At 70.8% G+C, this 57,671-nt stretch carries 49 protein-coding genes and 4 pseudogenes (2 of these 53 only partly in view); 25 read left to right on the forward strand and 28 right to left on the reverse strand.

The window, feature by feature from the left end; all coding sequences use genetic code 11:
- Positions 1-87, reverse strand: partial view of a cytochrome P450 gene (locus tag AB0M36_RS24510; RefSeq protein ID WP_364161265.1) — the start only. 1,146 nt of this gene lie to the left of the window's left edge; 87 of the gene's 1,233 nt are visible here — the first part of the coding sequence; its start codon is at positions 85-87; the stop codon falls past the left edge of the window.
- Between the two features lie 121 nt (positions 88-208).
- Here AB0M36_RS24510 and AB0M36_RS24515 point away from each other — a divergent pair, with 121 nt between their 5' ends.
- Positions 209-1,372 carry a steroid 3-ketoacyl-CoA thiolase gene (locus AB0M36_RS24515; protein ID WP_364161267.1) on the forward strand — a complete coding sequence of 388 codons (1,164 nt, stop codon included), beginning with the start codon at positions 209-211 and terminating at the stop codon, positions 1,370-1,372.
- 7 nt (positions 1,373-1,379) lie between these two features.
- Here the strand turns inward: AB0M36_RS24515 and AB0M36_RS24520 are convergent, their stop codons facing one another.
- Entirely contained in the window at positions 1,380-2,183 is an 804-nt protein-coding gene (locus tag AB0M36_RS24520; RefSeq protein WP_364161599.1) for an SDR family oxidoreductase, read from the reverse strand.
- 5 nt (positions 2,184-2,188) lie between these two features.
- A complete protein-coding gene (locus AB0M36_RS24525; protein WP_364161269.1) occupies positions 2,189-3,379 on the reverse strand; it encodes an acyl-CoA dehydrogenase family protein in 1,191 nt (396 codons plus the stop codon).
- A gap of 86 nt (positions 3,380-3,465) precedes the next feature.
- Here AB0M36_RS24525 and AB0M36_RS24530 point away from each other — a divergent pair, with 86 nt between their 5' ends.
- The 5 genes and pseudogenes from AB0M36_RS24530 (at position 3,466) to AB0M36_RS24550 (ending at position 9,233) form a co-directional block, all read left to right on the forward strand.
- Positions 3,466-5,019 (forward strand): FadD3 family acyl-CoA ligase, encoded by a 1,554-nt coding sequence (locus tag AB0M36_RS24530; protein WP_364161271.1) that lies wholly within the window; start codon positions 3,466-3,468, stop codon positions 5,017-5,019.
- Positions 5,020-5,072: 53 nt separating this feature from the next.
- Positions 5,073-5,906: pseudogene (locus AB0M36_RS24535) on the forward strand (enoyl-CoA hydratase); the annotation flags it as partial.
- Between the two features lie 89 nt (positions 5,907-5,995).
- Complete coding sequence (locus AB0M36_RS24540) at positions 5,996-7,165, forward strand: acyl-CoA dehydrogenase family protein (protein ID WP_364161273.1); 1,170 nt, start codon at positions 5,996-5,998, stop codon at positions 7,163-7,165.
- Positions 7,162-8,154, forward strand: coding sequence for an acyl-CoA dehydrogenase family protein (locus AB0M36_RS24545; protein ID WP_364161275.1), 993 nt, complete (start codon positions 7,162-7,164; stop codon positions 8,152-8,154). The genes AB0M36_RS24540 and AB0M36_RS24545 overlap by 4 nt, the downstream gene beginning before the upstream one ends.
- 8 nt (positions 8,155-8,162) lie before the next feature.
- Positions 8,163-9,233: an acyl-CoA dehydrogenase family protein gene (locus tag AB0M36_RS24550; protein WP_364161601.1), complete on the forward strand. Its 1,071-nt coding sequence runs from the start codon at positions 8,163-8,165 to the stop codon at positions 9,231-9,233.
- Here AB0M36_RS24550 and AB0M36_RS24555 read toward each other — a convergent pair.
- From AB0M36_RS24555 to hsaA, 6 genes are all read right to left on the reverse strand, one after another.
- Positions 9,208-10,209 carry a PDZ domain-containing protein gene (locus AB0M36_RS24555; RefSeq protein ID WP_364161604.1) on the reverse strand — a complete coding sequence of 334 codons (1,002 nt, stop codon included), beginning with the start codon at positions 10,207-10,209 and terminating at the stop codon, positions 9,208-9,210. The genes AB0M36_RS24550 and AB0M36_RS24555 overlap by 26 nt on opposite strands.
- Positions 10,210-10,262: 53 nt before the next feature.
- Positions 10,263-10,916, reverse strand: a complete 654-nt coding sequence (locus tag AB0M36_RS24560; protein ID WP_364161277.1) for a class I SAM-dependent methyltransferase — start codon at positions 10,914-10,916, stop codon at positions 10,263-10,265.
- Positions 10,917-11,096: 180 nt separating this feature from the next.
- The gene (hsaB, locus tag AB0M36_RS24565; protein WP_364161279.1) at positions 11,097-11,663 is read right to left on the reverse strand and encodes a 3-hydroxy-9,10-secoandrosta-1,3,5(10)-triene-9,17-dione monooxygenase reductase subunit; all 567 of its coding nucleotides are present in this window, start codon (positions 11,661-11,663) and stop codon (positions 11,097-11,099) included.
- Between the two features lie 7 nt (positions 11,664-11,670).
- Positions 11,671-12,573 (reverse strand): iron-dependent extradiol dioxygenase HsaC, encoded by a 903-nt coding sequence (gene hsaC / locus AB0M36_RS24570; protein ID WP_364161281.1) that lies wholly within the window; start codon positions 12,571-12,573, stop codon positions 11,671-11,673.
- A complete protein-coding gene (gene hsaD / locus AB0M36_RS24575) occupies positions 12,570-13,442 on the reverse strand; it encodes a 4,5:9,10-diseco-3-hydroxy-5,9,17-trioxoandrosta-1(10),2-diene-4-oate hydrolase (protein WP_364161283.1) in 873 nt (290 codons plus the stop codon). The genes hsaC and hsaD overlap by 4 nt, the downstream gene beginning before the upstream one ends.
- Before the next feature lie 7 nt (positions 13,443-13,449).
- Positions 13,450-14,631, reverse strand: coding sequence for a 3-hydroxy-9,10-secoandrosta-1,3,5(10)-triene-9,17-dione monooxygenase oxygenase subunit (hsaA, locus tag AB0M36_RS24580; protein WP_364161285.1), 1,182 nt, complete (start codon positions 14,629-14,631; stop codon positions 13,450-13,452).
- 95 nt (positions 14,632-14,726) lie between these two features.
- Between hsaA and AB0M36_RS24585 the strand changes: the two genes are divergently transcribed.
- Genes AB0M36_RS24585 through AB0M36_RS24595 form a run of 3 tightly spaced genes read left to right on the forward strand, consistent with a single transcriptional unit; the run spans position 14,727 to position 17,133 of the window.
- Positions 14,727-15,863, forward strand: a complete 1,137-nt coding sequence (locus AB0M36_RS24585; protein WP_364161287.1) for a Rieske 2Fe-2S domain-containing protein — start codon at positions 14,727-14,729, stop codon at positions 15,861-15,863.
- Positions 15,860-16,129, forward strand: a complete 270-nt coding sequence (locus AB0M36_RS24590; protein ID WP_364161289.1) for a hypothetical protein — start codon at positions 15,860-15,862, stop codon at positions 16,127-16,129. Before AB0M36_RS24585 ends, AB0M36_RS24590 begins: the two co-directional genes overlap by 4 nt.
- On the forward strand, positions 16,129-17,133 hold the full coding sequence (locus AB0M36_RS24595; RefSeq protein ID WP_364161291.1) for a ferredoxin--NADP reductase: 1,005 nt from the start codon (positions 16,129-16,131) through the stop codon (positions 17,131-17,133). The genes AB0M36_RS24590 and AB0M36_RS24595 overlap by 1 nt, the downstream gene beginning before the upstream one ends.
- Here AB0M36_RS24595 and dmpG read toward each other — a convergent pair.
- From dmpG to AB0M36_RS24615, 4 genes are read right to left on the reverse strand one after another with little or no spacing between them, the layout of a single operon-like run.
- On the reverse strand, positions 17,124-18,164 hold the full coding sequence (gene dmpG, locus AB0M36_RS24600; RefSeq protein WP_364161293.1) for a 4-hydroxy-2-oxovalerate aldolase: 1,041 nt from the start codon (positions 18,162-18,164) through the stop codon (positions 17,124-17,126). The genes AB0M36_RS24595 and dmpG overlap by 10 nt on opposite strands.
- 8 nt (positions 18,165-18,172) lie before the next feature.
- The gene (locus AB0M36_RS24605) at positions 18,173-19,069 is read right to left on the reverse strand and encodes an acetaldehyde dehydrogenase (acetylating) (protein ID WP_364161295.1); all 897 of its coding nucleotides are present in this window, start codon (positions 19,067-19,069) and stop codon (positions 18,173-18,175) included.
- A gap of 15 nt (positions 19,070-19,084) precedes the next feature.
- Positions 19,085-19,858 (reverse strand): 2-keto-4-pentenoate hydratase, encoded by a 774-nt coding sequence (locus tag AB0M36_RS24610; RefSeq protein WP_364161297.1) that lies wholly within the window; start codon positions 19,856-19,858, stop codon positions 19,085-19,087.
- Positions 19,842-21,458 (reverse strand): FAD-binding protein, encoded by a 1,617-nt coding sequence (locus AB0M36_RS24615; RefSeq protein ID WP_364161299.1) that lies wholly within the window; start codon positions 21,456-21,458, stop codon positions 19,842-19,844. Before AB0M36_RS24615 ends, AB0M36_RS24610 begins: the two co-directional genes overlap by 17 nt.
- Positions 21,459-21,514: 56 nt before the next feature.
- Between AB0M36_RS24615 and kstD the strand changes: the two genes are divergently transcribed.
- Positions 21,515-23,155, forward strand: coding sequence for a 3-oxosteroid 1-dehydrogenase (kstD, locus tag AB0M36_RS24620; RefSeq protein WP_364161301.1), 1,641 nt, complete (start codon positions 21,515-21,517; stop codon positions 23,153-23,155).
- A gap of 94 nt (positions 23,156-23,249) precedes the next feature.
- Entirely contained in the window at positions 23,250-26,372 is a 3,123-nt protein-coding gene (locus AB0M36_RS24625) for a M4 family metallopeptidase (RefSeq protein WP_364161303.1), read from the forward strand.
- Positions 26,373-26,436: 64 nt separating this feature from the next.
- Here the strand turns inward: AB0M36_RS24625 and AB0M36_RS24630 are convergent, their stop codons facing one another.
- The 6 genes and pseudogenes from AB0M36_RS24630 to AB0M36_RS24655 all read right to left on the reverse strand — a co-directional run bounded on the left by AB0M36_RS24630 (position 26,437) and on the right by AB0M36_RS24655 (position 33,566).
- A complete protein-coding gene (locus AB0M36_RS24630; RefSeq protein WP_364161305.1) occupies positions 26,437-28,779 on the reverse strand; it encodes a fibronectin type III domain-containing protein in 2,343 nt (780 codons plus the stop codon).
- Positions 28,780-28,897: 118 nt separating this feature from the next.
- The gene (locus AB0M36_RS24635; RefSeq protein WP_364161307.1) at positions 28,898-30,058 is read right to left on the reverse strand and encodes a lipid-transfer protein; all 1,161 of its coding nucleotides are present in this window, start codon (positions 30,056-30,058) and stop codon (positions 28,898-28,900) included.
- A complete protein-coding gene (locus AB0M36_RS24640; protein ID WP_364161606.1) occupies positions 30,055-30,426 on the reverse strand; it encodes an acyl dehydratase in 372 nt (123 codons plus the stop codon). Before AB0M36_RS24640 ends, AB0M36_RS24635 begins: the two co-directional genes overlap by 4 nt.
- Before the next feature lie 12 nt (positions 30,427-30,438).
- A pseudogene (locus AB0M36_RS24645) lies at positions 30,439-31,323 on the reverse strand (bifunctional MaoC family dehydratase N-terminal/OB-fold nucleic acid binding domain-containing protein); the annotation flags it as partial.
- A gap of 10 nt (positions 31,324-31,333) precedes the next feature.
- Positions 31,334-32,482 (reverse strand): acyl-CoA dehydrogenase family protein, encoded by a 1,149-nt coding sequence (locus AB0M36_RS24650; RefSeq protein ID WP_364161309.1) that lies wholly within the window; start codon positions 32,480-32,482, stop codon positions 31,334-31,336.
- Positions 32,463-33,566 (reverse strand): acyl-CoA dehydrogenase family protein, encoded by a 1,104-nt coding sequence (locus AB0M36_RS24655; RefSeq protein WP_364161311.1) that lies wholly within the window; start codon positions 33,564-33,566, stop codon positions 32,463-32,465. The genes AB0M36_RS24650 and AB0M36_RS24655 overlap by 20 nt, the downstream gene beginning before the upstream one ends.
- Before the next feature lie 132 nt (positions 33,567-33,698).
- Here AB0M36_RS24655 and kstR point away from each other — a divergent pair, with 132 nt between their 5' ends.
- A complete protein-coding gene (gene kstR, locus AB0M36_RS24660) occupies positions 33,699-34,328 on the forward strand; it encodes a cholesterol catabolism transcriptional regulator KstR (RefSeq protein WP_364161313.1) in 630 nt (209 codons plus the stop codon).
- Positions 34,329-34,405: 77 nt separating this feature from the next.
- Here kstR and AB0M36_RS24665 read toward each other — a convergent pair whose 3' ends face one another.
- Positions 34,406-34,837 (reverse strand): SRPBCC family protein, encoded by a 432-nt coding sequence (locus tag AB0M36_RS24665; protein ID WP_364161314.1) that lies wholly within the window; start codon positions 34,835-34,837, stop codon positions 34,406-34,408.
- Between the two features lie 238 nt (positions 34,838-35,075).
- Here AB0M36_RS24665 and AB0M36_RS24670 point away from each other — a divergent pair, with 238 nt between their 5' ends.
- Entirely contained in the window at positions 35,076-35,774 is a 699-nt protein-coding gene (locus tag AB0M36_RS24670; protein WP_364161609.1) for a PaaI family thioesterase, read from the forward strand.
- Here the strand turns inward: AB0M36_RS24670 and AB0M36_RS24675 are convergent, their stop codons facing one another.
- Both AB0M36_RS24675 and AB0M36_RS24680 read right to left on the reverse strand, forming a co-directional pair.
- Positions 35,775-36,320 (reverse strand): hypothetical protein, encoded by a 546-nt coding sequence (locus tag AB0M36_RS24675; RefSeq protein ID WP_364161316.1) that lies wholly within the window; start codon positions 36,318-36,320, stop codon positions 35,775-35,777.
- 67 nt (positions 36,321-36,387) lie between these two features.
- A complete protein-coding gene (locus AB0M36_RS24680; protein WP_364161318.1) occupies positions 36,388-38,346 on the reverse strand; it encodes a M4 family metallopeptidase in 1,959 nt (652 codons plus the stop codon).
- Positions 38,347-38,793: 447 nt separating this feature from the next.
- On the opposite strand from AB0M36_RS24680, the gene AB0M36_RS24685 reads away from it, so the two are divergent.
- Positions 38,794-39,966 (forward strand): cytochrome P450, encoded by a 1,173-nt coding sequence (locus AB0M36_RS24685; RefSeq protein ID WP_364161320.1) that lies wholly within the window; start codon positions 38,794-38,796, stop codon positions 39,964-39,966.
- A 477-nt stretch (positions 39,967-40,443) separates the two neighbouring features.
- Here AB0M36_RS24685 and AB0M36_RS24690 read toward each other — a convergent pair whose 3' ends face one another.
- Entirely contained in the window at positions 40,444-40,743 is a 300-nt protein-coding gene (locus AB0M36_RS24690) for a hypothetical protein (RefSeq protein ID WP_364161322.1), read from the reverse strand.
- Between the two features lie 451 nt (positions 40,744-41,194).
- Between AB0M36_RS24690 and AB0M36_RS24695 the strand changes: the two genes are divergently transcribed.
- The gene (locus AB0M36_RS24695; protein WP_364161324.1) at positions 41,195-42,586 is read left to right on the forward strand and encodes a DUF2252 domain-containing protein; all 1,392 of its coding nucleotides are present in this window, start codon (positions 41,195-41,197) and stop codon (positions 42,584-42,586) included.
- A 209-nt stretch (positions 42,587-42,795) separates the two neighbouring features.
- Here the strand turns inward: AB0M36_RS24695 and AB0M36_RS24700 are convergent, their stop codons facing one another.
- The gene (locus tag AB0M36_RS24700) at positions 42,796-43,086 is read right to left on the reverse strand and encodes a hypothetical protein (RefSeq protein WP_364161326.1); all 291 of its coding nucleotides are present in this window, start codon (positions 43,084-43,086) and stop codon (positions 42,796-42,798) included.
- Positions 43,087-43,578: 492 nt separating this feature from the next.
- Between AB0M36_RS24700 and AB0M36_RS24705 the strand changes: the two genes are divergently transcribed.
- The 3 genes and pseudogenes from AB0M36_RS24705 to AB0M36_RS24715 all read left to right on the forward strand — a co-directional run.
- Positions 43,579-44,199 carry a hypothetical protein gene (locus AB0M36_RS24705; protein ID WP_364161328.1) on the forward strand — a complete coding sequence of 207 codons (621 nt, stop codon included), beginning with the start codon at positions 43,579-43,581 and terminating at the stop codon, positions 44,197-44,199.
- 3 nt (positions 44,200-44,202) lie between these two features.
- On the forward strand, positions 44,203-46,491 hold the full coding sequence (locus AB0M36_RS24710; protein WP_364161330.1) for a hypothetical protein: 2,289 nt from the start codon (positions 44,203-44,205) through the stop codon (positions 46,489-46,491).
- Between the two features lie 458 nt (positions 46,492-46,949).
- Positions 46,950-47,084: pseudogene (locus tag AB0M36_RS24715) on the forward strand (transposase); the annotation flags it as partial.
- Between the two features lie 1,397 nt (positions 47,085-48,481).
- Here AB0M36_RS24715 and AB0M36_RS24720 read toward each other — a convergent pair.
- A complete protein-coding gene (locus AB0M36_RS24720; RefSeq protein ID WP_364161332.1) occupies positions 48,482-49,309 on the reverse strand; it encodes a YwqG family protein in 828 nt (275 codons plus the stop codon).
- A gap of 358 nt (positions 49,310-49,667) precedes the next feature.
- Between AB0M36_RS24720 and AB0M36_RS24725 the strand changes: the two genes are divergently transcribed.
- The 3 genes from AB0M36_RS24725 (at position 49,668) to AB0M36_RS24735 (ending at position 52,634) form a co-directional block, all read left to right on the forward strand.
- The gene (locus tag AB0M36_RS24725; RefSeq protein ID WP_364161334.1) at positions 49,668-50,447 is read left to right on the forward strand and encodes a hypothetical protein; all 780 of its coding nucleotides are present in this window, start codon (positions 49,668-49,670) and stop codon (positions 50,445-50,447) included.
- Positions 50,448-51,555: 1,108 nt separating this feature from the next.
- Positions 51,556-52,065: a hypothetical protein gene (locus AB0M36_RS24730; protein ID WP_364161336.1), complete on the forward strand. Its 510-nt coding sequence runs from the start codon at positions 51,556-51,558 to the stop codon at positions 52,063-52,065.
- A 383-nt stretch (positions 52,066-52,448) separates the two neighbouring features.
- Positions 52,449-52,634 carry a hypothetical protein gene (locus AB0M36_RS24735; RefSeq protein WP_364161338.1) on the forward strand — a complete coding sequence of 62 codons (186 nt, stop codon included), beginning with the start codon at positions 52,449-52,451 and terminating at the stop codon, positions 52,632-52,634.
- 13 nt (positions 52,635-52,647) lie between these two features.
- On the opposite strand, the gene AB0M36_RS24740 is transcribed toward AB0M36_RS24735, so the two are convergent.
- Positions 52,648-54,153 carry an ISL3 family transposase gene (locus tag AB0M36_RS24740; RefSeq protein WP_364161340.1) on the reverse strand — a complete coding sequence of 502 codons (1,506 nt, stop codon included), beginning with the start codon at positions 54,151-54,153 and terminating at the stop codon, positions 52,648-52,650.
- A 194-nt stretch (positions 54,154-54,347) separates the two neighbouring features.
- The gene (locus AB0M36_RS24745) at positions 54,348-54,836 is read right to left on the reverse strand and encodes a DUF6334 family protein (RefSeq protein ID WP_364161342.1); all 489 of its coding nucleotides are present in this window, start codon (positions 54,834-54,836) and stop codon (positions 54,348-54,350) included.
- Between the two features lie 238 nt (positions 54,837-55,074).
- Here AB0M36_RS24745 and AB0M36_RS24750 point away from each other — a divergent pair, with 238 nt between their 5' ends.
- From AB0M36_RS24750 to AB0M36_RS24765, 4 genes and pseudogenes are all read left to right on the forward strand, one after another.
- A complete protein-coding gene (locus AB0M36_RS24750) occupies positions 55,075-55,446 on the forward strand; it encodes a transposase family protein (RefSeq protein WP_364161612.1) in 372 nt (123 codons plus the stop codon).
- A 64-nt stretch (positions 55,447-55,510) separates the two neighbouring features.
- Positions 55,511-55,732, forward strand: a pseudogene (locus AB0M36_RS24755) (transposase); the annotation flags it as partial.
- 75 nt (positions 55,733-55,807) lie between these two features.
- The gene (locus AB0M36_RS24760; RefSeq protein ID WP_364161344.1) at positions 55,808-55,984 is read left to right on the forward strand and encodes a helix-turn-helix domain-containing protein; all 177 of its coding nucleotides are present in this window, start codon (positions 55,808-55,810) and stop codon (positions 55,982-55,984) included.
- A gap of 29 nt (positions 55,985-56,013) precedes the next feature.
- Positions 56,014-56,430 carry a hypothetical protein gene (locus tag AB0M36_RS24765; RefSeq protein WP_364161346.1) on the forward strand — a complete coding sequence of 139 codons (417 nt, stop codon included), beginning with the start codon at positions 56,014-56,016 and terminating at the stop codon, positions 56,428-56,430.
- Positions 56,431-57,268: 838 nt separating this feature from the next.
- On the opposite strand, the gene AB0M36_RS24770 is transcribed toward AB0M36_RS24765, so the two are convergent.
- On the reverse strand, positions 57,269-57,671 hold the end of the coding sequence (locus tag AB0M36_RS24770) for a putative Ig domain-containing protein (protein ID WP_364161615.1). The gene runs 6,965 nt beyond the window's last position; only the last 403 of its 7,368 coding nucleotides appear in the window; its start codon lies beyond the right edge, outside the window; its stop codon occupies positions 57,269-57,271.

Raw genomic sequence — 57,671 nt, forward strand, 5'->3', positions numbered from 1 at the left:
CTCCGCGAACTCCGCGTGCGGTATGCCGTCGACGTAGATCTGCGGATCGGTGAAGTCGAAACCCTCGGGGATGCGGGGCTCAGCCACGGCTCCTCCTCCAGCAACAGGTTCCACCAGATTGAAACACGTCGAGGTCGTCTGTGGTATACCTCTGATGCGGCGATGTTAGAACACGTTCTAGATCTCGACTCTGCCTGGGGAGGCCATCGTGGGCGTACCGGTGATCGTCGGCGCGGTCCGGACGCCGATCGGCCGGCGCGGGGGCTGGCTGGCCGGCCTGCACGCCGCCGAGCTGCTCGGCGCGGCGCAACGGGCGGTCCTCGCCCGCACCGGCCTCGACCCCGCGCTGGTCGAACAGGCGGTCGGCGGCTGCGTGACGCAGGGCGGGGAGCAGTCCAACAACATCACCCGGACCGCGTGGCTGCACGCCGGGCTGCCGTACACGACGGGATGCCTGACCATCGACGCGCAGTGCGGGTCGTCGCAGCATGCCGCCCACCTCGTCGCCGGGCTCATCGCCGCGGACGCCATCGAGGTCGGCGTGGCGTGCGGGGTGGAGTCAATGAGCCGGGTCCCGCTGCGGGCCAACCTCGGCGTCGACGCCGGCATGCCCCGGCCCGAGTCCTGGGACATCGACCTTCCCAACCAGTACGTCGCCGCCGACCGCGTCGCCGCCCGGCGTGGACTGACCCGGGCCGACCTCGACGGGTTCGGCGTGCGCTCCCAGGCCAACGCCGCCCGGGCGTGGCAGGAGGGGCGCTTCGCGGCGGAGGTGACGCCGGTCGACGCCCCGGTGCTGGACGCGGACGGCCACCCCACCGGCGAGACCCGGACCGTCGAGCGGGATCAGGGCCTGCGCGAGACGACCGCGGCGGGTCTGGCCCGCCTGCGTCCCGTCCTCGACGGCGGCCTGCACACGGCCGGCACCTCCTCGCAGATCTCCGACGGCGCCGCCGCCCTGCTGCTCATGGACGCCGACCGGGCGCGGGAGCTGGGTCTGCGCCCGCGCGCCCGCTTCCTCGCCCAGTGTCTGGTCGGCGCCGAGCCCTACTACCACCTGGACGGGCCGGTCGCGGCCACCGAGCGGGTGCTGGCCCGCACTGGCATGAAGATCGACGACATCGACCGGTTCGAGGTGAACGAGGCGTTCGCCAGCGTGGCGCTGTCCTGGCTGGGCACCCACCGCGCGGACCCCGACCGCGTCAACGTCAACGGCGGGGCGATCGCGCTCGGTCACCCGGTCGGCAGCACCGGCTCCCGCCTCATCGTCTCGGCCCTGCACGAGCTGGAACGCACCGGCCACAGCACCGCGCTCGTCACGATGTGCGCGGGCGGCGCGATGGCCACCGCGAGCGTGCTCGAACGGATGTGAGCCGGGGTCACGGATGTTGATTGCTCACGGAGATGACCTCGCCGGTGAGGTAGGACGAGTAGTCGCTGGCCAGAAACGCCACCACCGTCGCCACCTCCCAGGGCTGCGCGGCTCGTCCGAACGCCTCCCGCGTCGCGAGGCCGGCCAGCTCCCGCTCGGCCATCACCTTGGCCAGGAACGGATGCGTCGCCAGGCTGGGCGCCACCGCGTTGACCCGGATGCCGTGCGCGGCCACGTCCAGCGCGACACACCGGGTGAACGCCATCACGCCGGCCTTGGCGGCGGCGTAGTGCGCCTGCCCGGCCTGGGCGCGCCAGCCCAGCACCGAGGCGTTGTTGACCACCGCTCCCCCGCCGCCCTGCGCGATCAACTGCCGCAAGGCCGCCCGGGTGCAGCGGAACGTGCCGGTCAGCGTGACGTCCAGAACCCGCTGCCACTCGTCGTCGGTCATCTCGACCACCGCCCGGGTGCCGCCCAGACCGGCGTTGTTCACCATCACGTCGATCCGTCCGCAATGGAGGACGGCGGTCGAGATCAGCTCCCGCACGGCGGCCTCGTCGGTGACGTCGCACGGCACCGACCAGACCCGCCCCGGGTACGCCGCCGCCAGGTGCTCGCGGACCTCGCCGAGCCGGCGCGCGTGACTGTCGCTGAGCACCACCTCGGCACCCTCGGCCAGGCACCGCTGGGCGACGGCGGAGCCGATGCCGGTGCCGGCCGCCGCGGTGATGACGACGGCCTTGCCCACGAGCAGTCCGTGCCCGGCCGGTGGTAGCGGAAGATCCGCGGGGTCTGCCGCGTCCCCGTCCACCGTGGTCACCGGCGATCCTGCCGGGGCAGCCCGAGGACGCGTTCGGCCACGATGGTGCGCTGGATCTCGTTGGAGCCGCCATAGATCGTGTCGGCCCGGCTGAAGAGGAAGAGCCGCCACCACCGTTCGACGTCCTGGTCGCCGGGGCCAGCGGCGGTGCCGGCCGGCCCGAGCACCGCCATGGCGAGCTCGCCGAGGCCCTGCCGCCACCGCGACCAGAGCAGCTTGATCACCGAGGCCGTTCCCGTCGAGGGCGGCTCGCTCAGGGCGCGCAGGGTGTGCGACCGCAGCACGGACAGGTCGATCCAGGCCCGGGTGAGCCGCTCGCGCAGCACCGGGTCGGCGGCCGCGCCGGTGCGCCGGGCCAGCCCCACCAGGTCCGCCAGGTCCCGCTCGAAGCCAATCTGCTGGCCCACGGTGGCCGCGCCCCGCTCGAAGCCGAGCGTGGCCATCGCCACCCGCCAGCCCTGTCCGGGCTCGCCGACCACGAGGTCGCGGTCGGTGCGCGCCTCGTCGAAGAAGACCTCGTTGAACTCGCTGTCGCCGGTGATCTGTCGGATCGGGCGCACCGTGATACCGGGGCCGTGCATCGGCACCAGCAGATAGGACAGTCCGGCGTGGCGCGGGGCGCCCTCGACGAGGGGCTCGGTGCGGGCCAGCACGAAACACCAGTCGGCCACCTGCGCCAGCGAGGTCCACACCTTCTGCCCGGTGATCACCCAGTGGTCGCCGTCGAGCCGGGCCCGGGTGGTGACGCCGGCCAGGTCGGAGCCGGCACCCGGCTCGGAATAGCCCTGGCACCACAGCTCGTCGACCGCGGCGATGCGGGGCAGGAACCGGCGGCGCTGCCGCTCGGTGCCCAGCGCCATGAGGGTCGGCCCGACCATGGTGGTGCCGATGTGGTCGACCCGCGACGGCGCACCGGAGCGGGCGTACTCCTCATGAAAGATGATCTGGCGCTCGAGCGGGGCGCCGCGACCGCCGTGCGCCTCGGGCCAGGCGAGGGTCGTCCAGCCCGCCTCGGCCAGGCGGCGGGTGAAGGCGAGCCGCTGCGGATAGGCCTCGTTCTCCCGGCCCGGGCCGCCCACCCCGCGCAGCTCGTCCGTCACGTTCGCCGCGAGCCAGTCGCGAACCTCGCGCCTGAACTCCTCGTCACCGTCCACTGGCGCCACCTCCCGGGCCGCGGGTACAGTCACCCTACCAAGCACTTGCTTGGTTCGCTACGTCGGCCTGGGTTCGCTACGTCGGCGGCGGACCCCCGGAGGTCACCGTGGAGTTGACGGTGGAATCGACCATTCCGGCAGCCGTGGTGAGCGCGGCCTTCGCGTTCGGGCCGGCACCGGCTCTGGTGGAGCCGGGCGCGCCACGACTGAGCTTCGCCGAGCTGCTGGAGCGGGTGCGCGAGGTGGCCCGCGCGCTGATCGCCGAGGGCCTACGCCCGGGTGACCGCCTCGCCGTCTGGGCACCGAACACGCGCCACTGGGCCATCGCCGCGCTGGGCGCCAGCTATGCCGGCGCCACCCTGGTGCCGGTGAACACCCGGTTCGCCGCCGTCGAGGCACTCGACGTGCTGCACCGCGCCGACGCCCGCGGCCTGGTCGTCACCGGTCCGTTCCTCGGCGAGGACCGGCTCGCCGCGCTGCGCGCCGCCGCCGACCGGGCCGGCCTCCCCCTCCCCCGCCTCATCGTCCGGATGCCCACCGACAGCGCGGTCCCGCCCGAGCGGGACGTGCTCGAGTGGCCGGATTTCCTGCGCCGCGCCGACGACGTACCGGAGGACATGGCCGACGCCCGCGCCGAGGCCGTCAGCCCGGACGACGTCAGCGACATCCTCTTCACCTCGGGCACCACCGGGCGCAGCAAGGGCGCGATGAGCGCACACCGGCAGTCGCTGGGCGTGGCGGCCGCGTGGGCCGAGATCGGTGGCCTCACCCCCGACGACCGCTACCTGGTCGTCAACCCGTTCTTCCACAGCTTCGGGCTCAAGGCCGGCCTGCTCGCCTGCCTGGTCAGCGGCGCCACCGTGGTGCCCCAGGCGGTCTTCGACGCGGGGGCGGCGATGGCGCTGATCGCCGCCGAGCGGATCACCGTGCTCCCCGGGCCGCCCACCCTCTACGTCAGCCTGCTCGATCACCCCGAGCGACCCCGGCACGACCTGTCCTCGCTGCGGCTCGCGGTCACCGGGGCGGCCACCGTGCCGCCCGCGCTCATCGCGCGGATGCGCTCGGAACTGGGCGTGCGGACCGTGCTCACGGCGTACGGACTGACCGAGGCGGTGGTGGCCACGATGTGCCGGCCTGGCGACGACGACCGGACCGTGGCGTACACCTGCGGGCGGGCCGCCGCCGGGTTCGAGGTCGCGATCGCCGAACCCTCCGGCGAGGTGCTGCTGCGCGGTCCCCACGTCATGCTCGGCTACCTCGACGACAAGGACGCCACCGCGGCGGCGATCGACGCCGACGGCTGGCTGCACACCGGCGACATCGGCCGGCTGGACGAACGCGGCTACCTCACCATCACCGACCGGCTCAAGGACATGTTCATCTCGGGCGGCTTCAACGTGTACCCGGCCGAGGTGGAGCGGACCCTGGCCGAGCTGCCCGGGGTGGCCGAGTCGGCGGTGATCGGGGTGGCCGATCCGCTCAAGGGCGAGGTCGGCAAGGTCTACGTGGTGCCCCGCCCGGGACACGAGCTCACCAGCACCCAGGTCATCGACTTCTGCCGCGGCCGGCTCGCCGCCTACAAGGTGCCGCGCACGGTCGAGCTGCGCACTGATCTACCCCGCAACGCCTCAGGCAAAGTCCTTAAGTATCTGCTCCGGGAGGAGCTGTCATGACCGACCGCACCGCAGCGGAGCAAGGGCCAGGAGGGCATGACCAGCAGGCTCAGCTGACCGACGTCGTTCTGTACGAGCGCCGGGGCCGGACCGCAATGGTCACCGTAAACCGTCCCCGGTATCGCAACGCGCAGAACTCGGCCGTGACGTACGCCCTGGACGCCGCGTTCACCCGAGCCGTGGACGACGACGAGGTCGCGGTGATCGTGCTGGCCGGCGCCGGCGACCACTTCTCGGCCGGGCACGACATCGGCACCCCGGAGCGGGACGCGGACACCCCGTTCCCCCGGCGGGCCGCGCTCTGGTGGGATCACACCACCAAGGCGGGCGCGGATCGACGCTACGCCCGCGAGTTGGAGGTCTACCTCGGCATGTGCCGACGGTGGCGGGAGATGCCCAAACCAGCGGTCGCCATGGTGCAGGGCGCCTGCGTCGCGGGCGGCCTCATGCTCGCCTGGGTGTGTGACCTGATCGTGGCGGCCGAGGACGCGTTCTTCGCCGACCCGGTGCTGCGGATGGGCATACCCGGCGTGGAGTATTTCGCCCATCCCTGGGTGCTCGGCCCCCGGTTCGCCCGGGAGGTGCTGTTCACCGGTGACCGGTTCGACGCGCGGCGGGCGTACGAAATCGGCATGGTGAACCGGGTCGTGCCCCGCGCCGAGCTGGAGGGGGTCACGTTCGCCCTGGCCGAGCGGATCGCGGCGATGCCGGCGTTCGGGTTGGCGCTGGCCAAGCGCGCGGTGAACCAGTGCGAGGACCAGATGGGCATGCGCGCGGGCATGGAGTCCGTCTTCGGCCTGCACCACCTGGCCCACGCCCACAACGTCGAGGTCAACGACGACCCGCTCGCCGGCCTCAACCCGGCCGCGATGAAGCGTGAGACGGCGGACCCGGCCGCGACGAAGCGAGCCGCGCCGGACCCGGCCGCGACGAAGCGAGCCGCGCCGGACCCGGCCGCGATGAAGCGGGCGGCGCCGTGAATCTCGAGTTCGACGCGGCGGCGTTGGCGTTCCGGGACGAGGTCCGCGGTTGGTTGGCGGCCAACGTCCCCGACACGCGTCTGCCCTCGGTGGACACACCGGAGGGCAACGCCGCCCACCGCGCCTGGGAGCGTCGCCTCGACGACGCCGGGCTCGCCGTCGTGTCCTGGCCGGTGGAATACGGCGGGCGGGCCGTGTCACCACTGCACGCGCTGCTGTTCGAGGAGGAGTACCACGCCGCCGGAGCACCCGCCCGGATCGGCCAGAACGGCCTGTTCCTCCTCGGTCCGACACTGCTGCGGCACGGCACGGCGGAGCAGCGGGACCGGATCCTGCCCCCGATGGTCCGCGCCGACGAGGTGTGGGCGCAGGCCTGGTCCGAACCGGAGGCGGGCAGCGACCTGGCCGCGATCCGCTCGCGCGGCCGGCGTACGGACGGCGGATGGCTGCTGTCCGGGCAGAAGACCTGGAGCTCGCGCGCGACCGTGGCGGACAAGGCGTTCGGGCTGTTCCGCACCGACCCGCAGGCGTCGCGCCATCGCGGCCTCACCAGCGTCATGTTCGACCTGCGCGCCCCCGGCGTGACGGTTCGTCCGATCCGCCAGCTCGACGGCGACCCGGGCTTCGCGGAGATCTTCCTGGACGACGTGTTCGTGCCGGACTCGGATGTCATCGGTGAGCCCGGCGACGGCTGGCGGGTGGCGATGAGCACCGCCGGCGACGAGCGCGGGCAGACGCTGCGCAGCCCGGGCCGGTTCCTGGCGGCCGCCGAGCGGCTCGTGGCGCTCTGGCGGAACGGCGTTGACGATCACGGCGACTCGGCGACGCGGGATCGCGTGGTGGACGCGTGGATCGGCGCGCGGGCCTACCGCATGCACACCTTCGCCGCGCTGGACGCGCCCAAGGGGCCGTTCGCCGCGAGCGCCACCAAGCTGTTCTGGTCGGAGCTGGACGTGGCTCTGCACGAGACCGCGCTGGACGTGCTCGGTGCCCACGCCGAGACGGACGCCGCCTGGACCGACGGATATCTGTTCGCGCTGGCCGGCCCGATCTACGCCGGCACCAACGAGGTCCACCGGGGCATCGTCGCCGAACGCATGCTGGGTCTGCCTCGCGAGGAACCGCGCCCGGCCTCGCACGACACCTCGCGCGCGGTGTCGCGATGAACCTGGTGCCGTCCGCGGAGCAGGACCGGTTCGCGGCCGTCCTGCACGATCTGTTGAGCGCCGCCGACGTGCCGGCGGTGGTCGAACGCGGGGCGCGGGGCGACGCCGCGCCGGGCCGCGCCCTCTGGTCGAGGCTGGCCGACGCCGGGGTCGCCGGACTCGCCGTGCCGGAGCGCTGGGGTGGCACGGGCGGGGAGCCGGCCGACCTCGTCATCGCCGCCGAGGTGCTGGGCCACCACGCGGTGCCCGGCCCGGTGGCCGAGACGCTGGCCGCCGTCCCGGCCCTGCTCGTCGCCCTCGGAGACGACCGGCTGGGTGACAAATGGCTGCCCGAGCTGGCCGCCGGGCGGGTGGTCGCCACTCTCGCCGCGCCGCCCTGGCTGCCGTACGCGGCCGACGCGCACGCCGCCGACCTGGTGCTGCTCGCCGCGGGTGACACCGTCCGGCTGGCCCGGACCGGCCCGGCGCACGGCTCGATGGACTACACCCGGCGGCTGTTCGAGGTGTCCCCCGGCGGCACGCTCGCCGCGGGACCCGACACCGCCACGGCCGTGGCCCGTGCGCTCGATCTGGGCGTGCTCGCCGCCTCCGCGCAGTTGCTCGGCGCCGGTTGCGCGCTGCTCGAGGCGGCCGTGGCGCATGCCCGGACGCGGGTCCAGTTCGGCCGTCCGATCGGGCGGTTCCAGGCGGTCCAGCACCGGCTCGCCGACGTGGCGGTCGGGCTGGAGTTCGCCCGGCCCCTGCTCTACGCCGCCGCGGTCGCCGTCGAGAGCGCAGACGCGGCCGCCCGGGACGTCTCGGCGGCGAAGGTGGCCTGTGGCAACGCCGCCCACCAGGCCGCACGCGCGGCGCTGCAGGTGCACGGCGCCATCGGCTACACCCGGGAACACGGGCTGGGCCGCTGGCTGACAAAGGTCCGGGTGCTGACGCTGGCGTGGGGAACGCCCTCGCAGCACCGGGCCCGGGTGATGGCGGAGCTGACGAGGTGACCATGGAACTGACCGCGGAACGCCAGGCGCTGCGCGACGCACTGCGCGGCCTGATCGCCGGATCCTCGACGCGGGCGGCGATCGACACGCCCGCCGGCTACGACACCGGCCTCTGGGCCCGGCTGTGCAAGGAGATCGGCGTCGCCGGCCTGGCCGTGCCCGAATCGTACGGCGGCGCCGGCGCCACCCTGCTGGAGACGCACGTCGCGCTCGAAGAGCTGGGCAGGTCGCTCACCCCGGGCCCGATGCTCGGCTGCGCCGCGCTGGCCACCCAGGCGCTGCTGCGCTCCGGCGACGCGGACGCCTGCGCACGGCTGCTGCCCGCCATCTGCGCGGGGGAACGCCTCGCCACAGTGGCCTGGAGCGGGGACCCGGACGACCTGCCCTGCACCGCCACGGCCGCCGGTCGACTCACCGGCGAGGTGGCGCACGTGCTGGACCTGGCGGGCGCGGACACCCTGCTGGTCCCCGCCCGCGCCGACAACGGGACGGCACTCTACGAGGTGGACGCGGTGGCTCCCGGCGTCACCCGCGGCACGCCGAACCCGCTGGACCCGACCCGTCGACTCGGCGTGCTCCACCTGGACGACGCGCCCGCTCGCCGCCTCGGCGACAACGCCACGCTCGGCGAGCTGCGCGACGTGGCGTGTGTGGCGCTCAGCGCCGAGCAGGTCGGCGCGGCGGCGCACGCGCTCGCGGTCACCGTCGACTACGTGCAGGTCCGGGAGCAGTTCGGCCGCCCGATCGGCACCTTCCAGTCGCTCCAACACCGGCTGGCCGAGGCCCACGTGCGGCTGGAGGCCATCCGCTCGGCGTCGTACGCCGCCGTCGACGCCCTGGTGTCCGGCGCCGCCGACGCCCCCGAGCGGGCCGCGGTCGCCAAGGTCGTCTGCTCGGAGGGCCTTGAGGCGATCGCCGCCGAGATGGTCCAGATGCACGGAGGCATCGCCATCACCTGGGAACACGACGCCCACCTGTACGTGCGCCGCGCCTACTCCTCGGCGCAGCTCTTCGGCGCCCCCGCCCGCCACATCGACCGCCTGTCGAAGGAGGTCATCGCGCCGGCGCGCACGGCGTAGGGTTACCTCCGGCCACGAACGTCCGCATCGCGGTCAGCGCCTCGCCGACCGTCGCGACCTTGGCCATGGCCAGCCCCGGGACGGCATTGCGGAGCGCCTCGTCGCAGTTGCCCTCGGGCACCAGGAACAGCTGGGCACCGGCTGCCTTGGCGCCGTCGAGCTTCTGCGGGATGCCGCCGATCGGCCCGACGGCGCCGGCGTCGTCGATGGTCCCGGTGCCGGCGATGATCCGCCCGCCGGTGAGGTCGGCCGGGGTCAACTTGTCGATGATGCCCAGGGTGAACATCAGGCCCGCGCTGGGTCCGCCGATCTCGTCCACCTCGATCGCGACGGAGAACGGCGTCTGCTGCTTCTGCTCGACCCGCACCCCGATGCCCTCCGTGCCGCCCGCCGAGGTCACCGTCGCGCTGCCGGCCCGGCCCGCCCGGGTGTACGCGATCGTCAACTGAGTGCCGGCGGCGACCCGACCGGCCAGGTCGGCGAAGGTCTCCGCGGTGTCCACGCCCTGCGTGCCGACACCCGTGATCACGTCACCGACGCGGAGCGCGTCGGCGGAGGGACCGCCGGCGGTCACGGCGGTCACCTGCGGCCGGAGCGGATAGCCCAGCTCGCGCAGGGCCACGATCTCGGCGCTGCTCTGCGAGGACGCGAACAGCTCCGTGTTCTCCCGGTCGACCTGCTCGGTGGTCTGCCCGATCGGGTAGACCAGGCTGCGCGGGGCCAACGCCCGGTCGCCGTCGAACCAGGCCTCGACCGCTTCCGCTAGCCCGACGTCGGACTTCACCTGCACGGTGGTCATCCGCAGCTGGCCCGCGGAGGCGGAGGATTCCCCGCCGGTCACCGTGATCACCTGCTTACCGCCGTAGCGGCCCAGCGTGTCGACCGTCGGCCCCGGCTCCAGCACGACATACGGCAACGGATAGAGCTGGACCCCGACACCGAGCAGCGCGGTGACCACGGCGCCCGCGATGACCATGACACCCCGACGTTTCACGCCCGCGAGCGTACCCATCGGGGCGGAGGGCCTTTCTAGCGCGTGCGGCGGGCGAGCAGCGTGGAGTCGTCGATGTCGACCGTCACGCCGTCGCGGGTCATCGTCCGCGGCCGCTGCTCGACCACGAGGGCGTCGAACTCGCCCGGCAGGCCGGGGACCAGTTCCTCGGCGACGAACATCGCCTGGCGGTGGCTCGCGCTGAGGTGGGTGAACACCTCGTGCGGCGCGTGGCCGACGATGAGCAGGTGCCCGCCGGGGGCGACGGCGGCGGCGAGCCGGCGGGTCACCTCCACCATCCCGGAGTCCGGCGGGTGCAGGAAGTGGCTGGTGACCAGGTCGTAGGACCGGCCGTCCGCCGCGAAGCTGCGCGCGTCGACCCGCCACCAGTCGACGCGGTCGGCGACTCCGGCCTGCTCGGCGTGCCGGGCGGCGCGGGCCAGGCCGTTGGCGGAGAAGTCGGCGCCGGTGACCGTCCAGCCCTGGCGGGCCAGCCAGATCACGTCGCCGCCCTCGCCGCAGCCGACGTCGAGCGCGGTGCCCGGCGTCAACCTGGACGCCTCGGCGACCAGTTGCGCGTTGGGGTTTCCGCTCCAGACCTTCTCCTCGCCGGAATACCGCTCGTCCCAGCTGTCCGGCTCGAACATGGCGGCCGCGTCTTCCTCGGTGTGGTGGTGTCCGTGTCCACTCATCAGGCGGCCCCGTTCCGGTGTTCGCGGTTGACGTCCATGCCCCTCAGCGTCCGCAACGTCGCCGGGATTGACAAACAATCTTGCCGGTTCGGCAAAATTTCCCCATACCGACTCTGGAGCGTCTCGCCATCCACCACGCTGCCAGGTTGCCGCGATTCGAGCAGGAGAACCGGAACTAGGTCAGATCCAGTCGTTGTGGCGGGGCCAGGCGAGCAGGGTGTCGACGACCTCGGGTGACTCGTACGGCGACACCGCCGCCGTCCCCGTGTAACGCCCGCGATAGAACAACAGCGGCGCACCGTCGCGGCATTCGCCCAGCGCCGTCACCCGGCCCACCACGATGGCGTGGTCGCCGCCCGGGTGCACCGCCTCCACCTGGCACTCGGCCCAGGTCAGCGCGCCGGTCAGGATCGGTGCGCCGGCCGGGGACGGCGTCCAGCCGACGCCGGCGAACTTGTCGGCGCCGCGGGTGCCGAAGACCCGGGACAGGTCGCGGTGCTCCACCGCCAGCACGTTGACGCCGAACAGGCCGGTGCCGCGGATGCGCCGCCAGGTGTCGGAGCCGGCCTGGGGGCAGAACATCACCAGCGGCGGCTCCAGCGACAGCGGAACGAACGCCTGGCAGGAGAAGCCGGTCGGGCCCTCGTCATCGGCCGTCGTGATGACCACGACGCCGGTGCAGAAGTGGCCGAACGCCCGGCGGAAGGACCGGGCGTCCACCATCGCCTCATCGGGGGCGACCGTCATCGGGGGCTCAATGGGCACCACGCAGGAAGCGGTGACCCCACACGCTGTGCGCGGTGGTCTGCCGCGCCACCCAGGTGGCGTCGTCCACGGTGCAGCCGGCGGTGCCGTACTCGATGTCGAAGCCGCTGGGCGTACGCACGTAGAAGGAGATCATCTGGTCGTTGGCGTGCCGGCCGAGCGTGGAGACCAGCGGTGCGCCGCGCTTGGCGCAGCGGTCCATCGCCAGCCCCACGTCGTCGATCGTCTCGGTCTCGACCATGAGGTGCACGAGGCCGCTCGGTGCCGGTATCGGGGCGAGCGCGACACTGTGGTGGCGCGGGCCGCAGCCGAGGAACCGCATCCACAGCGGCTGGTCGCTGGGCGGCAGGCCGACGGTCTCGGGGATGAGCCGCATCGAGTCGCGCAGCCGGAACCCGAGCACCTCGGTGTAGAAGCGCAGCGCCGCCGCGTCGTCGCTGGCCGGCAGCACCACGTGGCCCATGCCCTGCTCGCCGGTGACGAACCTCGTCCCGTAGCGGCTCAGCGCGGGTCGGTTGTCCAGCGCGGCGCCGCAGAAGAACTCGAGGCGGTTGCCGAACGGGTCGTCGGCGCTGACCAGGTGGGCCACGCGGCGGTCGGACAGCTCGTCGGCGGCGGCCGGTTTGACCGCGGCGCCGGCCTCCTCGAGGATCGCGGTGAGCCGGCCCAGCGCCGCCGGGTCGGCGACCTCCCAGCCGGTGGCGGTCAGCCGGTCCCGTTCGCCGGGCACTACCACGATGCGCGCGGCGAGGTCGTCCATGCGCAGGTAGACGTTGTCCTGGTCCGGACCCCGTCCCTCCACCATGCCCAGCACCCCGACGCCGAACTCCCGCCAGGCGCCCACATCGGTGGCCTCGACGCGAAGGTATCCGAGGGATCGAATGAGACTCACGGTCTGTCACCTTCCAGGAAGTCGAACGCCAGACGGTTGAACTCGTCGAACCTCTCCAGGTGCGCCCAGTGCCCGCAGCCGCCGAAGACGTGCAGCCGGGCGCGGCGGATCAGCTTGAGCGCCACCAGGGCGCCGTCGAGCGGGTTGACCCGGTCCTCGCGGCCCCACACCAGCAGCACCTCGTGGCGCAGCCGGTGCGCGTCGCGCCAGAGCAGCCCCTCTTCGAAGCTCTCCGGATCGGTGAAGGAGGCGCCCATCGCGCGCATCGCCCGCAACGCCGCCGGGTCGGTGGCCGCCCGGAACCGCTCCTCGATCAGCTCGTCGGTGATCAGCTTCGGATCGAAGACGAGCGTACGCAGGAACGCGGCCAGCTTCTCCCGGCTCGGCGCCGCACCGAAGGCGGAGAGCCGCTTGACGCCCTCGGTCGGGTCGGCGGACAGCACGTTGAGGCTCAGCCCGCCCGGGCCCATCAGCAGCAGCCGCCCGGCCCGCCGCGGGTAGCGCAGCGCGAACCGGACCGCCGTGCCGCCGCCCAGCGAGTTGCCGATCAGGTCGACCTGGTCGAGGCCGAGCTCGTCGAGGGCCGCGAGCAGCGCGTCGGCGGAGGCGGTGAAGTACTGCCCGGCGATCGGCACCTCCACCGATCCGCCGTAGCCCGGTTGATCGACGGCGAGCGTGTCGAAACGCTCCGCGAAGGCGGGCAGGCTCCGCCCGAAGTTGCTCCAGGCCGAGGCGCCGGGCCCGCCGCCGTGCAGCAGCACCACCGGACGGGCGGTGCCGGGCACGGCCGGGCCCGCCCGGTGCAGGTGCAGGCCCGCGGCGTGCGTGCTGCTGCCGGCGAAGTCGACGGAGACACTGCTGGTCGTCATGGCCGCCTCACACCATCGCGTCCGTGATCGGCAGGCCGAACTCGCCCTTGCCGAACAGTGACAGCGCCCGCTCGGGGTCGTTGATCGCATGCACCCGGCCGGCGTGCGCGTCGCGCCAGAACCGCTGGATGGGTGTGCCGGTGGCCAGCGCACGGCCGCCGGAATTCTCGAACAGGCGGTCCACCGCGCCGATCGCGAGCTCGGTGCCGCGGACCTGATCGCGGCGGGTCCGCAGGCGCAGCCGCATCGGCAGCTTCTCACCGGCGGTGGCCAGCTCCATCAGCTCGCGCAGGTCGGCCTCGAGAGCCAGCCAGGCCGCGTCCAGGTCGGCCGCCGCGACCGCGACGCGCACCTGGGAGTGCGGGTCCTCGGCCGCCTTCACCCCGACGTACGAGGCGCGCACCCGCTCGCGCAGGTAGCTGACGTGCGCGTCGTACGCCCCGGTGGCCATGCCGATGATGGGGGTGGTGATGGCGTAGGAGAAGATCGACGCGTACGGGATCCGGTAGAGCGGCGCGGTGTTCACCTCCTGCCCGGGGCAGAGGCAGCGGGCGGTGTCGTTGAAGCTGAGCGACCGGTATTCCGGGACGAAGGCGTCGGTCACCACGATGTCGTTGCTGCCGGTGCCGCGCAGGCCCACGGTGTGCCAGACGTCCTCGATGGTGTAATCGGTGGCGGGCAGCAGGAAGGTGCGGAAGTCGGCCGGGGTGTCGCCGTCGCCGGGCGGGATGATGCCGCCGAGCAGCGCCCAGCCGGCGTGGTCGCAGCCGGAGGAGAAGCTCCACCGGCCGTTCACCCGGTAACCGCCGTCGACCGCCTGGATCTTGCCGGTCGGCGCGTAGGACGACGACATCCGCGTGCCCGGGTCCGCCGCCCACACGTCCTGCTGCGCCTGGTCGGGGAAGAGGGCGAGCTGCCAGTTGTGGACGCCGATCACCGAGGCCACCCAGCCGGTGGAGCCGCATGCGCCGGCCAGCTCGCGCACGCCTCGTAGGAAGGTCAGTGGGTGTGCTTCGTACCCGCCGAACCGGGCCGGCTGCAGCAGCCGGAAGAAGCCGGTCTCCGCGAGCGCTTTGACGGTTTCGGCCGGCAGCGCCCGGCGATCCTCCGTCTCCTGTGCCCGCTCTCGCAGGATGGGCACCAGGTCGCGCACCGCGGTCAATACCGCCGCGCCGGCGCTTGCCTCCATGGGATCCCTCCAGCGGGTTGGCCGACGAACTCAACGGTCCCTATACTAGAACACGTTCTACCTTGGCGGCCACCATCGGAAATGGGGAGCGGCTCATGCGCAACGGCGACGGGGCACGAACGATCGACGCCGGCACGCTGCCGACGAGATTCGCCCGCGGGTGGCACTGCCTCGGGCTGGCCGAATCCTTCCGGGACGGTCAGCCGCACGCCATCGAGGCGTTCGACACGAAGCTGGTGGTGTTCGCCGACTCCGGCGGTGCGCTGCACGTCCTCGACGGCTACTGCCGACACATGGGCGGTGACCTCACCATGGGCACCATCAAGGGAGACGCGGTCGCCTGCCCGTTCCACGACTGGCGCTGGCGGGGCGACGGCCGGTGCGACCTGGTGCCCTACGCGCACCGCGTGCCGATGCGCGCCAGAACCCGTGCGTGGACCACTCTCGAGGAAAATCACCAGCTGTTCGTCTGGAACGATCCGCAGGGTAAGCCGCCCCCGCCGGAGATCACCATCCCGCGCGTCGAGGGCGCTTTCTCCGACGAGTGGAGCTCCTGGACCTGGGACTCGATCCTTATCGACGGCGCCAACTGCCGCGAGGTGATCGACAACGTGGTCGACATGGCGCACTTCTTCTACATCCACTTCGCCTTCCCGACGTTCTTCAAGAACGTGCTGGAGGGCCAGGTGGCCGCGCAGTTCCTCACCACCCGGCCCCGGCCGGACGTGCCGCTCGGTGCCAGCCAGTCCGGCGGCGGAGGGCTGCGCTCCGAGGCCGCCTACTACGGGCCGTCCTACATGATCGACAATCTCTACCTCGACTACCACGGCGTCGACGTCGAGGCGGTGCTGATCAACTGCCACTATCCGGTCACGGCCAACTCGTTCATGCTCCAATGGGGCCTGATCGTCAAGCGCCTGCCCGGCCTGAGCACCGCGCAGGCGGAGAAGGCGGCGACCAAGTTCGCCCGCAGCATCGGCGTGGGGTTCCAGCAGGACGTGGAGATCTGGCAGCACAAGAGCCGCATCGACAACCCGCTGCTGTGCGTCGAGGACGGCCCCGTCTACCAGCTCCGCCGGTGGTACGAGCAGTTCTACGTGGACGTCGAGGACGTCTCGGAGGACATGGTGGCCCGCTACGAGTTCGAAGTCGACACCACCCGCGCGGTCCAGACCTGGGAGGCCGAGGTGGCCGAGAACCTGCGACGCCAGGCAGAAGCGGCGGCGCCGTGACGTCCGACACGCTCGCCGAGCGGCGGGAGTACCTGGAAGAGGGCCTGTCCGACATCGGGTGCGCGCGCTGCGGCGCCCTGGTGCGCGCCGGCAAGCGCAGCCCCCAGCAGACCAGCGTGCAGTGGACCGTCCGTGCCGCGAACGCGTGCGCCGCCCTCGCGACGGCGCACGCCGCCGGCCGGCCGGCCGCGCTCGTGCCGACCTGCCCCGACCTGCGTGACACCATCGACCGCGCGGTCCGCGAGGGCCGGCTGGAGGTGACCTGATGGGCGGGATCCTCGCCGGGCCGTCGTTCCACCGGCTGCGGGTCGCCCAGGTCATCGCCGAGACGGCGGACGCGCACTCGCTGGTGCTGTCGGTGCCCCCGGCGCTGGCCGGCGCCTTCGGCTACCAACCCGGGCAGTACCTGACCGTACGGGTGCCGGGCGGCGGCGGCACCGTCGCCCGCTGCTACTCGCTCTCCAGCTCGCCGCACACCGACGCCGACCTGAAGATCACGGTGAAGCGGGTCCGCGACGGGCAGGCCTCGAACTGGATCTGCGACCACGTCCGGGCCGGCGCCGAGCTCGATCTCGCGCCGCCCGCCGGAACGTTCACCCCGGCCTCGCTCGACGACGACCTGCTCCTGCTCGCCGGCGGCAGCGGCATCACGCCGGTGATGGCGATCATCAAGTCGGTGCTCGCCCACGGGCGCGGACGGCTCGCCCTGGTCTACGCCAATCGCGACGAGGGCTCGGTCATCTTCGCCGCGGAGCTGGCGGCGCTGCGCGAACGGCACGCCGACCGGCTCACGGTGACGCACTGGCTCGACCACGAGCGCGGCGCTCCCCGTGGGGAGGATCTGGCGCCGTTGCTGAGCCCGTACGCGCAAAGGGAGGCCTTTGTCTGCGGACCGGAACCGTTCGTCGTCGTGGCCCGCCAGGCGCTGGAGACCGCCGGCGTCGCGCCGGAACGGATCCGGGTGGAGCGGTTCGACTCCGCGGTGCCCGCCACCCGGGACGCGACCGCCGAGGTGACCCTGGACGGGCAGACCCACCGGCTGCCATGGCCCGCCGGCACCCGCCTGCTCGACGTGATCATCTCGGCCGGGCTCAACCCGCCGTTCTCCTGCCGGCAGGGCAATTGCGGCTCCTGCGCCTGTCGCCTGCTCGACGGTGAGGTCGAGCTGGTGCACAACGAGGTGCTGGAGGAGGAAGACTTCGCCGAGGGTTACATTCTCGCCTGCCAGGCCGTCTCCCGCAGCGACACGGTCGTGGTCACCTACGACTGATCCGCCTCCTGGCGTAGCCGCACCGCGATGTCGATGAGCTGGTCCTCCTGGCCGCCGACCAACCGCCGCTCCCCCGCCCGGACCAGAATCTCGGCACCGGAGACCCCGTAACGCTGCGACAGGGTGAAGGCGTGGGTGAGGAAGCTGGAGTAGACCCCGGCGTAGCCCATGGTCAGGGACAGCCGGTCCAGCAGGCACTCCTGCGGCATGGTCGGGCGCACCACGTCCTCGGCGGCGTCCACGATGGCGAAGAAGTCGACCCCGGTGCGGATGCCGAGCTTGTCGCAGACTCCCACGAACGCCTCCACCGGCGTGTTGCCGGCGCCCGCGCCGAAGCGCCGGGTGCTCCCGTCGATCTGGGTGGCGCCGGCCCGGACGGCGAGCACCGAGTTGGCCACGCCGAGGCCCAGGTTCTCGTGCCCGTGGAAGCCCACCTGCGCGTCGTCGCCCAGCTCCGCCACGAGCGCGGCGACCCGGTCGCCCACCTGGTCGAGGACGAGCGCTCCCGCCGAGTCCACCACGTACACGCACTGGCAGCCCGCGTCGGCCATGACGCGCGCCTGCTTGGCCAGCGCCTCCGGCGGTTGCGAGTGGGCCATCATCAGGAAGCCGACGGTCTCCAGCCCGCGCTCGCGGGCCAGTCCGAAGTGCTGCACGGCGATGTCGGCCTCGGTGCAGTGGGTGGCGATCCGGCAGACGCTCGCCCCGTTGCCGGCCGCCACCCGGATGTCGTCGACGACCCCGACCCCGGGCAACATCAGGAACGCGATCTTGGCGCGGGTCGCCGTGCGCACCGCCACCTCGATCAGCTCCTGCTCCGGCGTCCGGCTGAGGCCGTAGGTGAACGACGAACCGCCCAGCCCGTCGCCGTGCGTCACCTCGATCACCGGCACGCCGGCCGCGTCGAGCGCGGCGACCACCGCGGCGACCTCGGCGGCGGTGAACTGGTGGCGCTTGGCGTGCGAGCCGTCGCGCAGCGCGGAGTCGGTGATCCGCACGTCCAGGTCGGCGGAGAAGGGGCGAGGCAGCATGCGGTCTCCTAGGCGGGCACGGTGGCCCGGGCGAGTTCCTCGCCCACCCGGGTCGCGGCGGCGGTCATGATGTCCAGGTTGCCGGCGTAGCGGGGCAGGTGGTCGCCGGCGCCGGTGATCTCCACGAAGATCCCGACCCGGGTCCGGCCGCCGGTCGCCGGCGACGGCGGGTCGAACTGCGGCTCGTTGAGCAGGCGGTAACCGGGCACGTAACGGGCCACGTCGGCGACCATCGCCGCGATCGAGGCGGCCACCGCGCCGGTGTCGGCCTCGGGGTCGATCGCGCAGAACACCGTGTCCCGCATGATCAGCGGCGGCTCGGCCGGGTTGAGCACGACGATGGCCTTGCCGCGCGCCGCCCCACCGACGACCTCCAGCGCCCGGCTGGTGGTGCGGGTGAACTCGTCGATGTTGGCGCGGGTGCCCGGGCCGGCCGACCGGGAGGCCACGGTCGCGACGATCTCGGCGTAGCTGACCGGGGTGACCCGGGAGACCGCGTACACCATGGGGATGGTGGCCTGCCCGCCGCAGGTGATCAGGTTGAGGTTGGGCGCGTCCAGGTGGGCGCGCAGGTTGACCTCCGGCACCACCAGCGGCCCGACGGCCGCCGGGGTGAGGTCGACGGCGCGGATGCCGGCCCGGGCGTAGCGCGGCGCGTTGGCTCGGTGCACGCCCGCCGAGGTGGCCTCGAAGACCAGGTCGGGCAGCGGATCCTGGGCCAGCAGCCAGTCCGCGCCGGCCGCGCTCGTGGCCAGGCCCAGCTCGGCGGCGCGGCGCAGGCCCGGGCTGTCCTCGTCGATGCCGACCATCCAGCGCGGCTCGACCAGCGGCGAGCGGTGCAGCTTGCAGAGCAGGTCGGTGCCGATGTTGCCGGATCCGACGATGGCGGCCGTGAGCGTGGCCATGGACTCCTCCTCCTGCTAAAAGGACAGTCGGACCTCGCCGAGGCCCGTGAACACCGCCCGGAACGCGTCGCCCGGGTGGACGTCCACGGCCCGGGCGCAGGCACCGGGCAGCACGAGGTGCCCGGCGCGCAGCCGCACCCCGAAGCCGGCGACCGTGCGCGCCAGCCAGGCCACGGCGGTCACCGGGTTGCCGAGCACGGCGTCCGAGCGACCCCGCGCCACCGGCTCGTCATTGCGAAAGAGGACCGCGTCGATGGCGCGCACGTCCACGGCGTCGGGCGCCACCCGGGCCGCGCCGACCACGAAGCCGGCCGAGGAGGCGTTGTCGGCGACGGTGTCGGCGATGCTGATCTTCCAGTCCTCGATGCGGCTGTCGATCAGCTCGATGGACGGTGCGAGCGCCTCGGTGGCGGCCAGCACGTCCTCTTCGGTGCAGTCCGCTCCGGGCAGGTCGGCGCCGAGCAGGAAGGCGACCTCGATCTCGACGCGCGGGTAGCAGTAGCGCGACGCCCGCGCCGGCTCCGTCTCGGACAGCCGCATGCTGGCCAGCAGGTGGCCGTAGTCCGGCTCGTCGACGCCCATCATCTGCTGCATCGCCGCCGACGACAGGCCGACCTTGTGACCCACCACGGTTTCGCCGCGGCGGCGCACGTTGTGCAGTTGGATCGCGTACGCCTCGGCCGCCGTCAGATCCGGGTGCTGGAGCACCAGCGGCGGGATCGGCGCGCGGTCGCGCTCGGCCGCGTGCAGTCGGTCGGCCAGCGTCACCCGTTCAGCCTCGGTGAGCATGCACACCTCCCCGGTCCTCGGCCGCCGCGCTCCGGCCGGCCCGCCGGCCGGAGAAGACGCAGTCGGCCAGCGACAGCCCACTGACGTAGCTGCGCGAGCAGACGCCGACCGCGGTGCGGCCGGCCGCGAACAGCCCCGACACGCCGCGTCCGTCCGCTCGCAGCACCTGTCCGGTCCCCTCGTCGACCCGCAGGCCGCCGAGGGTCAACATGGGTGCGGGCACGAACATCCGCGGGCGAATCGAGACGTCGATCAACGAGTACGGCGGCTGGCGCAGCGGGCGGACCGACCCGGACGGTTTGCCGGCGGGGTCGCTCCGGCCGGCCGCCGCGGCGTCGTGGTAGGCGTCCACCGTGGCCGTCAGTCCGGCCGCGTCCACCCCGGCCCGCCGGGCGACCCGCTCGAGCGACGGCGCCGTGACCCGGTCGACGCCGAGCAGCCACCACGCCTGGAGCCACTGGAACCACGATGCCCGCCCGCGCAGCCCGCGGCGGGCCTCGGCCAGCAACGCCGAGTCGACCAGCAGCCAGGCCCGCCGGTCGGGGCAGCGCAGCACGGCGTCGCCGATCGCCGCGCCGTAGCGGGACTCGTCGCAGATCCGCCGCCCGGCGCGGTCCACCAGCAGGCCGCCGACCAGCGCCGACGGCGGCGTGAGGAAGCGCCAGACGCTGATCCGGTCCAGGTGGGAGGTCGCGGCGCCGACCCCGGTGCCCAACCGGATGCCCGAGCCGTCGTCGCCGGGCGTGCCCAGCCGCAGGCCGCCGCGGTGGTCCGGGGCGTGCTCGCGGAGCAGCTGGCGGTCGAAGACGAACCCGCCCGCGGCGAGCACCACGCCGTGCCGGGCGCCGATCCGCAAGCTTCGGGAATACCGCTGCTCCAGCCAGGCGACCGGCCGGTGCAGTGCGCGGCCGAGGCCGGGCAGGTAGACACCGGGCTTGACCGACCAGCGGTGCAGAACGCGGTGGCCGAGTCGTGCCCAGGCCGGCGCGTCTCGCAGGGTGCGGCACTCGACGCCGATCACCGCGCCGTCGGCGGCGGTGATCAACCGGTGCGCCCGGGTCTGGACCCGGACCACCGCGCCGGCCGCCCGCGCGGCCTCGGCGAGGCGGGCGTGGAACACCCGCCCTGAAGCGCCGGGCGCGTGCGTGCGGTGACCCCGCGCCGCCGGCGGGGCGAGGTGGGCGAACGAGAGTTCGCTGCCGGAGTGGTAGAGGTAGTGCCGATCGGTGGGATAGGAGGTCTTGTCGGGGCAGAGGCTCGCGTCGAACGGCACGCCGCGCTCCTCCAGCCAGGCCAGCATGTCGGCGCTCTGCTCGCAGAACCGCCGCAGGGTCGCGGCCGAGACGGCGTCGCCCACCTCCTGACGCAGGTAGTCGGCCATCGCCCGCGGGGTGTCCGCGACGCCCGCCTGCCGTTGCTGCCGCGTCCCGCCGCCGGCGTAGACCACACCGCCGGAGATCGCGGTCGCGCCGCCGCCGGCGAACCGGTCCAGCACGAGCACCCGGACGCCCGCCCCGGCCGCCTCGACGGCGGCGCAGGCCCCGGCCGCGCCGAATCCCACGACCACCACGTCGGCCGTCTCGTGCCACGCCTCGGTCATCGGCTGATTTCCCTGTCTCGATGGCATCTCCGCGGCGATAACTATAACCTGTTCTAGTGTCGATGCCGGAGCGGGAATATGACGTCGTCGTGGTCGGCAGCGGCGCCGCCGGGATGACGGCGGCGCTCACCGCCGCCCACCACGGGATGAGCGTCGTCGTGGTGGAAAAGGCCGACGTGTTCGGCGGCTCCACCGCCCGCTCCGGCGGGGGGCTCTGGCTGCCCGGCAACGCGGTGCTGCGCCAGGCCGGCATCGTGGACGACCCCGAGGCGACCCGGGCCTACCTGACCCACGTCGCCGGGCCCGAGGTGCCGGCGTCCCGCCAGCGGGCGTTCCTCGCCCACGGTCCGGCCATGCTCGACCTCGTCCGGACGCACACCCCACTCACGTTCGCCTGGGTGCCCGGCTATCCGGACTACTACCCGGAGGCGTTCGGCGGTCTCGCCGGCGGCCGGTCCATCGAGCCGCGACCGCTGGACGCCCACCTGCTCGGACCCGACCTGGACACGCTCGCCGCGCCCTATCGGGCCGCGCCGGCCGGCGTCACGGTGACCGCGGTCGATTACCGGTGGCTCTCGCTCGGCACCCGCCACCCGCGGGCGGTGCTGACCGCGGCGCGGCTCGCCACCGGCGGCCTCGTCGCCCGGCTCCGGCGGCGACGCAGGCTGACCATGGGGCAGGCACTCGCCGCCGGACTGCGTATCGGTCTGCGCGCGGCCGGGGTGCCCGTCCGGCTCGGCACGCCCATGGCGGAGCTGGTCGTCGACGACGACCGCGTCGCCGGAATCCTTGTCGGGCCCGCCGACCGGCCGGTCCCGGTGCGTGCCCGTCGAGGTGTGCTGCTCGCCAGCGGCGGGTTCGAGCACAACGAGCGGATGCGAAAGCAGTACCAGGCGGTCGGAGCCGGATGGACGACCGGCGCGGCGGGCAACACCGGCGACGGCATCGAGGCGGGCCGGCGGCTGGGTGCCGCGCTCGACCTGATGGACGAGGCGTGGTGGGGGCCGTCGCTGCCGCTCACCCGTGGCCCGTACTTCTGCCTCGCCGAGCGCAACCTGCCCGGCAGCCTGATGGTGGACGCCGCGGGCCGCCGGTTCGTCAACGAGTCGGCGCCCTATGTGGACGCCGTGCACGCCATGCTCGCCGCTCCGGGACACGTGCCCGCCTGGTTGGTCACCGACCAGACCTACCGGGACCGCTACCTGTTCGCGGGGCACGGCCCGCGGACGTCGCTGCCCCGGCGCTGGTTCTCCGCCGGCGTGGCGCACCGCGCCGGCACCCTGGAGGAGTTGGCCGCGGGGATCGGCGTCGAGGTCGAGGGGCTGACCGCGACCGTGCACCGGTTCAACGAGTTCGCCGCCCGCGGCCGCGACGACGACTTCGGGCGTGGCGACTCCGCCTACGACCGCTACTACGGCGATCCGCGAAACCGACCGAATCCGTGCCTGGGGCCGGTGCGCAAGCCGCCCTTCTATGCCTTCCAGGTCGTGCCCGGCGACCTGGGCACCAAGGGCGGGCTGCGCACCGACGAGCGGGCCAGGGTGCTGCGCGAGGACGAAACGCCCATCCCCGGGCTCTATGCGGCGGGCAACACGAGCGCCGCGGTGATGGGCCGCAGCTACGCCGGCGCCGGCGCCACGCTCGGACCCGCCATGACCTTCGGCTACCTGGCCGCCGTGGATCTCGCCACAGGATAAGTGCCGGATATCCGGCATTCCGGATCATCGATGGGCCCGGTCGCGTCGGTCCGGTATCGTGCCGCCCGCACATCGATCAACGGGGGAACATCAGATGGCAGTACGACCTCGCCGTGGCCCCGCCATGCTCGCCGCCCTTCTGGTCCTGACCGGGGCCGGGGTAGCAGTGGCGGTGGAGTACGGCCCGGACCGCTCGCCGGGTGACCGGACCGAGGCGACGTCCGCGTCGCCGACGTCGGCATCACCCGGACCGGCGGCATCGCACGCGACGACGCCCACGACAGCGAAGGCGGCGGCGAAGCCCGGGGTGACGCGCACCCGGGCGGTCGACGACGCGCGGACGCAGATCCGCCGCAACGGCCCCGCCGTCCGGTCCGCGGCCGGCGAGAAGTACCGCGCGGTGGACGCCGTGGTGGATCCGGGCGGGTCGCGCCACGTGCGCTTCCGGCGTACCCATCAAGGCCTTGCCGTGCTGGGCGGCGACTTCGTCGTCCACTCGGCCGCGAACGGCCAGTTCGTCGGCGCGTCCGTGGCACAGAAGAAGGCGATCGACGTGCCGGACCGCGCGACGGTGAGCCGGAAGCGGGCCATCGCCGTCGCCGAGAAGCGCTTCAGCGGCCGCCGTACGGACACCAGCGCCCGGAAGGTGGTCGACGCCTTCGCCGGAACCCCGGTCCTGGCCTGGGAGGTCACCGTCAGCGGGCAGACCGCGACAGGGACGCCGAGCGCGCTCGTGGTGGTCGTGGACGCGACGACCGGAGAGGTCCGGCGCGCCTACGACGAGGTGCGCACCGCCGAGGCGGGCACCGGGCACGGGCTGCACGTGGGCGACGTCCCGTTGAGCACCACCCGGCGGGACGACGGCACGTACACGCTGGTCGACCCCGACCGTGGCGGCACCACTGTCCGCGACGCGCAGAACAAGCGCTTCACCTTCCGCCCCGAGACCTTCGCCGAGTTCATCGACCCGGACAACAACTGGGGCGACGGCACCCGGGCCGACCGCGCCACCGCGGCCGTCGACGTGCACTACGGCATGGCCAGCACCTGGGACTACCTGTCGAAGACCTTCGGCCGGGCGGGAATCGGCAACGACGGCAAGGGTGTGACGGCGTACGTCCATCACGACATCGACGCCAACTACGCGGCGTGGAACAAGTTCTGCGAATGCCTGGTCTTCGGCGACGGCACCCCACAGGTCAAGCCGTACACCCCGCTCGACGTCGTCGGCCACGAGATGGCACACGGCCTGGATGACAAGACCAGCAACCTGGTCAACCTGGGCGAGTCCGGCGGGCTGAGCGAGGCCAACGGCGACATCTTCGGCACGCTGGTCGAGTTCGCGACGAACAACCCCGCCGACCCGCCGGACTACCTCATCGGCGAGAAGACCGAGCGCGGCTCCCCCGCCATGCGCCGGATGGACGAGCCGAGCCGGATCGGCGAGTCGGTCTCCTGCTGGACACCGGCGGCCAAAGACCTCGACGAGCACGACTCGGCGGGAATCGGCGACAAGTTCTTCTACACCCTCGCCGTGGGCAGCGGGAAGTCCTCCTGGGGCGACAGCCCGCCCTGCGGCGACGCGGCGCCGGTCACCGGCATCGGCAACGACCGGGCGGCGCGGATCTGGTACCGGGCGCTGACCGTCTACATGGTGTCGAGCACCATCTACGCCGGCGCCCGCGACGCGACTTTGCGGGCCGCGACCGACCTGTACGGCGCGGACAGCCTGGAGACCCGCACGGTGAACGCCGCGTGGCTCGCGGTCGGGGTCGACGGCTCCGATCCGCGGTACGGCGCCCCGGAGATTTTGCCACTGCCACAGCCCGGCTTCTCCACGGTCGCGCGCATGGGCAAGCCATTCAGCATGCAGGTCTCCGCCAAGGACCACCAGGGACAGGCGGTCACCTTCACCGCGACGAACCTTCCGCCCGGCTTGTCGATCGACGCGTCCGGCCTGATCGCCGGCACACCCACGACCAAGGGCGAGTACGGCGGCAGCGTCCTCGCGACCGACCCGCAGGGCAACGTCGGCACGAAGGACCTCTTCTGGCTGGTCAAGGGCCCGCCAGTCGTCACCGCGATCACCCCGGCGCGCATCATGCGCGTGGGCGGGAGCGATTTCGGCAGGTTCGGCGTGACCTTCCGCGACGTGCCCGACTACCAGGAGGACCCCGACAAGTCCCTCAAGGTGACCGCCACGGGCCTGCCCGCCGGCCTGGAGCTGTCGGTCACGTCCCGCACCGACGGCACCTACGTCGCCGACATCGCGGGGTTCGCCACCACCGCCGGCTCCGGCAAGGCCGAGATAACCGCCACGGACGCCGACGGCGACCAGGTGACGGAGGCACTGCCCTGGCAGGTCCTGACTGCCCGCCAGCCGGGTGAGCCACGGAGTGTCACCAGCACGGTCGGCAACGGCACCGCGCTGGTGGAATGGGACATGCCTGAGCTCACCACGGACACTGCCTGGATCACCGGCTACGTCGTCCGGGTCTCCCCCGGCACCGAGACCAAGCTGGCTCCGCGGATTCGCTCGCTGCGCCTGGACGGGCTGAACGTCCGCCAGGCGTACACCATCGGAGTCCGCGCGACGACCTCGAAGGGGACCGGCCCGGAGAAGACGATCACCCTGACGCCGACCACGCTCGCGGTGACCGCCGCACCCACCGCGGTCGACCACGGCAAGCGCGTCACGCTCAGCGGCAAGGTCACCCGCGGCGGCGCGGCCGGTGCGCCCGGTGCGCTGATGACGCTGGAGCAGCTTCCCGCCGGGCAGCGCAACTGGAGCCGCGCCGCGACCGTCAAGGCCGACGCTAAGGGCGGGTGGCGACACACAGTGGCGCCCGCGACCACGACCGCGTACCGGGTCAAGTTCGCCGGGTCGAGCGGCATGTGGCCGGCCACGTCGGCGACGGTCACGACCACGATCCGCTACGCGGTCACGGTCACGGCGAGCACCACCAGGCCCAAGGCCAACAAGAAGATCAAGATTACGGGTACGACCAAGCCCGGTCGCGCCGGCGTCAAGGTCACCCTGCAACGCAAGTCCGGCTCCCGCTGGGTGACCGTCACGAGCGCGAAGACGACGGCGAGCGGGAAGTACTCGTTCTCGCGGGCCTTCAAGCGCGGCACCTGGAAACTGCGCACGGTGGTCCCGGGCAGCGCGTACAACGCGGGCGCGACCAGCTCGACGGTGAAGCTGAAGGTGAAGTGACCCACGACGCACAAAGGCCGAGCCGGACCCTGGCGGGTCCGGCTCGGCGTGCTGTGCGGTTCGATCAGCCCAGCAGGCGGGCCCAGTAGACCAGTTCGGCGGCCTGCGTAACGGTGAGGCCGGCCTTCTTGTCCGTCGGCTCCTTCAGAACCTTGCTGATGTACAGGTCGTACTGCCCGTGCTGCAGCTTGTTGGTCAGGTCCTTCTCGAGGCCGTTGCTGGCCTTGTTGGCGGCGGTGTAGCGCAGCGTCATCGCGACCAGGTCGGTGACGGTCGGCGCCACGGTGTAGCTGGCGGACACGGGGGCCGCGACGTTGCCCGCCGCGTCGGTGCCACCGGTGCAGAGGGCCGTGTAGTGGCCATCCCGGTCCCGGGTCACGCTCAGAGCGGCCGACTTCGCCACGCCGGAGACGGCGTCGACGGTCTCGCAGGTCGGGGTCGGCATCGCGGCCAGCGTGTTGGTGCCGTTGCTGACGCCCTTGATCCGCACGACGGGGGCGGCGGTGTCGACGTTGAGCCCGCTCACCTTGGCGGCGGTGGTGTTGCCGGCCTTGTCGGTCACGGTGCCGGCGGCACCCTGGTCGACGCCGTCGGTGATGGTGACGGGGGCGGGGCACTCGGCGACGCCGGAAACGGTGTCGGCGCAGGTGAAGTTGACGCTCGGGGCGGTGCGGTACCAGCCGGCGTCGTTCTTGATGCCGTCGATCGTGGTGGTGTAGGTAGGTGCGGTGGTGTCGACGTGGAGACCGTTGACCGCGGCGGCCGCGGTGTTGCCCGCCTTGTCGGTCACGGTGCCGGTGACGCTCTGGTCCTTACCCTCGGTGCTCAGCTGCACGGAGGCGGGGCACTCCGCCACACCCGAGGCGGCGTCGGCGCAGGTGAAGTTGACGGTCGGCGCGGTGCGGTACCAGCCGGCGTCGTTCTTGACGCCTTCCACCGTGGTGGAGTAGGTCGGTGCCGTGCGGTCCACGCTGACGTTCACGCTGGCGGTGTTGGTGTTGCCGGCCTTGTCGGTCACGGTGCGGGTGACGGCCTGGTCGGCGCCCTCGGTGGTGACGTTGACGGGGGCGGGGCACTCGGCGACACCCGATGCGGCGTCGTCGCAAGCGAAGTTGACGGTCGGCGCGTCGCGGTACCAGCCGGCGTCGTTCTTGGTGCCGTCCACCGACGTGGTGTAGGTGGGGGCGGTGCGGTCCAGGCTGACCTTCATGCTGGTGGTGGCGACGTTGCCGGCCTTGTCGGTCACGGTGCCGGTGACGACCTGGTCGCTGCCGTCGGCGTTCAGGGTGACCGGCGAGGAGCAGTCCGCGATGCCGGACTGGGCGTCGACGCAGGTGAAGATGACCGAGACGGGGCCGTTGTGCCAGCCGTTACGGTCCGCGCCGCGGGTCAGGGCCGCGGTGATGGTCGGCGGGGTCTTCTCGGGGGCCGGCGGGGTCGGCGGGGTCACGACCGGCGGCACGATCACGGGTGCGGTGGGATCGGTGACGTTGAGCAGCGTGGAGCCGCTGCCGTTGACGTTGTAGGCCCGGACGTCGACGACCCAGTTCTTGCCCAGGGCCAGGTTGAGGGTGCCCGCGGTGGCCGGGGCCATGACCTTGATCTGCGCCTGGTTGGGCTTGTCGACTCCGTAGACGAGCAGGTAGTAGTCCGGGTTGACGCCGGTGGTGGGCGCCTTCCAGGTCACGTCGACCAGGGTGGAGTTCGGGCGGCGGGTGGCGACGGCGTCGCTCGGGTTGGCGGGCTTGTGCTTGTCGATCAGCGACTTGCCCATCAGGTCCGCGCAGGTGCCGTGCTCGTTGAACGGGGACACCTGCACCAGGTAGGTGCGGGTCGGGTCCAGGTTCGGGAACTGGTGGCTGGTCGCGGTGGTGACCTGGTCGGAGAGCACGACCTTGTCGGAGTAGCGGACGAGCTGCATGCGGTAGCCGGTCAGGCCACCCTCGCCGGCCCAGGCGGGCTGGTCCCAGCTGATCGTGCCGGTGGTGCCGTTGGTGCCGGTGCGACCCGGCACGGCGTTCATGATGCCGCCGGGGGCCAGCGTGCGAGCGACGGCGAAGGGGCTGTACTCACCGGGACCGTTGGCCCCTTCGGTGGCCACCCGCATCTTGTGCTCGACGCACGGCCCACCGGGCGCGGCGACGGTGTAACTGGTGGTGTTGCCGGGCACGAACGTGACGGTCTCGGTGGTGCCCGTGACGGTGTCGATGCGGTAGAACTCGGCGCCCGTGACGGGCTGCCAGGACATCACGATCTTGTTGGCGTCGTCGGCGGCCCGCGTCACCGTCAACCCCTGCGGAGCCGGGAGCGCCGCGGCAGCGTCCGCCGCAACCGCCGGTGCCGGCGACAAGGCCAGCGAGGCGGCAATGGCGGCTGCGCCAGTTCCTGCCAGGATTCGTACGCCCATGTTCCCTCATCTTCCCGTTATCAGCGGCCCTGCGGCTCGCTGGTAATGAGGAGATCGGCAGCGTGCTTCAAGACGTTCTCCATCCAACCTCAAGCTCAGCTCAAGTCTGGAGAACCCCTCAGTCGCCGGCGAGGACTAGGCCGCTGGTGGGCACCCCGGTGCCGGCCGTCACCAGCACCGGACCGTCCCCCGGCACCGGGTTGACCGCGGTGCCGCGCACCTGCCGGACCGCCTCGGCGATGCCGTTCATGCCGTGGATGTAGGCCTCGCCCAGTTGCCCGCCGTGCGGGTTGACCGGCAGCCGGCCCCCCAGCTCGATGCCGCCGTCGGCGACCAGGTGCCGGGCCTCGCCGCGCCCGCAGAACCCCAATTCCTCCAACTGCATCAGCACGTACGGGGTGAAGTGGTCGTAGAGCACGGCGGTGCGCACGTCCGACGGCGTGTACCCGGACTGCCGCCAGAGCTGGCGGGCCACCACACCCATCTCGGGCAGGGCGGCGACCTCGTCGCGGTAGTAACTCGTCATCACGTACTGATCCGGGCCGCTGCCCTGGGCGGCGGCGCACACCACCGCGGGCGGCTGCCGCAGGTCGCGGGCGCGTTCCGCGGACGTGACGACCAGCGCGACCGCGCCGTCGCTCTCCTGGCAGCAGTCCAGCAGCCGCAGCGGGTCGGCGATCCACCGCGACGCCCGGTGGTCGTCGAGGGTGATGGGGCGGCCGTGGAACCAGGCGTGCGGGTTCGTGGCGGCGTGCCGGCGGGCCGCCACCGCGACCCGGCCGAAGTCGTCCGTGCTGGCGCCGTAGTCGTGCAGGTAGCGCTGGGCCACCATGGCCACCATGGCCGCCGGTGTCGCCAGTCCCATCGGGTAGTGCCAGCCCGCGTCGACGTCCGCGGAGGTGGTGCCCGCCTGCGCCTGCGCCCGCCCGAACCGCCGGCCGGAGCGTTCGTTGAGGGCCCGGTAGCAGACCACCACCTCGGCCAGGCCGGCCGCCACGGCGAGCACCGCCTGCTGCACGACCGCGCACGCCGCGCCTCCGCCGTACGCGATGCGGCTGAGGAAGCTGAGCTCGCCCACGCCGAGCTCGCGCGCGACGGCGACCTCGGCGTTGCCATCCATGGTGAACGTCACCATGCCCTGCACGTCGCTCGGTCGCAGGCCGGCGTCGTCGAGGGCGGCGCGGACCGCCTCGACGGCCAGCCGCAGCTCGCTGCGACCCGAGTCCTTGGAGAACTCGGTCGCGCCGATGCCGGCGATGGCGGCGCTGCGGGCGATCACGACGCCACCCGGACCGTCGCGGCGACGTGCTCGCCGCCCGCCGTGCGGCCGCTCACGCTGACCACCCGCTCGCCGTCGGCGGCGACCCTCGCCCGCCCGGTGAAGGTGAGCGTGTCGTAGGCGTGGCACGGCGCGCCGAGCCGGATGTCCATGCCGCGCAGGGTGACCTCGGGTCCGGCCCAGTCGGTGACGTAACGCTGCACCAGGCCGGTGGTGGTCAGGATGTTGAGGAAGATGTCCTTGCCCCCGCGCCGCACGGCCGCGTCGCGGTCGTGGTGGACGTCCTGGAAGTCGCGGGTGGCCAGGGCTGTGCTGATCACGACGGTGGGTGTCACCGCCAGCTCCCAGGTCGGCAGCACGGTCTCCACCGGCGAGTCGGGCCGCCATGCCGGCAGGGTCACCTCGTCGTCCAGTCGGACGAAGTCGACCCGCACCGCGGCGCCGACGCGGACGTCGGCCGGGTCCACGCCGCGCAGCTCACCCACCATGCGTACGCCTTCCTCCAGGTCCACCAGGGCGACCACCACGGGCAGCCGCCGGCCCGGCAGCGGCGGGTGGCGGTGCACCACGAAGCTGTGGATGCGGCCGGTGCCGGACGCGACCGCGTACTCGGGCTTGGTGGCACCGCACCGTGGGCAGGCCGGCCCGGGCGGATGGCGCAGGGCGCCACACTCGCCGCACCGTTGCAGTCTCAGCTCGCCGACGGCGGTTCCCGCCCAGAAGTAGGCGCTGTCGGGGCTGATCACCGGCCGCAGGGCCGTTCCCGGCTCGGCGGGCGGCGCCGCGGTGCCCGGCCGGAACTTCAGCACCCGGAACCGCATGCTCGCCACCGGTTCGGCGCCCACGAACCAGGTGCTCTCGGTGGTGACGAACCAGCCCTCACCCAGCGCGGTGCGCTTCGGGCCGGTCACGTCGGTGAGCCGGCTGCGCACCTCCGGCCGCTCGCCGTCCCGCAGATAGCGGTGGTACGTCTGCTCGCAGTTCGTCGCCACCACCGAGGTGAATCCGGCCTCGTCGAGCACGGTCGACATGGCCCGCAGCGGGTCGGCCGGGTCCAGTGCGGCCGGCCGCAGTCCGGGCATCGTCCAGACCTGCACCATCGCGGGCGGTGCCAGGCCCTCGCGCTCGTAGACCGGGTTGGTGTCGCCGATCGCCTCCAGCCAGTCGCGGATCGCCGGGAGGTTCACCGGGTCGCGGGCCGGCCTCAGGCCGGACTCGCCGGCCTCGGCGACGCGCCGGGCGGCGGCTCTGATCTCCTCGTCCATCGCACCCCACTTACCTCGGCACCCGGGGCAGCCCTAGGCCCGCGGACGCGATCAGTTCGCGCTGAATCTCGTTGACCCCGCCGCCGAAGGTCAGCACGAGGTTGCGCTTGGCCTGCAGGTCAAGCCAGGACATCAGGTCGGCGGTCGCGGCGTCGTCCGGGTCGCCGTGGCGGCCGACGATCTCCTCGAGCTCGTGGCCGATCCGCAGCACCTGCTCGGACGAGAAGACCTTGGTGGCCGAGGCGTCCGCCACCCCGGCCGGCTCACTGCCGGCGACCTGCCAGTTGAGCAGCTCGTTGACGCGCAGACACGCGTACGCCCGGGCGAGCGACCGGCGCACCTCGCTCCGCTGAAGCACGCGGGGATTCGCGTGGGCCCAGTCATGCACCCGGGCATAGAGCGCACCGAGGCGCCCGGCGGGGCCGAGCATCACCCGCTCGTGGTTGAGCTGGGTGGTCAACAGCCGCCACCCGCCGTTCTCGGGCCCGACCCGCATCGGGTCCGGCACGCGCACGTCGCTCAGATAGACCGCGTTGACGTGGTGCGCCCCGTCGCAGGTGATGATCGGCGTCCAGGAGTAACCCGGATCGTGGGTGTCGACGATGAGGATGGACAGGCCCCGGTGCCGCGGCGCGTCCGGATCGGTCCGGCAGGCGAGCCACAGATAGTCGGCGTCGTGCGCGCCGGTGGTGAACGTCTTCTGCCCGTTGACCAGATATCCGTCGCCGTCGCGCACCGCCCGGGTCCGCAGCGCGGCGAGGTCGGTGCCCGCCTCGGGCTCGGTGTAGCCGATCGCGAAGTGGATCTCGCCGGCGAGGATGCGGGGCAGGAAGAAGTCCTTTTGTTCCGGCGTGCCGAACGCGAGCAGGGTAGGTGCCACGGTCTGCAGGGTGACCGCGGGCAGCGGGACGTCGGCGCGGGCCGCCTCGTTCACGAAGATCTGCTGCTCCACCGGGCCGGGCCCGCTGCCGCCGTACTCGGTGGGGAAGCCGAGTCCGAGCCAGCCGTCGCGGCCCAGCCGGGCGACCACCTCACGGTGGACCGGGCCGTGCCGCTCGTGGCGCAGCACGGCGCGCTGCTCCGGCGACAGCAGATCTTTCAGGTACGCCCGGAGCCGACCGCGCAGCGCGTGCTGCTCCTCAGTCAGGTCGATGAACAACGCGACCTCCCAGCCGGTGCAGGCAGTGGTCGGCGCCGCCGAGCCGGCGGGCCAGGTCGCGCAGCAGGGCGCCGTGCCGGTGCAGCGGATAGTCGACGGCCAGGCCGAGCCCGCCGTGCAGGTGGTGGCAGGAGCGCAGGGCCGGCGGCGCCTCGCCGGTCAGCCAGTACGCGGCGACCCAGAGATCCTCGTCCGCCTGGTTGACGGCATCCGGCTGGCTGTCATCGTCCGTCCGGCGGTGGGCGTCCAGGCCCCAGCAGGCGGCCAGCACGGCGAGGTGCAGGGTGCGCGAGGTGACGTAGATGTCGGCGATCTGTTGGGCGACGGCCTGGAAGGTGGCGAGGGGACGATCGAACTGGTGGCGGCTGTGGACGTGGTCCGCGGTCAACCGCAGGGCTCCGGCCAGCGCGCCGTCGCCGGCGGCACAGGCGGCGGCGACGGCGAACCGGTGCAGGTCGGCGACGCAGCGCCCGTCGACGTCGGCACCGAGCGGCTCCGCGGTGACCTCGTCCATCCGTACCGTGAATTCCGGGGTGCCGGCGGAGGTGGCCGTGCGCCGCAGCGTGACGCCGGGGGCGTGGGGGTCGACCAGCGCGACCGCGACCCCGCCGGTCGCGAGGCTCACCGGCACGAGAATGCGGTGTGCCTGCTCGGCGTCGGGCACGGCGGTCTTCGTGCCGGTGACCATCCAGCTCGCGGTCGCCGTGACGCGCGGCGCGTCCGGCAGCGGATCGCCCGGCTCGGCCAGCGCGGCCGTCAGCACCCGGCCCTCCCCCACCCCGGCCAGCAGCTCGCGTTGCTGATCAGGGCCGGCCCACCGGACCACCGGCAGCACGCCGAGGCCGAGTGTGGACACCGCCGGGATCGTGACCGCGCGGCGGGAGATCTCGGTGATCACCAGGGCGGTTTCCAGGGCGCCCAGCCCCGCACCGCCGAGCCGCACCGGGACGGCGAGGGTGAGCAGGCCCGCCTGACCGAGCGCCTTCCCCAGGCGCTCCGGCGTGCCCGCGTCGTCGTCGAGCACCTCGCCGGCGAGGCGCACGATCGCGTCCTGCGCCTCGTCCAGTTCGAAGTCGGGACCCACCCGGCAAGTAGAACACGTTTCAGTCTTGCCGCGCCAGCCACCTCGGGCACCGATCGCTACACCCACGTTGGTACGCTGGTAGAGCCCATATCACGGCCACAGCCGTGGTCCAAATCGCCGCGGAAGGCAAGGATGGCAGCGTCGAGAACGAATACCAGTAACGGCGCCGGCCGCAGTGCGCTCGCCGGCGCGGACGCGCAACAGGGCTCCGCCGCCCAACGGGACCGGCGCCGCCGGATCCTGGAGGCCACCCTGGCACTGGCCTCCAAGGGCGGCTACGACGCCGTCCAGATGCGCACCGTCGCCGAGCGGGCGGAGGTCGCGCTCGGCACGCTGTACCGCTACTTCCCCTCCAAGATTCATCTCCTGGTCTCAGCCCTGGTGCTGGAATTCGAGATGATCCAGGAGAAGCTGGACCGCAAGCCCGTTCCGGGCGACACACCGCACGAGCGGACCCTGTTCGTGCTCACCCGGATGACCCGCAAGATGCAGCGCGAACCGCTGCTCACCGAGGCGATGACGCGGGCGTTCATGTTCGCTGACCCCTCCGCCAGCGCCGAGGTCAACGCCGTCGCGCGGCTCATGGAGGAGATGCTCACCAACGCCATGCACGACGGCGACCCGACCCCGGACGACCGGGCGAAGGCCCGGGTGATCGGTGACGTGTGGCTGTCCAACCTGGTCGCCTGGGTGACCCGACGGGCCTCGGCGAACGACGTGGTCAACCACCTGGAGCTGGCCACCCGCCTGCTCCTGCGCTGACCCTTCCCCACGCGCCGGGGCCCTTTCCGCACGCGCCGCGGCGCCGGGGCCCTCCCGCCCCGGCGCCGCGGAGAACTTCAGCCGAGCAGGGCGGTCAGCTTCGCCAGCGACTGCGTCGCGGCGGCGCCGGCCTGCTTCTCGAGCATGCCGGCCATGGGTCCGGCCAGCGCGGGGCCGATGAACTCCATCTCGTAGGTGATCCGCGACCCGCTTCCGGACGGCTCGATCACCATCCGGTACTTCGACTTGACGCCCATCGGGCCGTCGCCGGACTGCTCGAGCCGCTCCCCCGGCTGCGCTTCGGTGACCCGCCAGGCCATCTCGGCGGGCATACCCATCAGCTTCACCTTCTGGCGGTAGGTCGTTCCCGTATCGAGCGTCGACGGGACCTCGCCGGTGAACCCCTCGTGCATCGTGTTCCACTCGGCGACCCGCGGGAGGTCCACCACCAGCTGCCAGACCTTCTGCGGATCGGCAGCGGCGTCGGCCGAGACACTGACCTTGGGCATCGTGTTCCTCCTTGAGGGTGATCCCAGAGAACTAGAACAGGTTATAGCAATGTGACGAGCTTCACTAGTTGTGATCAGGAAACCCGGGGCCCGGCAGAGTAGAACCAGGTCCTGAACCTCGAGCGGTGGAGGAAACACGGTGACCGAGAACAATGCCGACCGGCACGGCGAGCCGCCGGCGCCCTTCCCCTCGGCCGCCTGGCACCAGGACGCGGTGATCCCCCGCGCCACCCGCAAGCTGCGCGCCGTCGACGGGCACACGGCGGCGGCAGGGTCGGCCCGGGTGCGGCAGCGGCGGCGGGCCGTCGCCGAACTCGGCGAGGCGATGCGGGTCCTGGTCGAGACGGCCACCGCAACCGAGGTCCCGTCCGACGACCTCGACCGCGCGGCCGAGGGCATCCGCCAGGCCGCGGCCCTGCTCGGCCAGCGGCTGCGCGACCGCTCCACCGTGTCCAGCGCCGACGACCTGCTCGACGGCGTACGGATGTTCAACCCGGTGACCGGCAGCGGCAGCGCCCTCGCCCCGCCGCTGCACATCGAACAGGCGGGCGACCTCACCATCGGCACCTGCACGCTGGGACTGGCCTTCGAAGGGCCGCCGAGCTACGCCCACGGCGGCATGAGCGCCCTGCTGCTCGACCAACTCCTCGGATACGCGGTGAGCGCCTCCGGGCACCCGGGCATGACGGTGCGCCTCGACACCTCGTACCGGGCACCGGTCCCCCTGCAGACACCCCTGCGCCTGACCGCCAGGGTGAGCGCGATCGACGGCCGGCGGGTGACCGCGTCCGGAGCCATCGCCACCGCCGCGGAGCCGGATACGGTGCTCGTCGCCGCGACCGGCACCTTCGTCGCGCTCAGCGCCGACCAGGCCCGACGGCTGTTCGGCGCGATCTGGGACGCCGGCAACCGCGACTCCGACTCCCGCGCCGGCTGATCAGCCGTTGAACAACTTCGCCGTCATGGCCAGCAGCTTGTCGAGCGACGCACCCTGCGGCACGTCGCAGTCGTGCACGAGCAGGGTCGCCGAGGGGCTGGTGAACTCGTACTCGTAGCCGTCGTTGCAGACCGCCGGCGCGTCCGAGGGTGTCCCCCGCAGGTCCGGAGCGGCCAGCAGTCGGCGCAGCTGCGTCATCGTGGTCGCCGGCAGCGAGGTCCGCACGGCGGCGCGCCCGCGCCGGGTCACGACCACCGATCCGTCGGCCGCGATCGAGGCGCGGTCGTCGACGCCGGCGAAGCCACCACGACGGTGGACGGCGAGCGGAAACAGCTTCTCCGCCGGAGCCGGATCCGGTGCGGCGGAGGTCGTCGGGATCGCGGACGCCTTTGCCGGCGATGTCGGTGCCGCGGCGGTGGGCGTCGGTGAGGCCCCAGCGGAAGCGGCGCCATTCTCCGCACACCCGGCGACGCCGAGCAGAAGCAGCGTGGTCAGAACTACCGATGTTCGCGACGTGCGCACCATGGGTCCCATCATCGTCGTCATGGACGTTCTCCAACAGAAACCGGGGTGCGCGGAGGCACCCCGGTTTCCTCGATCGTTTAAGCGGGGATCAGCCGCCGGCAGGCGCGTTCCAGCCGAGGACGGCGTCACCCGAGCCGGCGTAGGACACGACCCGGTACCGGTACGTACCCGTCGTGCCGGTGTAGGCGATGGCCTCCCGGGACGTGTCGCCGGTCGAACGGGCCACCGTGCTCCACCGGCCGCCGACGCTCTTGTCGAGGTAGAGGTCGAAGTCGGCCGTGGCGGGTCCGGACAGGCAGGCGGTGTGGGGGCCGCCGCCGGCGGTGAACGAGTCGGTGACGACCGTCCTGCCGGCGGAGAGGGCGCCGCTGTCGCGTGAGGAGTAGCCGGCCCGGCAGGCACCCGCGGGAGACTGCGTCGGGGGCGTGGTCGGCGGGGTGGTGGGCGTCGGGTTGCCCCCGCCGGTGCAGGCGGGCTCGCCGGCGCCGGCCGGAACACTGACGGCGTTCCACGCGGCCTTGACGGTGGCGCACTCGGTGCCGTTGGCGAACAGCTGCGCCGCGGCGGCGACCGACGCCGCGCGGGCCTTGGCGTGGTTCCAGCCGCTGGTCTTGCGCATCAGCGTAGCCATGTAGATCTTGCCGGCCTTCTCGATGCCGATGCCCGTCACGGTGCTGTTGTCGCAGGTGGGACTCGACGGCTGGCCGTTGGTCGGCCGGGAACCCTCGGCCAGCAGATAGAACCAGTGGTTCTGCGGGCCGGCGGCGGCGTGCACCTCGGTGTTGGGGATACTGCTCGAGAAGCAGTTCGGGTCGCCGATCTTCGACGGGTCGGCCATGTCGCGGATCGGTCCGTCGCCGGCGAGGTTGGCCAGTTCGCCGACGGTGTAGTCGCCCGGGTCGTTGGGGTTGCGGGCGTAGAACTCCGTCAGCGCGCCGAAGATGTCGCCGGTGGACTCGTTCAGGCCACCAGCCTCGTTGCCGCGGCTGGAGCCGCCGGGCGTGAACTGGTTGATCGCGTGCCCGAACTCGTGTCCGAGAACGTCGATGCTGTTGAGCAGCCGCCGGTTGTCGGAGGAGTGCCCGATCTCGACCCGCGTACCGTTCCAGAAGGCGTTGACGTCGTCGAGGCCCTGCCGGATCGGAAAGGCGCGGCCGTTGCCGTCGATGCCGTCGCGGCCCAGCCAGTCGCGCAGCATGTCCCATTCCTTCGCGACGACGTACATCGCGTCCACGCAGCCGGTCACCAGGTCGGTGGCGTTCGCGTTGCCCCAGCTGTCGGTCGTACTCGTGAAGGCGGCGCCGTTCTGCCCGCCGCACTGCAGACCCGGGCGCTTGGGGTCACTCATCGTGAAGCGGCCGCCCGAGCCCTGCGTGTCGATGGTGACGTTGCCGTAGTAGGCGCCCCGGCCCGCGGCGTCGAGGACGTCGTCGCGGGTCAGGTCGGCCAACACCGTGCCGGTGCCGGCGTCCACGAAGACGTGCAGATTGCTGGGTGCCGGTCCCTGCCTGGTGCGCTTGGTGCCGGCGACCACCACTTCGTACGCCAGCACACCGGAACCTTGCGCCACCACGGTCAGCGTGGGCTTGCCCGCCGACGTGACGGTGGCCAGCTGCTTGCGCGCCACCCTGGCGGCGACGCCCGCGGAGATCTTGGCCTTGGTGCCGGTCGACAGTGCCTGGTCCTGCGCCACATAGTTGCCGAGCACCGCCCCGGAGGAGTCGGTGACCACGACCGCGTCGCCGCCGTGCACCGGAAGACCCCGATAGGTGCGCTCGTACGCCACGTACTGCAGGCCGTTCTGGCTGACCACCTGCCGCTTGACGAGCTTGTCGTGGTCACTCTTGAAGAAGAGCTTCGGCTTCTTCGTCACCAGTGCCGATGCCGCCGACGTGGCCTTGGCGGTCGCGGCGGCCGTCGGAACCGGGTCGGCCGGCGCCGCCCCGATCGGGGTGGTGGAGGCGTTTCCCTGCGCCATGGTGAGGGCGATGGATCCCGCGACGGTAACGGCCGCTATGCCGGTCGCTACCGCGACTTTGTGCTTCAACGGTGCTCCTTGCGCGAATACTCGCGGCGCCGATGGCCGGGTCGAACCCGTCCGTCCCGCCGTCGCGAAGTGAGAGGAATGCGCTCGTCTGGTGAGCGAGGGCCAGTCTTTGGGCCATGAACGAGCAGCGTCAATGCGCTTAAGAAATCTTTAACCATCGATGAGCTCGGGATTTCGATATTTACGCCGAGCTTTCGGGAAGCTTTATTTAACCGACACTGTCCATCAACAATTTGCGCTGTCGTCGTAACAGGATTTCCCGCGCGACATCACCATGGAGTGCGGCAAACCGGCACGGCCGCCCGCCGGGGCACCGACCCCGAGTCGCGCGGCCGGGTGGCGGACCCGGCGACGGGTGTGGTTCGATCTGGGCAGGCCGGGCATCTGTCCCCGTGGATGCCCGGCCCCTTCTTGTCAACCGACGCCTGTCCAGGAGGATCTCGCGGGATGACCGCAGCCGCACTCCCGTTCTCCGAGGCGTTCTTCACTGATCCGCACACGGTCTACCAACAGCTGCGCGACACGGCACCGGCCTGTCGCTCGGAGCTGCCGGACGGTTCGCCGGTGTGGCTGGTCACTCGACATGCCGACGTTCGCCGCCTGCTCGCCGACCCACGACTGTCGGTGGACAAGAGCAACGGCAACGGCAGCTGGCGGGGGTTCTCGTTGCCGCCGGCCCTGGACGCCAATCTGCTCAACATGGATCCGCCGCATCACACGCGCATCCGCACCCTCGTGTCACGCGCGTTCACCCCACGAAGGGTGGAGGAGCTCCGCCCCCGGATCCAGCGGACCGCCGACGCCCTGCTGGACAGGATCGCCGGGCAGGGCGAGGCGGATCTCGTCCGCGACTACGCCGGTCCCCTGCCCGTGACGGTCATCTGCGACCTGCTCGGCGTTCCCGAACACGACCGGACGGACTTCCGGTCCTGGACCGACACGATGCTCGTCCCGCCGCCCGACGACCGGTCCGCCGCGGCACGCGCCGTCGGCGCTATCCATGCCTATCTAAGGCAGCTGCTAGCGGCCAAGCGCACCGACCCGGCGGACGACCTGCTCTCGGCGCTGATCGCCGCGCGCGAGAACGAAGACCGCCTCAGCGAGGACGAGCTGACGTCGCTGGCCTTCCTGCTGCTATTCGCCGGCTATGAGAACACCGTGCATGCCATCGGTACGGGGCTACTCACGCTCCTGCGGCAACCCGACCTGCCGACGGACCCGACCCGACTCGGGTCGACGATCGAGGAGCTGCTGCGCCTCGACCCGCCCGCCACCGTGCTCCTGCGACGCTTCACCACCGAGGACGTCGACGTCGACGGGGTCGTCGTGCCACGCGGGGAGACCGTGCTGCTGGTGGTGGGCGCGGCCAACCGCGACCCGGAGGCGTTTCCGGCGCCCGACGAGGCGGCACCGGGCCGCGCCGGCAACCATCTGACCTTCGGTCACGGCATTCACTACTGCGTGGCCGCCCCGCTGGCGCGGATCGAGCTGGAGATCGCCATCGGTACGGCGCTGCGCCGCTTCCCCGGGCTGCGCCTGGCCGTGCCGGACAGCGACCTGAGATGGCGGCCATCGTTCCGCGCCCGCGGCCTCGTCTCTCTGCCCGTGCTGCTCGGCTAGAGGTCAGAATCCGCCGTAGTTGGTCCGCACCTACGCGTCGACGGCGACGGCAGTCGCGGGAGGCTGGCTCGCCGCCCGCGACAGCGTTCGAACCCGGCAGCAGTCCGCTGCCTACAGTCCTGGTGTCGGCCATCGTCGTTCTCGGCGTCCTGTGGTGGGCTCACCGTCAGCGCCGTGCACGCGTCAGGGTGGACCGCGCCTGCCGGGCCTCACCGAGGCGCTCGGGCTCTGCGCCCGGACAAACTGTGGTACCTGGCCCAGTGGCACGGCCTGAGCACCTCGAAAACCCAGGCGACCGGCGCAGCCGGACAGGACAGCGATAACGGAGCCACGGCCTCCATGATCAACGTGGCGAGGGCGACGAGACATGGAGGCCGTGACGGCGGCCCGTCTGTCCGGGCCGGCGTCAGTCGCGCAGAGAGCCGTGCTCCTGCCGCCGACCGGTGTGCTCCAGCCCTACCAGGCTGCGCGGACCGGTCACCGCACCGGAAGGCTCACCCGGCGACCCAGACCGAAGCGCGGAGCGTTGGTGTCGGTCACCATGGCGAAAGCGCCCGCCGGCACCCCGTCCCGGGTCGCTACCCGGGACGCCGCCGCCAGTAATGTCCGTTCGCTCGCGCCGGCGATGAAGAAGATGTAGAAGTCGCCGAACGCCTCGCCGTCGTCGTGCTCCTCGAGGCCGAGCTCCTCCTCCAGGTCGATCATGAAGTCCCCGACATCGTCGATCCATTCGTCGTCGACGGTCATTGGAATATGAATTTCCACCAGCACAGCCATGTCGATGATGATCCAGCACGGCCGGCGCTACCTCGCCAACGGGACCCTGACCGGGCTTCCCGAGGAGAGCTGGCTGCGGCGCCGTGCGCCGGGCCATACATTCCTGCTTTCACGCGGAGCGGATGATTCGCCGCGGTCGACGAGCCAGAACGCTTGCTCTGAGTGGTCCCGCCGAGCGTGAGGAGTCTCCGGGTGAACGGATTGCTGATGTGGGGGCTCATTCTTCCCCTGCTACTCGTGGTCGCGGGAACCGTCGTTCTGCTCCGCCGGCGCAACGGCCGACGCTGAGACTTCCGGCGGACGGAGACTGGGCGCCTCGCGATACAGCAGCTATGACGACAGGGCTGCCTCGGCGCCCGGGGTGGCCGTCTCACCCGGTTTGAGGTTCCGGCAGGGAATCCGTCGCAATTTGCGCGATGGCGAAGGCGGTGACCAGCCACGTGGAGGAGCCATGACCCTTTCGGTTCCCACTGCTGAACGCGCGCACCGGTCGGTTTACGCATCGGCGACACCGATGGGGAAGCGACGAGCGAGCGGGCGTGCGGCTCGCGGCCGGGTACCGCGTCGGCGCCTGGGCGACTGGGATCCCGCGACGCGCGGCCATGACGCGCTGGAGACAGTGCTCGCACAGAACGAGACCCGTGTGCCTGATCTGGTGCCTATACGGATGTCGCGTATGTCGGCCTCGCCGTGGACCTACTTTCGTGGAGCGGCAGCGGTGATGGCGGCCGATCTCGCCGCCGCGCCGCACACGGGTATCGATGTGCAGTTGTGCGGCGACGCGCATGTACTGAACTTCGGGCTGTGGGCCACACCGGAGCGACAGCTGTCCTTCGATCTGCGTGATTTCGACGAGACAGTGCGCGGGCCATTCGAGTGGGACCTCAAGCGTTACCTGGCGAGTCTCGTTGTGCTCGCCCACGACAGCGGGCTGGACGATCGGATTGCAGTGGCCGCTGTCCGCGCGGCCTCGCAGGCGTACCGTGCCCGGATCGCGCAGTACGCAACCGCCGATGAGTTGACGATCTGGTACGACGTGATCACCTCCGACGAGCTGCTCGAGCTGTTCGCCCCGGAGGAGCAGGAACAGATGTCGGTGCGCTTAACCAAGCGGGCGCGGCGACGGACCAGCGCGGGCGCGGCTCGGAAACTAACCCATGTGGTCGACGGCCAGCTGCGGATCGTCGACGATCCCCCAACGCGGGTGCACATCTCCGAGATCGTCCCTGGTGACCGCACGGCCGAGCTCGCCGCGGAGACGCTACAGGCCTATCACGACAGCCTGCCCTTTGAACGGCGTCAGCTGCTCGACCGCTTCACGCTCGTCGACGTCGTCCGCCAGGTGGTCGGCGTCGGAAGCGTCGGGATGCAGGTGTACCTGGTCCTGCTCCAGGGCCGCAACGGCAAGGAGCCACTGTTCCTGCAAATCAAGCAGGCCGGGCCATCGGTCTACGAGCAGTTTCTAGGCCCGAGCCCGTACCCGGGCCACGGCCAGCGGGTCATCCGCGGCAAGCGGCTCATCCAGGCGGCGAGTGACATCTTCCTCGGCTGGACGAGCGTGCGGGGATTCGACTTCTACGTGCGCCAGTTCCGGGACATGAAGGTGATCCCGAACGGCGAGCTCATCTCGCCGCATCTCGTGCCGTTCGCCGAGCGATGCGCGCACGTACTCGCTCGCTCGCATGCACGTACTGGCGATGCGACGGCGATCGCGGGTTACATCGGCAAGAGGCGGCGTTTCGACGAGGCCGTGGTCGAGTTCGCCGTTGCCTATGCCGACCAGACTGCGCATGATCACCAGGAGCTGGTCGCGGCCATCGCGGCCGGCGTCGTGGCCGTGTGACGGCGCCGATGCCGCCGATGGCCGCCGCGCAGAGGCCGACAAAGGAACGCGGTCATCATCCTGCCCCGCCCAAGCGCGCCACAACTGCACGCAAGCAGGTCTCCGGCGAGAACCCACCCGGATTTCACCTGCCGAGCTCTTTCATTGTGGCGTGCTCATGAGCCACTCGGGTGTCGCCGAGTGTGTGCCTGCCAGTGGGAGAACGAGCGTCAGAACGCTTCGCGGTGCGCCTCAAGACGCCGACTAAGCCAGCGGGAGGCGAACAGGAGCGCGGTACCCCCGAGTGCGATGGCAGCGCCGAGCCCAAGCCAGCTGAGGTTGACGAGAGGGCCCGGGGGCAGGTCCTGATCGCGGAGGGTGAGGGACGACGCCTCTCCGAGAGGGAAGGCCGAGAACAGGCGGATGAGGCCGGCGCTCGTCAGGACCAGGCCGACGAGGAACGCACTACCGTTGACGAAACCCAGGATTCGGGGCAGTGCCCGACGCTTCAGGTCGCTCATCGGCCGAGTATGACCCACCCGATCCACCCGAGCCGGTCGCTGCCGCCAGCATGATCTTTCATCTGGGCGGCGTTGCCTTATTTTGCCGTATCGACCCGATTCCATGCGCGCAGCCCTTCAGACATCCTCAGCCGAGGCAGGCGAGACCGGTCAGCTCATCCTCGCCGGTCTGATCATCCCGCGGCAGGCAACGAGATCAGCGCCTATCCCCCGGGCACCGAGTCCCGCGGGAACAACCTCATCCGCACCCGGATCTACCCTCACGACCGCAACGCTCATTGTCGAGGCATCCCGAAGAGCACGACCCGTTGCCGCCGAGCGGGCCTCGAATGGGGTCGGTCGAACTCCAGTGCGCTCCGCCGGTTCGCTTGCCGGCGCCGCCCGGCACAGCGGCGGGTTCCTGACGTCCGGCCGTGCCGGCGACACGAACGGGACGCAGATCCGGCCGTGCAGCGGTGATCCTTCACGTCGGTCGGCGCCAAGAATAGGACAATGACCCCGATAAGCTTCCTTCGGACCCGTCGCATCCCGGCCGGGCGACGCGCCGTCATCATCACTGCCGCGTGCATGGCGGTCGTGGTCGGTGCCACAGGCCTGGCGGCGGTCATGATCCACCGTACGCCGGAACCGGACGGCGGTTCGGTCCGACCGGTCACGGTGCGTATGCAGGACGGCTGGACCGACGCCGGAACGGCTCCGGACGGGCTGGAACGTGTCTCCGGACAGGCCCGGACGGCCGGGCACGGCGACGTCGCCGACACGCTGACGTTCGACGCTGACGCCGGCCGGCACCTCGAGGACGTGGTGCTGGTTGTGACGGGCAGGGATCACAGCGCCGTACTGACCGTTCGCCGGCAGGAGGGCCGGTTCGAGCGCCTTGACGACACCGTCGCCAGGATGGCGGGCGAGGTCAGGAAACAGGGCACGGCGGTGACCGTCACCAGGACGACGCTGGACCGGGTTCCCGGCTGGGAACTGCGCTACACCGCCACACCGGTCGACCTGCGCAGCGTCGAGTACCTGTTCGAGACCGGCTCCGGCCGGTACTCCGCCGACGTCGTGGGCACACCCGATGAGGTCGCCGTGCTGGTCACCGCCATCGAGGTGCACTGAGCCATGGACCGCACCACGCCGCGCCTGTTTCGTATCGCCATGGCTCTCGTCCTGGCCACAACGTTGGTCGTGATCGGCGATGCGCCGGCAGTCCGGGCGGCGCCGAACCCCGGCGCCGACTGGATCGCCGGCGACACCCACGTCCACGCCGCCGGCGACAGCGGGATCGGCACCCATGTGCGCTGCCCCGGGAAGCTCGACGAGCGGGCCTGTGCGGAGCTGCTGGTCCGCCAGACGCTGGAACAGGCGAAGGCCAACGGCACGCGATGGATCATCCTGACCGAGCACGTGCCGTGGCTCAGCATGCACACTCTCGTCGGTACGAAGGTGTGCTTCCTGTGGAACTGCCGGACGATCTCGATGCCAAAGATCGACCGTGACCAGGGACGCCGCCAGTACCGTCTGATCCGTGACGCGGCGGCCCGGCTCCAGGCCGAATTTCCGGAGGTCCGGGTGCTGATGGGCCAGGAGCTCGGCACGGCGGGCGAGGTGACCGACAAGCTCGACGGCCTGCGTCACCTCAATGTCAACTTCGGTCCGGAAACCAAGCTGCAGGAGCAGGTCGTCAAGCAGCTGGACAAATTCGCTCCCGGCAACTGCACCGGCGTCGCGGCCGGTCACCTCGCGCTCTACTACACCCCCGACGCGGTCGACGACAGCGTGTTCGACTGTGACGAGACGGCCTACCTCCGAAACGCCGAACGGGCGTCGGCGTGGGGCGGGGTGAATCATCCGGACAACGAGGACAAGGGCAGCCGCTGGTACTGCTGGACAAGCGGCGAGTATCAGCCGCCCTTCAGCGAACGCGAACAGCCACCCGGATCATCCGGCCGCCGGTGTGAGGCGAGCGCTACCGACAGCGCGGCAGTACGGACGGTGGAGATCGTCAACGAGAGGAACATGCCGACCGTTGCGGCGCTGCAGCAAGTCGACACGTTGCTGTTGCGGGGCAAGAAGATAGCGCTGGTCGGCGGGGGCGATTCCCACACGTCGCGGCCCGCCAACGGGGACCACATCGAGTTCGACAACTTCCGTTTCGCCCCGGGCGCGTCGATCCGGCTGCCGCGGTGGAAGAAGTTCGCACAGCAGGACGGCGACGATGGGAAAATCGGCCTCGTCGGACGGACATACGTCCCCGGCGCCGGTACGGAGCCCGTCGCCGACCACGATCCCGCCCGGCCCGACGATCCGATCCGCACGGCGATCGCAGCCGGGCGGACCGTCGCGTCGACCGGTCCGCTGGCGATCCCGTCGGTCGACGGCAGACTTCCCGGCGACACGGCCGGCTTCACCGGCACGACCGTGCGGGTCCGGGTCGACTTCCACGAAAGCGTCGCGTTCGACCGCCCGGCAGAACCCGAGGGCACCGGTCGCCGCCGGACGGTTCACGTCGCCGGCGAGCAGGGCGATCAGGTGGTCACGGTGAACGTCGTCATCGGTCGTGTCGGCAACTGCGCCCGGAGGGCCAGCGAATTCGCCGAGCTCTGTGACCATCCGGCCAAGGTGCGCAGCGAGTTCGCCGTGACCGACGAGGACCGTGGGCGCGGTTACCTCGTCCAGGACGTGGAGGTGCCACGTGGATTCCAGAACGGATACCTGCGGACCGAGACGCTCTGGGGCCCGACGACACCGTCGGAAACCGAGAAGGTGGAACGCTACGGCCCGCTCCGCTACGCGCACGGCGCCTTCTCCAGCCCGATCTACCTGCGTGACGTGCAGGCCGACCTGGCCGCCGCGCTGCCAGGACCCGGCGGGATCTTCGGCACCGTCACCGGCGACCCGACCACCGAGTGCTGCCACGGCGTCTTCGGGTTGCCGGAGATCTCCTGCAGCTCGATCCCCGACCGCCCCTACTACCAGCCACCGGACCGGTCCGCACTGGCCGAGGTCGCCCGGTCGTACCTGGGCAGCACACCCGGCAGCAACCCGCTGCACATCGACGTCGAGTTCCAGCCGATCACCCCGGCCACCGCGCCCGTGCTGGCGGACTACCTGCGCCGTACCGACCGCGGATGCGCGGTGGAGAACGAGGAGAGCCCGGTACAGACCAACGGCACGTACACCCTTCGCCGACTACCCGCGACCGCCGGTGAGGTCGCTGTCGCGATCGACTACGACCCGGAGGAGGCGGACAGTACGTACGGAAGAATCTGGATCTACGGCGGTGGGGTACTGGTCTCGATCGTGACAGGCACCGACGGGAGCACGCCGAAGGGTGACCGCAACGCCGCCGAGGACGAGATCGTCGCCACTGTCGTGCGGCAGCTCCGCGAACTCGGGTGGCGCGGCTGAACCGCCGTGGGCGGGCGGCTACGAGCCGAGCAGCGACGTCGCTCGCGCGTTGACCGCGACGAGCACGGTGACCGCCGCGTCGAGCGTTGCGGGATCGATGTCAGGGAACGCTCGACGCACCGGGCAAGTTCTACGTCCTGGCGGATGGCCACAACCATCCGCGCCGCGCCCGCGCCTACCACGTCCGGGAGACCGCAGCCCGCTACGCCAACCACAGACCAGACCTTGACCCCGCTATACCGGGCCACGATCGAGCAGCAGCCGCGCGCCCTCGAGGTGTCGGCGACCAACACCGACGACCCGGAACGAGCGCTATCGACCGCGCTCGGTCAAGCTCCCGAGGACGTCTCACCGTCCCGGAACTCATCGACGCCACCGGCATGGGACGCACGTGGGTCTACGCCCGACTTCAGGCGCTCGCCGCTATCGGAGGTGCCCGCCAGGTCACCCGGGGCGCTGCGCGCGACGCGTTCGTCATCGCAGACGCGGCCCGTACGTTGCCGCACACGCTGCGCCGGGTTGGCCCGGACGAGGAAGCCGTCGCCGGGCTGGGCGTGCTGGCCGGCTATGACGCCGATCTGGCGAACGACGCCGCGTCGATGTGCTCTACGCCATGGTCCGGGACCGTCGTCCATACCAACCACCAGCCGTCCCGAAGATCGGAGACACTGCCGCGTCCACAGCTTGACGAGCGCTACAGGGACACCTCTGTGTCAATGCCTCGCGCGGAGGGGTGTTCTAGGCTGGGGTGCGGCGGGTCCGGAAAGTGACTTTTCCGAAGTGTCGATCATGGGATTCGGGTCGGCCACGCTGGATTGCAGACTCGTCTGCCGCTGACAACGCGGCGCGTGGCGACGGCAGCGTGTCCGGACGTCCCTAGTCAGCCGCGAGAGGACGTCGCTCGGCGCGGGGATCAGGTCGGTATTCGAGGTGCCAGCTCCGACAGTCGCTCCATCAGGCCGCGCAGTCGATGCTTAGAGTTGCTCTGCCACTCTCGCACCGCGGCACGAGGTATGCCTGCAGGAAGATCGGCCCAGAACTCTTGCGTCAGTCGGCAAGAGCCGGGCCCAAGCGGCTCGATCGTGAGGACGTGGTATTCGGAACACCAGGCAGTCAGGCTATGCGTTACCGCCCGTCGACAAGGTTCCAATTCCAGGACCTCGATAAGGCTGGCCTCACGACCGTTCGCTGTCCGTCTGATGAAAGCCTGAATCTCGCCGACTTCCGCGGCGGGAGTGCCCGGGAGTGTGACACCAGTCTCGACCGTCTCATCGAACTCGATGGAGCTTGCCGGATCCCACATAAAGGACCACATCACTGCGGCCTCCCTCGGCAGCTCGACCGACGCGGCCTCCCTGACCTGGATGGGCTTAGTGGTGGTCCTAATGATCCTCAGAAACCCTGGCATGATCACATGATCTCAAAGCCACTAACCTGACCTGTCGCGGCCCGGCGGGACACTCAGCGTGCGGATGACAGGCGGCATCATCCTCTTCGGCGTTTGCACCGCTGGCTCGGTCCCCGTGCGGGGTCCCATCAGCAGCGGCGCAGAGCAGGTCGTGCTGAACGGGCACAGCCACCCGCGGGCCCCTTTGGCTCGGGTGGACATCCCTCAACCGCCGTGCAGCAGTGGCTAGGACGGCTGGCCTTGTGATCCGAGTTGGTGGGCGGTGTCCTGATAGTAGGAGGCGAGCTGGATCAATGGCGGGGGCATCCGGGACGTGGTTGCCAGATCCTTTCCTTCCCGGCTCCATGGCGGAGAGAAGACCGTAATGCCCTGATCCGGCGGCAATCTGCGAGGCCTTGGTCGCGCTTGCCAGCGGGCCAGGGCCAACCCCAGACCTGCGGCGGGTCCGAGCGGCCTTCCCCGAGCTGGCCTGACCGCTCCTAACAGGCGGTGCAGGCCACCACCCCGGCGCGCCGCCGCGGAACACGACGAGATCCAGCTCTTGCCGGTCGTAACGTCGATTACTCCTGTGGTCGGTTAGCGTCAGGAGCACTGCCAGGTGAATCGGGCCTGGTCGAAGCGGCCGGCGGCGAGGTCGTCGCGGCGGATCAGCCAGTACAGCGCGCCGGCGTCGCCCCACATCATGTTGGCGCGGCCGTCGGACTCGATCTGGACGAGTAGTAGCCACTGGGCGGCGTCGGACGACTCAGCGATCTCGTACTCGACGGGGCCTTGCACCGCGTTGGGGTAGCCGCCGATCTGGTGGCCCGTGCCGTTGCCGTTGTCGTCCTGCCACTCGTAGAGGGCCTCGTCGAAGTCCTCGCCCTGCAACGGATGACCGACGCGGTGATCGGTGAGGTCGAACGTGTCGATGATGCGGGGGTGGTCGGTGCCGCCGATCGTGGAGCACAGCCGGAGGGTCACGTCGACGCGCGGGTAAGGACGGATGCCGTCAGGACTGGTCTGCTCGGTGGTGGCTGCGTGCGCCGGAACGTGGAGGACTCGGGCGCCGGCGGGGCTGTCCGGCTCACTGGGAAGGACGAGGGCCTCGCCGTCGTCGAGTTGGCCGTCGAAGTAGAAGAACAACAGTGTGCCGTCGGCGGGGAACGGCATGCCCAGGTCGGCGGCGGGCAGCGCAGCGCAGTCGATGCCGGCGATGTAGGTCAAGGGACCGTGGTCGGGCCATTGCGGCCATTCGACGCCGTCCGGCAGCCGCGGGTTGCCGCCAAGGTGCCCCACCACCGGGCCGGTCGTGTCGTCGCCGATCGGCTCCAGCCGCGCGGCGGTCCGGGCCAAGCCCAACCATTGGTCGGCGATCCGCGTGGGGAGGTGCTGGTGGGCGAGGGCAACGAGTGCGGCGTGACGTTCCATGATCGAGATCGTGCTCCATCGGTCTGACACAATTCGCCGTCGCGGAGAGGGCCTGGAAGCGGGGGTAGGCGTTGTGCATGGTGCTGCGCATCAGGCCCCGGTTGCGGTTGGCGAAGGCCTTCAGCGCCGCTGCCGTGCGATCGGCCAGCATCTCGGCCGTGAACGAGGTTGCGACGGGTCGAGGTGCGTGCCCGGTCGTAGACCGTGTGCGGGGCGGCGGTCCGGGGCAGGCCATGGCACGATGCGATCCGTGCCTTCTTGGCGGTTTCTCCTGCCTGCTGCTGCGGTATGCGCCGCGGTGCATGCCGCGGGCGTTCTGCTTGCTGTCCCGGTATGGCGTTACGCCGAGGTGGCGAGCGTGGGTCTGCTTCTCACCTTCGCCTTGGTGCGCGGATTGCCGGCTCCGCGATGGACGATCCCGGCCGCCCTCGCGGCGTTGCTGGTGGATGCAGTGTGGACGCTGCCGGCCGGCGGGCCCGGTCATTCCGGCTACGTCTGGGTGCTGCAGCCATCGGATGCCGGCGTCGACATGCCGTCCGGGTTCGAGTCTGCCCTTTCCGCCTGCTGGGCACCGCTGGCCGCGGTGGCGCTGTTTCTGCTGGCCTGGCGGCACGGCGGCGAGCGCCGCCGGCGGCCGCTGATCGCGGCTGCGGTACTCGCGGGCTTTTCGGTGACCGGGTACGCGGTGGTTCGCGTCATCGACATCTGGCTCGAGGTCCGGGCCAGGCACGTGCAGTCTCGGAGCATCATCGACGTGACCGACACGGTGACCGCCGTGATCCTTGCGGTGCTGCCGCCGCTCGTGCTCGGGCTGACCGCGGTGGCGCTGGTCGTAGTGCTGGCCGGTCACGGTCGGCGGCTGGCCGCGGCCGGTGCGTTCCTGCTGGCCGTGTCCGTGCTGCCCAGTGTGGATGCGAGCCTTGGCGCGGTGCCGCTACCGCTCTATGCCGGGGATCGCACTGCCTTGTTCAGTTGGCACGCCATCACGCCCACGCTGGCGATGATGCAGCCGGTCCTCGCGGTGACGACATTGGTAGAGATGACAGCCCTTCTGCTCCTTATTGCAGGCATAGTCGGCTGGCGTGGGCCCGCTCGAGCCGACCAGCCGTCGCCGGCTGCACGCGATCCCCGCCCATGACGGCGGCCGATGGACCGCCCGTACCGCCATTCGCCGACTCAAGCCTTCAGAGCGTGACGGATCTCAAGAAGGTCCGGGACGCTCTCGGGCTGCCGCAGAGTGGCCTTCACCGAGCGGCGTACCGGCGTTGTGCTGAGCGAAGAGTGGTTCGATAGCCCGCAGTACGTGCTGGGTGGCGCCGCCGATACCGGATGACCCGTCCTCGCCGTCTCGGTTGGTGGACGCGGACACCGACTCCGCTCTGCGGTTGGCGCCCGATTCGCAGCGGCGGGAGGCGCTGGGCTGGCCGCTGGAGGAATTGGCTCGCACCGCCGGACTCGACGGTGAGCCGGCGGTGCGCGACGACATCGCGGCGCTGCGCGCGGGCCGGTTGCTGGGCGGCGAGGCGGAGCGTGCGGTCTACGACGTCCGCGACCAGATGTCGGCAGCTGCGGACGGAGTCTGGGCGACGGCCGGCGGAGCTGGGACGACGGAGCAGCGGGATGCGCGAGTGGTGCGGGAGCAGGCGGGGTGGGCGTTCACTGGACTGTTGTCGCCGCCGGGTCGGACCCTTGTGCGCTGTCCCACCTCGGTCAGCCCATGCTGCATTCCGCGGCCGCGTACGCCTGCCCTGAGGTCATGGAAATGCTGGCCGCGGCTGCCCGGCATGTCGATGTCCTCGCAGAAGGCCGGTCGCCCCTGTGGGCCGCGGTACACGCCGGTCGCTTCGACAACGCGAATCCTCACGGCGGTCGGCGCCGACCCGTGGCTGTCGATGATGGCCGGATGGTCACCGGGACGGCTCAGCCTGGCCGGACCAGAGCCCGACCTGTTCCCCAACCGACCAGACGGCGTCGCGCTCACCCCAGCCGAGACAGAAGCCATTGCCGAACCCGCGCGCCGCTCACGCTCGGTAACGAGCGCGGCAAGCCGGACGCGCGTGTCGTCTGCGGGCACAAGAGCATGCCGCCTGTGCGCTGAACCTATTCGCCTGACGTCGTGGGTATGAGCAGCGCGAGGCGGTAGGCGTTGCTAAATTGCGAACATTACGGACATTCTTGAGAACGGCCCGACTGGCGAGTCGCCCGGTGGATTCTTCACCGGGCGCCGCGGCCGGCTCGTGATCGGCGTGCTCGTGGTGACTCTGCTGGTCGTGATCGCCGTCAGCGAGGTGCGCCGTCGCAACCGGGCCGGAGACCCTACGCCGGCACCGTCGGCGTCGATCGTGGCCAGCCTGGTGAAGACCGGAACCGGATACGCCTACCAGACGAGTCCTGTCACCAAAGACTTTGTGCTCCAGGTCGAGCTGACGAACTTCAACCACGTCCCGGTGCAGGTGCAGGCGGCGGCGACGCCGGAATACCCCGGGTTCGGCCGGCTGGTAGTGGCAGTGCTGCCGGGTCACTACGACTCGCAGGCGCCAGCCGGCGACGCGCTCGAGACGGCGGCTCGGACGCCGGTGACGCTCGGCTCCGAGGAGCCTGCACAGCTGGCGATCGCCGGACGAGTCGCTTGCGACGCCCCGATGATCAGTCATAACGAGATGGACATCCTGGTCGACGGCAAGGAGACGACCGTCGCGATACCGCCGGTTGATGGGCGAAATTGGGCTGAGGGAATTAGACGGGATCTGTGCTGAGCCTCGCGATGAGCGTGCCCTCACATCGGCTAGAAATGTGCACCGAGCCGCCATCCATCATCGTAGCGACCATCTACAGCGAGTTACTGAATGACCATGACGTGACCTCGACTGGGCTCCGGCCATGGTCAACAAGTGGCGCTCGTTCTCCCGAACACTCGCGCGGGACCGGCCGGCGTGGTGGCGCCGACAGTGACGAACATCTGGCTCCCGTTCTCGGTTCTGGCGCGAATACCGTGATTGATCTTGTGCGGGTGGGTGCCGCTACCGTGGCGTAGTGATCGACCTTCAGGTGCGTAGCGAGTCTGGCCAGATCGTGGCGAGCTCCCAGGGTTTCGAGTGGACCCAAGGGCTTATCGATCTCGATCCTGCGGCGTTTTCCGATGCTTGCCGGACTCTGCGCCTACCTCGATACCGTCTTCAACCAGCGCCAGATCCCCCTGCTGCTGGCAGAGCTGGAGCAGCTCCCGGCCCACCTGATGCCTGAACCCGCTCGTGCCGAGGTCCGCCGGTTCTCGACCGTGGTCATGGAGGGTCAGCATCTGTACCTGTGGTTCTGCGGCGACTGATCGGACGCCTCGATCACGAGGCCAGCAGGATCCTTTTTCGAAGTAGGTCGAATCCGGCTCGGCCGTACATCTGCCGTTTGATCATTTTGATGCGGTTGACGTTGCCTTCGACCGGTCCGGAGCTGAACGCAAGGCTCAGCCCTGCGGTGACCGCGGCGAGGTCGGCGGTCAGGCCGGTGGCGAACCGGCTAATGCCGGGCAGCGCGGCCAGTTCGGCTGCAGCGATCCACGCGGTGAGACGTTCGCCTTGTCGGTGAGTCATCATGTCGGCGAAGGAGCGGACGAGATTGACGGCGGATCGAAGCTCTGGGCAGCGGTCCAGGACTTTCTGGAGCTGCTCGGTGTCGCGGCTGACGAGATTGTCCGGGTGCCGGCAGATCCATCCAGTCACCTGCCGCACTGACGGCGGCCGGCGCACTCTGGCGAGGTCGGGCCTGCTGCGGTATTGCTCGATGAACTTGCGGACGATCGGGTAGCTCCCGGTGAAGCCCTGCGCGGTGATCTCTCGAAAAAGGGTGCTGGCGTTGAGGCATCCTTCGCCGATTCGGCGCGCTAGGTAGGGCTTGAACGGGTCCACCAGGCTTGGCCGCGGCTTCTGCCCGACGATCAGTTCCTGCCACGTGGCGGCATAGGCGTATTTCGAGACCGTGTGGTGTGACCAGCCGAGATGCCGGGCGATCTGCCGGAACCCGGCACCCTGCGCGAGAAGTTCGTGGACCAGGGCGTGATGGGCTTGGCGGCGTTCGGCCATCGCCCCGGTCGGCTCGGGAGCCTCCGCCTCGGCGGACTCACCGGTCGCCGTCTCCGCAGGTTCGCTGAGGCAGCTCTTATGCCGGGCGACGGCCTTCTCCACGGCCCTGGCCAGGTTCTGCCAGAGGTGAAATCGGTCCGCGACCTGCACCGCGTCCGGCGCCGCAGTCCGGGCCGCCTCCGCGTATGCGGTAGCCCGGTCCCGGCAGATCACCGCTGGGCTTGAGCGTTTCTGCAGCCAATCCGTCACCGGTTCGGCGTCCCGCCCGACCAGCACGTCTACGACCTTGCGCGACTGGCAGTCGATCAGCACAGTGCCGTAGTTGTGGCCACGCTTGATCGCGAAGTCATCGACGCCGAGCACCGCGACGTCACTGACAGGCGGATCAGGTAACGCGCGGACCAGCCGAAGGAGCCGATCGCGGCCGGTCAGCATGCCCAGAGAGGTGGCCAGCCGGGCACCCGCCCGTCCAGCAAGCGCGAGTCCGATCGCCGTGAACATCCGCCGAAGCCCTTCGGTCACACGTGACCAGCGGCGAGTCAGCCCGTCGACCTGCTCGACGAAGGTCTTCCTCCGGCACTGCGGGTTGTCGCAGAAGAACCGTCGCACTTTCAGCAGGATCCTTACCGGCCGTCCGGCTGTCGGCGCATCGGTCAACGTCCGTCGGTAGCGCGAATGGACTCGGGACGACGACTTCGAGCATGCAGGACATGACCCCACGCCACTACGCACGGCGGCTGTGAGGAGCACAGCGGCATCGGAGCGCATCTCTTCGATCTCGATGTCGGCCAGATGAGGGAGCAGATGCTCGACGGCGTCACACAGCCGGACAACGACTCATCGTCGGGCGTCCATCACACAGTTCGCGCCAGAACCCCGTTCTCGGTTCTGTCCCCTCTATCGTGATTGATCTTGCTTAGCGTTCAGGAGGGCGCGCTCGGAACATCTCGAAAGTGCGGGCGTCAGATGTCGGTGAGGTCGGGTGCCGGAGAGGTCTCGCCGTTCTCGATGCGGGGAAGATTCGGTGCCGTTGGTGACTCTTCTGTGTCGGTGACGTGGCGGAGATATAGGTGCGAGGCCATAGCGAGGTACTGAAACGTCGTGGTTGAAGCGGCCGGGCCTAGTTCGATCTGGAACGCATCCTCGTATTGTTGCTGGTTACGAAGCAGCCACTGCCAGTCGGAGTTGCTGCCGAGGAGGTTGGCATAGTGGCTGTTCATCGAGCTGGACACCGACTCTGACGCCCAGTGGCGGAGCGGCGGCCGATGTAGCGGATCGAAGGAGACCTCGACGGTGTCATCATCTGGATTAACCTCTACCTGGAGGTATCCCTCGCTGAACCGGAATTGAACCGCTACAAGCCAGGAAGGGTCGTCCAGGTAGTTGACGTGCACGATCTCGGCCAGATCGGTCAACGTGGATGGCACCGGAAAAGACTGGTCACGTGTCACAAGATCATAATGGCATCTACGGAGATTCACGATAAGGTCATTCCGGCGTCGCCGCGCCTCCTTCATGGTCAACAAGCAGTGTTCTTCCTCAGCCCCGCCCTACATGGGCGATCGACGTTCGTCATGATCGGTCGTTGAGAAACGGTGTGACGAGGTCGTCGGCAAACTGCTGCCGCATCTTGAGCAAGTGACGGTCGAGGGCATCACGGAGGCTGTCGGCGGTGTCCGTCTGTGTGCGGTGGTTCGGGGATCGAGATCACGGTGCTCTCGGTGTTCGGCTTGGTCAGAGCGGGTTCACTCGCGGTATCAGCGGCTGTTGGCCGATCTTCCGATCGCAGGTCAGCTGGTGAAGCTGCGCCTGACGGTTCGCAGGTTCTTCTGCGACAACGTCGCCTGTGAGTCGAAGACGTTCGCCGAGCAGGTCGAAGGGCTGACGCGTCGACGGACTCGCCGCAGCGAGCCGTTACGGATGACATTGACGTCGATCGGGCTGGCACTGGCCGGCCGCGCGCGGGAGTCCGGCTGGCCGCGAAGGTCGGGATCCGGACGAGCCGAAACAGTCTCCTGCGGCTGGTCAGGGCACTTCCTGACCCAGCACTTAGGCCGGTGACGGTTCTGGGAGTCGATGACTTCGCCATCCGGCGAGGTCAGAACGATGGCACCGTCCTGGTCGACTGCGAGTCCCGGCGAGTGATCGATCTGCTCCCGGGCGTGGCGCGGCGCCGCTCACCGCATGGCTGCACGGTCACGAGACTCCGGCGGTCATCTGCCGCGACAGGGCGAGCGCCTATGCCGAGGCGGCCAAGACCGCAGCGCCTGATGCGGTGCAGGTCGCTGACCGGTTCCACCTCTGGCAGAACCTCGCTACCGCTGTCGATCGCCTAGCGAGACGACACCGAGCCTGCCTGATCGAACAGCCCGGCGGCCCCGCTGACGGTGATGCCGAAATAGGCCCGAAGCCGGCCGGCGCGATGGCACAACGCCGCCAGGCGCACCATGCCCTAGTCCACGAGCTGATCGCGCAGGGCGCTGGCTTCCGGCAGATCGCCCGCCATCTGGGGTGGAGCCACAACACCGTCTCCCGCTACGCCCACGCCGCCACGTGGCAGGAACTCATGACCGTGCAGAACAGCGCCCGAGCCTGCTAAACCCGTTCAAGCCCTACCTGATCAAGCGCGTGGACAGCGGCTGCCTCAAAGCCAGCCTGCTACACCGTGAAGTCACCGCTCAAGGATTCACCGGCGGCTACGGCATCGTCCGGGCCTTCATCGAACAGCACCGCGCCCGCCCTGACCTACGAATCATGCAACGACCATTGTCGCCACGGCAGGTCACCGGCTGGATCTGCCGGCACCCCGACAACGTCTCCGAGAAAGACACCGCCAGCCTGCGCGCCGTCCTCGAACGCTGCCCTGAACTGCGTACCGCCGTGGACCTCGTCCGCTCCTTCGGCGAGATCATGACCCGCCGGAACGGCCACCTTCTCGCCGACTGGATCCATACCCTGCCGGCCGGACGCGACGGACCAGCGGCCTCACCACCGGCGGTCAACGGAGCCACCCCACCACATGGGGACGCAGAAAGCTCAGCGTAGCGACGTCAAAGGCGGCCCACGGCCGCGTCGCGAGTACGGAAGCAACGTGTATCAAGTAGCTGTATACGTGGCACCAGTGCCACACGTTGGTGTCCGAGGATCAACACTCAAGATAAGCACACGGTGATCGCCACCAGGGAGCTGGCTTACGCGACGTGATCTTGTGCCCATGCACATGTGTTACTGCTGAGGATAGCCAATGATGAATCCACCTATCGCCGCGACGTAACCGATCGTCAGCCAGGCGGCACGATGGCGTCTCGGCCAGATCCAGCATCCGGTGATCGCTATTGCCAACCCGATGGAGGCCCCCGACAGGGGTGCCCACTCGCTAATTTGGTACTGGTCAGGCTGGCATGTAGATCGTTCGCTGTCGGCAGGACAGTTGGTGCCGAGGGTGAGAACTCCTCGCCAGATTGTTGCCGAGCAGCAGGCCAGAGCTGCCAGTCCGACCGTGGCTGCTACTGCGGCGGCATGGGACGGGGGGCTTTGTCCCTGCGCGTCGGTAGGTGTGGGTGGCTGCGTCATTGCGTCGAGCCTAGTCGGACCTTGATCCATGTGCGGTATTTCGACGAACGGTGCCCAATTCCTGCGAGCGAATGGCTCGACAGCGGTGATGGCACCGTCCGTACAACGACAGGGCAGTGCATTGGGTCGGTTTGTGTGCGATATTCCGGCAACCTGCAGACGCTCACATGGAAGGCGACCTTGTCATGCTGGCATGCATAATCTGCTGCTGCTGGTTGGCGCGCCGGGTGTGGGCCGGCCATCCTTCAGGCAAAGCGCAGTCCGTTGCCGAGCCCGAAGGCCCGGCACGGACCGTCCGCATGACGGGACGTCAGTCGAACTTGACCTGGCAGTTGGCGCCGTCCGGGTCCCAAGTATCGCCAAGATCGGGCGACACTATGCCACCGCCCGGGCCGGCCGATGGACAGTCCGCAAGACCGACGCTGATCAAGGCGAAACTGTCTCTCGACGGATTGCGTGGATTCCAGTATTCGCTGTGCGCGTTTTCGCCGCCCGGTGCGCTTGCAAAGACGCGAGCCTTGTAGTCCAGATGCGTCGGGTCGCGCCCGTGCACCAGGCCGGAGACCACGCGGATCGTATCGTTGCTGGCCGTGGTTGCCCACACGCGTCCCCGGGAGGAGTGGTATCCGGTCAGGCGGAGGTCGTCGGCCCCGTCGACGGTCGTACCGGGGCTTGCAACGACGATGATGCGGTCGGCGTTGACACTCTCGGGA

The sequence above is a fragment of the Actinoplanes sp. NPDC051346 genome, assembly GCF_040682215.1.
Classification (GTDB): Bacteria; Actinomycetota; Actinomycetes; order Mycobacteriales; family Micromonosporaceae; genus Actinoplanes.

Coding starts and splice junctions, on each gene's coding strand:
- AB0M36_RS24545 (WP_364161275.1), top strand. CDS start 7,162: ATGAACCTGGTGCCGTCCGCGGAGCAGGACCGGTTCGCGGCCGTCCTG.
- AB0M36_RS24555 (WP_364161604.1), bottom strand. CDS start 10,209: ATGGTCATCGCGGGCGCCGTGGTCACCGCGCTGCTCGGTGTCGGGGTC.
- AB0M36_RS24560 (WP_364161277.1), bottom strand. CDS start 10,916: ATGAGTGGACACGGACACCACCACACCGAGGAAGACGCGGCCGCCATG.
- hsaB (WP_364161279.1), bottom strand. CDS start 11,663: ATGACGGTCGCCCCCGATGAGGCGATGGTGGACGCCCGGTCCTTCCGC.
- hsaD (WP_364161283.1), bottom strand. CDS start 13,442: ATGACGACCAGCAGTGTCTCCGTCGACTTCGCCGGCAGCAGCACGCAC.
- hsaA (WP_364161285.1), bottom strand. CDS start 14,631: ATGGAGGCAAGCGCCGGCGCGGCGGTATTGACCGCGGTGCGCGACCTG.
- AB0M36_RS24585 (WP_364161287.1), top strand. CDS start 14,727: ATGCGCAACGGCGACGGGGCACGAACGATCGACGCCGGCACGCTGCCG.
- AB0M36_RS24595 (WP_364161291.1), top strand. CDS start 16,129: ATGGGCGGGATCCTCGCCGGGCCGTCGTTCCACCGGCTGCGGGTCGCC.
- dmpG (WP_364161293.1), bottom strand. CDS start 18,164: ATGCTGCCTCGCCCCTTCTCCGCCGACCTGGACGTGCGGATCACCGAC.
- AB0M36_RS24605 (WP_364161295.1), bottom strand. CDS start 19,069: ATGGCCACGCTCACGGCCGCCATCGTCGGATCCGGCAACATCGGCACC.
- AB0M36_RS24610 (WP_364161297.1), bottom strand. CDS start 19,858: ATGCTCACCGAGGCTGAACGGGTGACGCTGGCCGACCGACTGCACGCG.
- AB0M36_RS24615 (WP_364161299.1), bottom strand. CDS start 21,458: ATGACCGAGGCGTGGCACGAGACGGCCGACGTGGTGGTCGTGGGATTC.
- AB0M36_RS24625 (WP_364161303.1), top strand. CDS start 23,250: ATGGCAGTACGACCTCGCCGTGGCCCCGCCATGCTCGCCGCCCTTCTG.
- AB0M36_RS24630 (WP_364161305.1), bottom strand. CDS start 28,779: ATGGGCGTACGAATCCTGGCAGGAACTGGCGCAGCCGCCATTGCCGCC.
- kstR (WP_364161313.1), top strand. CDS start 33,699: ATGGCAGCGTCGAGAACGAATACCAGTAACGGCGCCGGCCGCAGTGCG.
- AB0M36_RS24665 (WP_364161314.1), bottom strand. CDS start 34,837: ATGCCCAAGGTCAGTGTCTCGGCCGACGCCGCTGCCGATCCGCAGAAG.
- AB0M36_RS24675 (WP_364161316.1), bottom strand. CDS start 36,320: ATGACGACGATGATGGGACCCATGGTGCGCACGTCGCGAACATCGGTA.
- AB0M36_RS24685 (WP_364161320.1), top strand. CDS start 38,794: ATGACCGCAGCCGCACTCCCGTTCTCCGAGGCGTTCTTCACTGATCCG.
- AB0M36_RS24690 (WP_364161322.1), bottom strand. CDS start 40,743: ATGGCTGTGCTGGTGGAAATTCATATTCCAATGACCGTCGACGACGAA.
- AB0M36_RS24695 (WP_364161324.1), top strand. CDS start 41,195: ATGACCCTTTCGGTTCCCACTGCTGAACGCGCGCACCGGTCGGTTTAC.
- AB0M36_RS24700 (WP_364161326.1), bottom strand. CDS start 43,086: ATGAGCGACCTGAAGCGTCGGGCACTGCCCCGAATCCTGGGTTTCGTC.
- AB0M36_RS24705 (WP_364161328.1), top strand. CDS start 43,579: ATGACCCCGATAAGCTTCCTTCGGACCCGTCGCATCCCGGCCGGGCGA.
- AB0M36_RS24710 (WP_364161330.1), top strand. CDS start 44,203: ATGGACCGCACCACGCCGCGCCTGTTTCGTATCGCCATGGCTCTCGTC.
- AB0M36_RS24720 (WP_364161332.1), bottom strand. CDS start 49,309: ATGGAACGTCACGCCGCACTCGTTGCCCTCGCCCACCAGCACCTCCCC.
- AB0M36_RS24735 (WP_364161338.1), top strand. CDS start 52,449: ATGCTTGCCGGACTCTGCGCCTACCTCGATACCGTCTTCAACCAGCGC.
- AB0M36_RS24740 (WP_364161340.1), bottom strand. CDS start 54,153: ATGCGCTCCGATGCCGCTGTGCTCCTCACAGCCGCCGTGCGTAGTGGC.
- AB0M36_RS24760 (WP_364161344.1), top strand. CDS start 55,808: ATGGCACAACGCCGCCAGGCGCACCATGCCCTAGTCCACGAGCTGATC.